This is a genomic window from Citrobacter koseri ATCC BAA-895 (genome assembly GCF_000018045.1).
Classification (GTDB): domain Bacteria; phylum Pseudomonadota; class Gammaproteobacteria; order Enterobacterales; family Enterobacteriaceae; genus Citrobacter_B; species Citrobacter_B koseri.
Genome location: NC_009792.1, coordinates 576,714 through 634,384, shown reverse-complemented (window position 1 = coordinate 634,384; position 57,671 = coordinate 576,714). Strand labels below are relative to the sequence as shown.

The following is a 57,671-nucleotide window of genomic DNA, read 5'->3' as shown; positions in this document are numbered from 1 at the left end:
ATCGGCACCAATCAGCCCGACGTGCTGACCGAGATTCGTCGTCATATCCTGGCGAAGTTCGACAACCTGCCGGTTGCCGGTGAATATATGCACCGCGATATTTACGACATCGCGGAGAAATATGGCAAAGATACGTTCCTGATGATCGACAAGCTCGGCACCGACAAAATGCCGTTCTTCTTTACGCTCAAAGGCCGTACCGACGCGATGCTGGAAAAGGTAAAAATCTTCCGCCCGCATTTCACTGACCGCGCGATGCAGAAGTTCGGCCATTTATTCCCTAACCATCTGCCGCCGCGCATGAAAAGCTGGCGCGACAAATATGAGCATCATCTGCTGTTAAAAATGGCGGGAGACGGGGTGGCGGAAGCACAAAGCTGGCTGACCGAGTTTTTCAAAACCGCCGAGGGCGATTTCTTTGCCTGTACCCCGGAGGAAGGCAGCAAAGCGTTCCTGCACCGTTTTGCCGCGGCAGGCGCGGCGATCCGTTATCAGGCGGTGCATGCCGATGAGGTGGAGGATATTCTCGCACTGGATATCGCCTTACGGCGTAACGACACCGAATGGTATGAGCATCTGCCGCCGGAAATTGACAGCCAGCTGGTGCATAAACTCTATTACGGTCATTTCATGTGCTATGTCTTCCATCAGGATTACATCGTGAAGAAAGGCGTCGATGCCCATGCGCTGAAAGAGCAAATGCTGGAACTGCTGCGCCAGCGCGGCGCGCAATATCCGGCAGAGCATAACGTTGGTCATTTGTACAAAGCGCCGGAGACGCTGGCGCGTTTTTATCGTGAAAATGACCCCACCAACAGCATGAATCCGGGTATTGGTAAAACAAGTAAGCTGAAATTCTGGAAAGAAGCGGCGTCCGACGAGACGCATTGATTTCTCGTATTTACAGCGATGGAGCTGTTTTAAATATCGTGCCGGATGGCGGCGCAAGCGCCTTATCCGGCCTACAAACTGTAGGCCGGATTCAGGCACATATCAAAAAATTCAATCGTTTTGCGCGGTCTGCTCGCCTGCTGCGGCCATCTGCGCGGCTTTCTGCTTTTTGTAACTCAACGCGGCGGCCGGAACGGGCATCGCTTTGCCGGTTTCAATCCAGGTGCGTAAACGGCTGGCATCGGCAAAATGGGTATATTTGCCAAAAGCATCCATCACCACTAACGCCACCGGTTTGTTGTTGATCATCGTGCGCATCACCAGGCAATGACCCGCAGCGTTGGTAAACCCGGTCTTGGTCAACTGAATATTCCAGTTATCGCGGTACACCAGATGATTCGTATTGCGAAACGGCAAGGTGTACGCCGGGTTTGCAAAGGTCGCCATATCCTCACGCGTGGTGCTTAACTGACCAATCAGCGGATACTGCTTGCTGGCAATCAGCAGTTTCGTCAGGTCACGGGCGGTCGATACGTTATGAATCGACAGTCCCGTCGGCTCCACAAAACGGGTATGGGTCATGCCCAACGCTTTGGCTTTAGCATTCATCGCTTTAATAAAAGCGTTATAGCCACCCGGATAATGATGCGCCAGGCTTGCCGCCGCCCGGTTTTCCGAAGACATCAGCGCCAGCAGCAACATATTTTTACGGCTGATTTCACTGTTCAGACGCACGCGTGAGTAAACGCCTTTCATTTCCGGCGTCTGGCTGATATCGACTTTCAGTTTCTCATCCAGCGGCAGTCGCGCATCAAGCACCACCATCGCCGTCATTAATTTGGTGATCGACGCAATCGGACGCACAAGATCCGGGTGGTTCGAATAGATCACTTTGTTGGTGTTCAGATCAACAATCATCGCGCTTCCAGAAGCAATTTCCGGTTGAGACGCTACGGCGGCAGCCGCGGTTTTCGCCACAGCGTGTGGCGCAAAAGGGACAGCCAGCATCAGGGCAAGGCTAAATAATGAAACTCGGAATTTCAGCATGATGAGATTTCTGATAATGATTCACGCACGTAGAACGTACACCGCCTGAGCCAGGATTTTACTCAAGCTAGCTCCGGCATCATAGCGACCCGACAGCGTTGTCGCCATAAGAGAATCGTCACGAAATGCTGCATGCTGGCTTTTACACCCATCTCTTCCCTGTTTCGGGGCGCAGGCGCGCTGCTGTTGTCCATTTATCGCCCTCCTGCGACCCGAATTCTTTTCATATCTCAGAATAACCGGTATCCATATCCCCACAGGATCACCGTCATCGCCAGCAGCACTTCCAGTACCAGCACGCCGATAGCCAGCGTCGAACTGGAAAAGCTCAGACCTTCCTCTTTACTGATGTTCAGGAATGTCGGGATGCCGAGATACAGCAGATAGCCGGTATAAAACAGTGCGACAGTACCGACTAACGCACAGAGCCACACCAGCGGATAAAGCGCCACCAGACCACTTAAAAACAGCGGCGTTGCGACATACCCGGCAAAGACCATACAGTGTCCCAGGGAAGGCCGTTGCGGGTAGTTGCGCGCCATCCACCAGATGACCCGCCCCATCACGGCAACCCCGGCCAGCATCATGCCGTAAAACAGAACCGCGAACGCCAGCCCCGTAAACAGAGACAAGCGCAGCACATTGCCATCACCAAAATTCCAGCCAATTTGCGTGGTGCCGATAAAGGCGCAAATCACCGGGATCGCCGCCATCAGCAGCACATGGTGGGTATAGTGATGCGACACCGTTTCGTTTTCGCTTTTGATCACGCGCATTTCACGATCGGGATGGGAAAATAGCCCCCAGACATGGTTCATACCGCCCCCCTGCTTGTCAGCTCTGGATCTCAACACTTCAAGTATAATTCAGCTTTCGATTATTTTATGTACAGCGCATAAAAACCGATGCGCTAACGTCGCGCCTTTTCCGGCCATAAACATTGATAGGGTGTATGCTAAAGGCGGGAGGTCGTTTTCACGTATGGATATCAACAGTCTTATCACGCATTACGGTTACGCCGCGCTGATTATTGGCAGTATGGCGGAAGGCGAGACCATCACCCTGTTAGGCGGCGTGGCAGCCCATCAGGGATTGCTTAAATTCCCTCTGGTGGTGCTCTCTGTCGCACTCGGCGGCATGATTGGCGATCAGGTGCTCTATTTGTTGGGCCGTCGCTATGGCGGCAAAATTTTGCGGCGCTTTTCCCGACATCGCGCCAAAATTCATCTGGCGCAGAAAATGATTCAGCGCCGCCCGTACCTGTTTGTGATCGGTTCCCGATTTATATACGGCTTTCGCATTATTGGGCCGCTATTGATTGGCGCCAGCCACCTGCCGCCTAAAATCTTTCTGCCGCTGAATATTCTGGGGGCAATGATCTGGGCTTTGCTGTTTACCACCCTGGGCTATATTGGCGGCGAGGTGATCGCGCCGTGGCTGCACAGTTTCGACCAGCATATAAAGCATGTGATTTGGCTGGCGCTGGTGGTTGGGCTGGTTTTTGGCGCTCGCTGGTGGTTAAAACGGCGCAATAAGCCTGATGCGCCTTAGCGCTTCAGGCTTATTTGGCCTGCATTAAAGCGCCATCCGGCACGACGCTCAAAGATGATAACCGCCGCCCAGCGCGCTGGTGAGCTGGATGGACGCATCCAGCCATTGCCCTTGCAAAATCAGGCCGTTGCAATGTTCCCGCAGCGCCGGGATCTTCGCCTGGCTGACGCGGGAGCCCGCAATAATTCCGGCATTAAACCGCGCCTGTGCCAGACCAACCACCCGCTGTGCGTCATGCTCAATCTGCCGTTGGTGCTGATTTTTTTCAGCCACCGTTTCAACCTGACTGGCGGCGCGCGCCACATCATTCACCGCATCCACCACCGCTTTGTTGTAATTCGCGACAGAGAGATTACTTTGCGCTTTCGCGATATCAAGACTGGCGTTCAGCCTGCCGCTGTCAAAGATCGGCAGCGTCAGCCCGGCGGTGACGCCCATCTGCTGTGCGGAATGGCGAAACAGATCGCTCAGGTGCAGGGCGTCCTGTTGCAGAAACGCCATCAGGTTGATATCGGGATAAAACGCTGCTTTTGCGGCGTCAACGCTGCCTAAAGAGGACTCAATGTACCAGTGCGCCGCCTGTAAATCGGGTCGGCGAGCCAGAAGTTCATAGCTCAACTGAGCGGGCAACTGGCTTTCAGTCACTGGCAGAGCAACCGTATGCAGGGTCAGCGAGGCCGATTGCGCATTGGTCAGCGCACTCAGACGCGCCTCAATAATCTTCATTTTACCGGCCACATCATTTAGCTGCTGCTGCGTTTTACCGGCATCAATATCGGTTTCCACCCCTTCGACCGAGGAGGTAATACCGTTTTGATACAGCTGGCGATCAACCGTAATGACGTTTTGCTGTTCATGTTCGATTTGCGTCAGCACCGCTTTAAGCGCCGCCTGCGTCTGCCATTCCCAGTATAAACGCGCGACGCCGCTTGCCAGCAGTTGCCGGGTTTGCGCCTGTTCCGCTTCACGCGCTTTCACTACGCCGATTCTCGCGCTGACTTCAGCCCGATTCTTGCCCCAGAGATCCAGATCCCAACCGGCGGTTAAGCCGAACGTCCCGTTGGTGTACCACGGCCCGGTGGTTCCCGCCGCCGGATCGGTGATGGCAAACGGCCCCATCAACCCTTCCGCAGACATTTTCTGGCGCTCAACATCCGCAGAGAAATCCAGCCGGGGGCCATCCTGCGCTTCAACCGCCTTCGCCTGCGCCTCGGCGAGTTGTATACGCTGTTCAGCTACCTGCATATCAGGAGAATGCTGTAATGCGTTGTCAATTAAGGCATCAAGCTGGGGATCGTGGTACGCCTTCCACCACTGGCTGTCCGGCCAACCGCTTTTTATTGCCGTCGGTAATGGTGAATCAACCTGTGCAGCAGGCGTTTGTCGCGTCAGCGACTGACGGGTATCGTGCATCGGTGCGCAACCCGCCAGCAGCGTAAAAAGAGACAGGCACACCGTTGTGGCCAGGAGAGAATCGCGGTTCATGGAGACGTTCTGGTAAGAAAAGGTGCGCAGAGATTACGTGGTGTTGCGTCCTGTTTTTTAGTTACGCGTGGCAATACATCTTTGGAAAAGGAAAAATATAATTAGAAAATTATAATTGAAACAGATGATTATGATTAAAATATTTCATGGAATGATATTTGCCCTTTGCGTAGTTCCCTGTCGAACCGCTGACCGCTGACCGCTGACCGCTGCCGGATGGCGACGTACCGTCTTATCCGGCCTACACAGTCTGTAGGCCTGATAAGCGAAGCGCCATCAGGCACGCGGCCAGATAAGGCGATTTAAATATCAATGGACTGAATGGCGCGAGCAATATCGGGGGAATTATTAAGCGCACGGATTTCCTGAAATAGCGCGGTGGCTTCCGTATATTCCTTACGCAAATACCCCAGCCACTGCTTAATACGCGCGACATGATACAGCCCGGTATCCCCCTGCTTTTCCAGCCGGGTGTATTTTTGCAGCAGTAAGACCACTTCCGGCCAGGGCATACGCGGTTCGTTATATTTCACCACGCGGCTGAGATTCGGGATGTTTAACGCTCCACGTCCCATCATCACCGCGTCGCAGCCGCTGACCGCCATACACTCTTGCGCGCTCTGCCAGTCCCAGATTTCACCATTGGCGATAACCGGAATAGTGAGTCGCTGGCGGATCTCGCCAATCGCCTGCCAGTCAATATGTTCGGCTTTATAACCCTGCTCTTTGGTGCGCCCATGCACGACAAGCTCTGTCGCCCCTGCCTGCTGGACGGCATCGGCAATTTCAAATTTTCTTTCGCCGCTGTCCCAGCCCAGACGCACCTTCACCGTGACCGGTAAATGCGCAGGCACGGCTTCGCGCATCGCTTTTGCCCCCTGATAGATAAGCTCAGGATCTTTGAGCAACGTCGCCCCGCCTCCGCTGCCGTTCACCATTTTCGATGGACAGCCGCAGTTTAAATCCACGCCGTATGAGCCCAGCTCCACCGCGCGGGCGGCGTTTTCCGCCAGCCACTGCGGGTATTGCCCCAGCAGTTGAATACGCACGACTGTGCCGGACGCCGTGCGGCTGGCATTGTGCAGTTCCGGGCAGATGCGATGAAACACTTTTACCGGCAGAAGCTGATCCACCACGCGCAAAAACTCCGTGATGCACAGATCGTAATCATTAACCTCGGTCAGTAGCTCGCGCACCAGAGAGTCGAGCACGCCTTCCATCGGCGCCAGTAAAACACGCATAGCATTTCGTTACCTGCAAAAAAAGAGGCGCTATGGTAGCGCCTCTGTGGTGCGGTTTAAAGTCTCTCAGCGCGGCTCAAGGCAGTTATCTTCCTTCCAGCCATACAGCCACTCAATGCCGCGATAAAACTCCTGCTGGGATTTGCCTTTCCACAGCAGATTACGCACCTGTCGCTCCACGCCTGCGGCATGGTAGACGCGCCCCATCTCGCGGGTTGACCAGACAATTCGCGCCGTACGGGGAATACGCACCGACTCATACAACGCAAAGGCTTGCTGCGCATCACCATGACAACGCTCCAGCGCTTTACCCAGCGTAACGGCATCTTCCAGCGCCATGCAGGCGCCCTGCGCCATATATTGCGCAACCGGGTGCGCGGCGTCGCCCACCAGCGTGATGCGGTCGGTTCCCCATTTCTCTACCGGTTCCCGGTCAGCGGTCGCCCAGCGGCGCCAGGAGGTGGGTTTGTCGAGCATTTGACGCGGACGCGGGTGAATCCCGGCAAAATAAGAGAGCACCTCTTCTTTGCTTCCGTCTTTCACGCCCCACTCCTCCTGCTGACGGCTATGGAACGTCACCACCAGATTGTACTGTTTCCCGCCGCGCAACGGATAATGCACCAGATGGCAATGCGGCCCGGCCCACAGTACCGGCGCGTTGATGCGCAAATCTTCCGGCATGTCGTCGCACTCCACCACGGCCCGGTACACCACATGCCCGGTCACGCGCGGCGTATCACCAAGTAGACTCTGGCGCACGACCGATTTCACGCCATCGCAGCCCAGCAGAATATCTGCCGTCCAGCTATTCCCTTGCTCGTCAAACACCGTTACATCATCCGGCGTCTGGCGGATATCGACAATATTCGTCGAAGTCCGGTACTCCACGCCCGGATGGGTCAGCGCCGCTTCCCAGACGGTGGCATGAATATCCACCCGGTGAATCACGGCATACGGGCCGCCAAAATGGTCGCGAAAGGCCTGGCCGGTTTCAATGCGTACAACCTCTTCGGCATTCACGGCGTCCATCATCGTAATATGATCGGTAAAGACCGCGCGCTGGCGAGCCACTTCGCCAACGCCGAGGCTGTCCAGCGCGGAAAATGCATTCGGCCCGAGCTGAATCCCCGCCCCAATCTCACCAATTTCATGAGCCTTTTCCAGCAGCATCACTTTAATGCCCTGGCGCGCCAGCGACAGCGCGGTCGCTGCGCCGCCAATACCGCCACCCACGATAATTGCGCTTGTCACTTTAGCCATTGTCGTTCTCCTTATCAGGCTGAAATTTTGTCTTGTTGATTTTCGGGGGCGGCGGCGATAAAGGCCGGAAGCCGGGTACAGGCGTCATAAACCGCCTTGCAGCGCGGATAACCGCTCAGGTCGCATCCCATTCGCAGCGCATTGGCCCATTGTGGAATCAGGCAGCAATCCGCCAGCGTGGGCGCATCCCCCACGCAAAACTGCCCGGACTGCCCCTGGCGCAACAACTGTTCCACCGCGCTAAGCCCTTGTTGCACCCAGTGGGCGTACCAGCGTTTCTTGTCTTCTTCGCCGATCTTCAGCTCGTCAGTCAGGTAGCGCAATACGCGCAGGTTGTTCACCGGGTGAATATCACAGGCAATGGCATAGACAATTTCCAGCGCCTGGCTGCGCGCCGGATCGACCAACGGCAGCAACGGCGTCTGCGGGAAGTGGCGATCCAGCCAGTCGATGATTGCCAGCGATTGCCCGAGAGATTCACCGTCATCAGTCACCAGCGTCGGCACCAGCCCGATCGGGTTCATCCGTCGATAGCTCAGCGCATTCTGCTGGCCGATACGAATGTTGACGCCCACCGTCTCATAATCGATGCCTTTTAATGCCAGCGCGATACGCACGCGATAAGACGCCGAGCTATTAAAAAAACTGTACAGCTTCATCATTCACCTCAGACAATCTTCACGGCGATCGGCGTTAACCCTTCCACATTGCCGGTAATCACATCCCCTTTCACCACTGCCCCAACCCCTTCCGGCGTGCCGGTGAAAATCAGGTCGCCCGGTTGCAGTTCAAAAAAGCCGGACAGGTAGCTGATGGTTTCATTGACGGACCAGATCAGATGGCGAATATCGCTGCGCTGATGATCTTCCCCGTTTACCTGTAACCAAATCGGCGCGTTGTTGACGTCTGCCACATCGGTCGCTTTATGCAGCGGCGCAATCGGCGCGGACAAATCAAACGCTTTGCCGATTTCCCACGGGCGCCCCATCTGACGCATTTCCATCTGGCGGTCGCGGCGGGTCATATCCAGCCCGGTGGCATAGCCCCAGACATACTCATGCGCCTGCTCAAGCGGAATATCGCTGCCCTGCTTGCCTATCGCCACCACCAGTTCAATTTCATAGTGATAGTTATCGGTCTGCGACGGATAGGCCAGCGCCAGCGTTTCGCCAGCCGCAACCGGTACGACCGCATCGGCCGGTTTGCAGAAGAAGAACGGCGGCTCACGATCGGGATCGAACCCCATCTCACGGGCATGGGCGGCGTAGTTACGGCCAACGCAGTAGACGCGGCGAACCGGGAATTGCTCATCGCTGCCAACAACCGGCACCGCGACTGGCGCCTGAGGTTCGAATACATATTTGCTCATTTTTTCTCTCCCAATTTAATAACGAGCTTCGCGGAACAAGCCGAGGGCTTCCTGAACCGGTTTGTCCGAAAAACTGAATAAAACGGTATCTTCCGTGGTCTGGAACGACACCCCGTGCCATGTCGGCACCACAAAGATATCTTTCGCCGTGAAGTGGAACGTCTCATTGCCAATGGTGACCTGCCCGGAACCTTCCACAACGTGATAAATGGTGCTGTCGGTCGTGCGCGCCACGCGCGACGCAAACCCTTTCGGCAACAGTTGCAAAAACGCGCCCATCGAAGGCATCGGATAGCCCCCGGTGACCGGGTTGACATAGCGCATCTTGTAGCCATCCCACTCGTCAGGTTCCCCCATCCGGGTCAGGTCATGCAGCGCTTCACGGCTACGGTCGTAGCGGTAGTTGAAAATCGGCGAGGAATTGCCGACCTGGTGGCGTAGCGGCAGCATGTTGGCGGCGTAGCGCGGCAGGTAATCGCCTTCTTTGCGCGTCACCGGCTGCTGTTCTTCCGGGTAATCTTCCGCAAACCCGCAGCCCAGCGTATTCACCAGCGGCAGATCCAGACCGTCCAGCCATACCACCGGCTCGTCGCCAGGGTTGCCGTGATCGTGCCAGCGCCACTGCGGCGTCAGAATAAAGTCGCCCGGGTGCATCTGCGTCCGCTCGCCGTCAACGGCGGTGAAAGCGCCTTGCCCTTCCACAATAAAACGCAGCGCCGACTGGTTGTGGCGATGACTCGGCGCCACCTCGCCCGGTAAAATCAATTGCAGTCCTGCGTACAGCGTCGCGGTAATTGACGACTGTCCGCGCAGCGCCGGGTTTTCCAGCACCAGTACCCGGCGGACAGCCTCTTTCGCGCCAATCAGGTTGCCGCTTTCCAGCAACAGCGGGCGGATCTCCTGATAGTTCCAGTACGCAGGCGCGCAATTGGCGTTCGGCGTTTGCGGCACCAGATGGTGCAGCGACTCCCAGAGCGGCGTCAGGTTTTGCCCGGAAATGTGCTGATAAAACTGCTGACGGTTGTGTTTAACATCCTGATTCACTTCAGACATGGAGGTTCTCCTTATTCGTTCACGACGCCTGCCCGCGGCAGCACGTCAGGTTCAGAGGCAGAGTGGCGGACAACCGCCGTCAACATGGCGAGCATCACCGCGCTAATGGCAGCCGGAATCGCGATGACGAAAAACAGCGTATCGAAAGAGAAATTCATCGCCATCATCATGCCGCCGGAGAGCGAGCCGACAATGGCGCCGCAGCGCCCGACGGCATTGGACCAGCTCACGCCGGTTGCACGGCTTTGAGTCGGGTACAGCGTCGCAGTTAAGGCATTCAACCCCACCTGCGATCCGCTGATGCCAATGCCCGTACCAAAAATCGCCAGCGCCATCAGCCACAGTCCGTTTTCACTCAGGCCAATCATCACGATGCAGACCGCGCCCAGCGCGTAGCTCACGGCCAGCACCCGGAACGGATTGTGCTTGTCCATCAGTACACCGAGTAACAGCGCGCCGAGCGTACCGCCGACCTGGAATGCGGCAGTGACCCAGGAGGCATGCTGCAAATCGATTCCCCGGTGGTTCAGGAGCGTCGGCATCCAGCTGGAGAGCAGGTAGATAATGAGCAGGCTCATGAAGAACACGACCCATAACATCAGGGTAATGGGAAGCTGACGCCCAATAAAAAGCTGGCGGATACTGCCTTTTGAAATGGCGGCGGCTTCATGAAGATAGAAATGCGTATTGTCGTAGCGTTCACCGGTGATGGCGGCAACCGTTCTGGCAATCGCCGCCTGCGGGCGCTGACGACGCACCTGCCAGCGTGGCGACTCGGGCAGAACAAACAGCAAAGCGAAGAACAGCATTAAGGGCAATACGCCGCCGAGCACCAGAATGCCGTGCCAGCCAATCAGCGGCACCAGTTGCGCGCTGACGATGCCCCCCATCGCCGAACCGAGGGTAAACCCGCAGAACATCAGCGTTACCAGCGCGCCGCGACGGCGGGCGGGAAGGTATTCCGACGTCATCGTGATGGTATTCGGCATCGCGCCGCCCAGCCCTAGCCCGGTTAAAAAGCGCAGTACCACCAGCGTTTGCAAATCCGGCGAGAAGGCGGAAAGCAGGCTCAAGGCACCAAACAGCGCCACGCACAGTTCAATCACCCGTTTACGGCCAAAACGGTCTGACAGCGGGCCGCACAATAGCGCCCCTGCCGTCAGCCCCAGCAGACCCGCGCCGAACAGCGGGGCCAGATCGCTGGCGCTCAATTGCCAGTGCGTACGGATATCCGGCGCAATAAAGCCAATTGCGGCCGTATCAAAACCGTCGAGCATTACCACCAGAAAGCAGCAGATGATAACGCGCCACTGCATTTTGCCGACGGGGGCGGCGTCAATCAGTGCTTGTAGATCACGTCGTTGAGTCATAGTGAATGCCTCGGTGCAGGTAAGGTAGATGTCATTTTTGTTTTTTGTATGTTGCAAGTTTGTAATCATGGCGATGAAATGTACAATGGCATTTCGGGCAGAGGCATAACCTGGGGGTTATATCAAATGGCGAATTGGGCGCAAAAATTGAAGCTGCACCACCTGCAAATGCTGGTCGCGCTGGGGGAACAAGGGAATCTGACCCACGTTGCGCGAATGATGAACATCACCCAGCCCGCGCTGTCGAAGTGGCTGTCACAGCTTGAAGATGAGATCGGAATCACGCTTTTTGAACGCCACAGCAAGGGGTTACGCCCTTCAGAAGGGGGCAAGCTGTTGCTCCAGCATGCGCAGCGGCTCATCAACGATATGGAACGTTCGCAGTATGAGATCGCGCGCTTTAAGCAAGGTGGGCTGGTGGGAAGCCTGAAAATCGGCTGTTCACCGGTCGCGACAGACTGCGTGTCGCAGGCGATCCTCTGCCTGCTCAATGAGATGCCGACGCTGCACCTGAATATTGAAGAGAAAGTCATGACCCCGCTTTTACACGATCTGCTCGCCGGGTCGCTGGACGTGGTGGTAGGCCGCGTGGGCGGTCGGGCGCTCCAGCTGCCGTTAAATTATCAGGTGCTCTACACCGAACCGGTCTGCTTTGTCGCCCGCCCCCATCATCCTCTGGCCTCACACGCCACGCTTTCCTGGAACGACCTCGCCCACTGGCGCTGGATTGTCTGGCCGACCGGTACGCCAATTCGCATCAGCATTGATAACGCCCTGGTGGACAACGGCGTGATGCTGCCGGAAAACACCATCGAATCCGCCTCGATGAACGTCAGCACCAATTTGCTGCAAAGCAGCGATATGATCTCTATTCTTTCTCTACGCCTGGCGCAACGCTATGCCAGCCAGGGCCAGTTGGCTATCTTAAACCTGCCGAAAATAGAACAGAAAGGAAGCGTGGGCATGTTCTGGCGCAAGAACGAGACCCCTTCTCTCGCGTTGAGCCGTTTTCTGCATTTTCTGGCGCAGGTTTAGCGCGGGCAACGGGGCGTTGCCCGATGTTCCCGTTGTCTATTTCCACTATGCTCAGAATTCATGATGTGATCGGTAGCACGTTTTAAAGTTTAATTGTATGATGAATCTGTTTCATCAAGGGCTTTTACCATGAGTAAATCACTGAATATCATCTGGCAGTATTTACGCGCATTTGTACTGATATATGCCTGTTTGTATGCGGGTATTTTCATTGCATCGCTGCTTCCTATCACGATTCCCGGCAGCATCATCGGCATGTTGATTCTGTTTGTTTTACTGGCGCTACAAATTCTGCCAGCGAAGTGGGTAAACCCGGGATGCTATGTCCTGATCCGTTACATGGCGCTGCTGTTTGTGCCGATTGGCGTCGGCGTCATGCAGTACTTCGATTTGCTGCGCGCGCAGTTTGGCCCGGTGGTGGTCTCCTGTGCGATCAGTACGCTGGTTGTTTTCCTGGTCGTGAGCTGGAGTTCGCATATCGTACACGGTGAACGAAAAGTGTTAGGGCAGAAAGGATCGAAAAAATGATGTCGTATATCTGGTGGTCGTTACCCCTGACGCTAGCGGTCTTTTTCGCCGCCCGCAAACTGGCTGCGCGCTTTAAGATGCCGTTGCTTAACCCGTTGCTGGTTGCCATGGTGGTCATCATCCCGTTTCTGATGCTGACCGGCATTCCTTACGATCACTATTTCAAAGGCAGCGAGGTGCTCAACGACCTGCTGCAACCCGCCGTCGTGGCGCTGGCGTACCCTTTATATGAACAACTGCACCAAATCCGCGCCCGCTGGAAATCCATCATCACGATCTGCTTCGTCGGCAGCGTGGTCGCCATGGTGACCGGAACCACTGTCGCCTTACTGATGGGCGCCACGCCGGAAATCGCCGCATCGGTATTACCGAAATCGGTCACAACCCCAATCGCAATGGCGGTGGGCGGCAGCATCGGCGGCATCCCCGCCATTAGCGCCGTCTGCGTTATTTTCGTCGGGATACTGGGCGCCGTATTTGGTCATACCCTGCTCAACCTCATGCGTATCCGTACCAAAGCCGCACGCGGTCTGGCAATGGGAACCGCCTCGCACGCCCTGGGCACTGCGCGCTGCGCCGAGCTGGATTACCAGGAAGGGGCGTTCAGTTCGCTGGCGCTGGTGATCTGCGGGATCATCACCTCGCTGCTGGCGCCGTTTCTCTTCCCGATTATTCTGGCGGTAGCGGGTTAAAATTTGCGATGCGTCGCGCATTTTTAATTTAAGTTTCACAAGTTGCAATCACAATGAGATTTGGATCACATATAAAGCCGTAACAGCTCCGTAAACTACGATTCCATTACATTGTTATGAGGCAACGCCATGCATCCACGTTTTCAAACTGCTTTTGGCCAACTTGCGGATAATCTGCAATCAGCGCTGGCGCCGATTCTGGCAGATGAGCATTTTCCCGCCATGCTGACTGCGGAGCAGGTCTCGACGCTTAAGCGTGAATCGGGGCTGGACGAAGACGCGCTGGCTTTCGCGCTCCTGCCGCTGGCTGCCGCCTGCGCACGCACCGACCTTTCCCACTTCAACGTTGGCGCTATCGCGCGCGGCATCAGTGGAACCTGGTATTTCGGTGGGAATATGGAGTTCCTGGGCGCGACGATGCAGCAAACCGTTCATGCCGAGCAAAGCGCGATCGGCCATGCCTGGCTGCGCGGTGAAAAAGGGCTCGCCGCCATTACGGTTAACTACACCCCTTGCGGTCATTGCCGTCAGTTTATGAACGAACTGAACAGCGGCCTGGATCTGCGTATCCACCTGCCGGGGCGCGTACCGCATACCTTACGCGACTATCTGCCTGACGCTTTCGGCCCGAAAGACCTGGAGATCAAAACGCTGCTGATGGACGAGCAGGATCACGGTTTCGCGCTGGAGGGCGACGCGCTGACTCAGGCAGCGATTGCCGCCGCCAATAAATGTCATATGCCTTACAGCTACTCCCCAAGCGGCGTGGCGCTGGAATGCAAAGACGGGCGTATTTTCACCGGCAGCTATGCCGAGAACGCCGCCTTTAACCCTACGCTGCCGCCTTTGCAGGGCGCACTGAATCTGCTGAACCTGAACGGGTATGACTATCCAGATATTCAGCGCGCAATTCTGGCGGAGAAAGCCGACGCGCCGTTAATCCAGTGGGACGCCACCGCCGCCACGCTGAAAGCATTAGGCTGCAATAATATCGACCGCGTACTGCTGGGTTAAGCCCTGGAACACGCAATGTGCGTAGGCCCGATAAGCGCAGCGCCATCGGGCAACATGCAAATGGCAAGAATGTCTAAAATCCCCCCAATCAGACTGCTGTTTCTTGCGCTTCGACAGCGGGTACAGTAGCCTGATTGAAATTTCATCCCTTTATCGAGTTCTCTGCATGTTAAAGCGCGTGTTTTACAGCCTGTTAGTCCTGATCGGCTTGCTGCTGTTGACTGTGCTTGGTCTCGACAGATGGATGAGCTGGAAAACCGCGCCCTATATTTACGACGAATTACAGGATCTCCCCTACCGCCAGGTGGGAGTAGTATTAGGCACCGCAAAATACTATCGCACCGGCGTCATTAATCAGTATTACCGCTACCGCATTCAGGGCGCGTTAAACGCCTACAACAGCGGCAAAGTCAATTATCTGCTGCTCAGCGGCGATAACGCGCTGCAAAGCTATAACGAACCGATGACGATGCGTAAGGATCTGATCGCCGGGGGCGTTGATCCTGCCGACATCGTGCTCGATTATGCCGGTTTTCGCACGCTGGACTCCATTGTGCGCACGCGCAAAGTGTTTGATACCAACGACTTCATCATCATTACCCAGCGTTTCCACTGTGAACGCGCGCTGTTTATTGCGCTGCATATGGGAATTCAGGCTCAGTGCTATGCGGTGCCGTCGCCAAAAGATATGTTAACGGTACGCGTACGTGAATTTGGCGCCCGATTCGGCGCGCTGGCAGACCTCTATATTTTCAAACGGGAACCTCGCTTCTTAGGCCCGTTAGTTCCCATTCCAACAATGCATCAGGTGCCGGATGACGCCCAGGGCTACCCGGCAGTAACGCCTGAGCAATTGCTGGAACTGCAAAAGAAACAAGGAAAATAAGCGTGGAAGGGAAAACGATCTTTGTGGTCATCGCCGTCCTGATGGTGATGCTGTTTAGCTTACGGGAAGCCTACAAAGGCTGGCGCTCTGGCGCCGTGGATAAAATCGTCAGGAACGCCCGCGAACCCGTATACGCCTACCGTGCAGAAACCCCTCTCCTTTACTGGAGCTACATCGGGTTATATCTGTGCATGTCGGTTTGTACGCTCGCCGCAGGCATTTATTTTCTGTTCTTTAGATAACGCGCAGAAACAAAAAAGCCCGAAACAGTTGCCTGCTTCGGGCTTTTTCATGCCGGTAATTACTTCTTACGGGCGTATTTCAGCGAGTCCAGCGCCACCGCGAAGATAATGATGCCGCCTTTAATGATGTACTGCCAGTAAGGGTTCACGCCGATATAGGTCAGACCGTAGTTGATGACGGTAAAGATAATCACACCGGTCACAACGCCGAATACCGTCCCGACGCCGCCGCTAAACGACACGCCGCCGACCACGCAGGCGGCAATCGCATCCAGCTCATACATAAAGCCGAGGTTGTTGGTCGCAGAACCGATACGCCCCGCTTCCAGCAAACCGCCGAATGCGTAGAACACACCGGACAACGCATAGATCATCAGCAGGTTCAGCCCCACGTTAACGCCGGACACTTTTGCCGCTTCCGGGTTGCCGCCGATAGCGAAAATGTTCTTACCGAAACGGGTTTTATTCCACAGGATCCAGACAAACGCCACCGCAATCAGCGCATAGAAGGTAATGTAGGAGAGCCGGAAACTGCCCAGCGCAATAAAGCCCTGCGCAAACGTCGAGAACCCGCTATCAAACCCCGAAATCGGCGACGCCCCGACGAAGTCGTAATACAGGGAGTTGATGCCATAAACGATAATCATCGTGCCCAGGGTCGTGATGAACGGCGTCACATTAAGGTACGCAATGATAATGCCGTTAAGCAGACCAATGACGGCCCCAATTGCGCAGACAATCAGGATCACCAGCGGAATCGGCATGGTGGCCATTTCCGGGAAGACCTTATTGGCGTTTTCCACGGACTGCAACAGCGTTGCGGCGACCACGGCCGCCAGGCCAACCTGACGCCCCGCAGACAGGTCAGTCCCCTGGGTGACAATCAACCCTGCCACACCCAGCGCGATGATAATACGCACGGAGGACTGCGTCAGAATGTTACTTAAGTTCAGCAGACTTAAAAATGTAGGGTCCTGGAAAATAATAATGGCCAGCAAGACTAAAAGAACAACGTAAATTCCGCCTTCTTTCAGATAAGTAAGAAAACTTTTCTTATTTAACGCACTCATGAGGAGCCCCTGATCTTAAAGGTGCAAAGACGCAAGACGCAGAATTTCGTTTTGCGTTGTTGTTTTTGTGTCAACAATCCCGGCAACAAGGCCATTGCTCATTACCAGAATACGATCTGTAATCCCTAACAATTCCGGCATTTCGGAAGAAATGATAATAATCCCCTTCTCTTTTTTCGCCAGTTCCGCAATCAGTTGATAGATTTCAAATTTTGCGCCGACATCAATACCGCGCGTTGGCTCATCCAGCATTAATATTTCTGGCTGCGTTAACAGCCACCGACCAATAATGACCTTCTGCTGGTTGCCCCCCGAAAGAGAGCCAATTTGCGTGCGATGACCTGGCGTTTTCACGCGCATTGAGTCAATAACCCACTGGGTATCGCTCTTCATGCGGGAATTATCCAGCAAACCGACTTTATTTCTGTAATTGCGGATGTTGGAAATTAAAGAGTTAAAACCAATATCCAGATACGCGTAGATCCCGGTTGAACGACGTTCTTCCGTTACCAGCGCGAAACCGTGATTAATGGCTTCGTTCGCGTTGTGGTTATTAATCTTTTTGCCGTGCAGCGTAATCGTACCCGATGATTTTTCCCGGATACCAAAAAGCGTTTCAACAATATCGGTACGCTTTGCCCCTACCAGACCCGCAATCCCGAGAATTTCCCCTTTATGCAGATCAAAAGAGACGTCGCGGATCGACGGCTGGCGCAGCGACGTCAGGTTACGCACTTCCAGAATGACCTCTCCCGGCTTGTTTTGCTTGTCCGGGAAACGCTGGTTCAGGGAACGACCCACCATCATGGCGATGATCTTGTCCATATCCAGCCCTTCCAGCGGCTGCGTCGCAATCCACTGGCCGTCGCGCAAAACGGTGACTTCATCGCACAGCTGGAAAATCTCTTCCATTTTATGCGAGATATACACAATACCGCAGCCGCGATCCTTCAGTTTGCGAATAATAGTGAACAGATGGTTAACCTCTTTTTCCGTTAATGAAGAGGTCGGCTCATCCATGATCACAATTTTGGCATTGTAGGAAAACGCCTTCGCAATTTCGATCATCTGCATTTGTGAAACAGATAATGTCCCGACACGCGCACGCGGATCGATATCAATATCCAGTTCATCAAATATCGCTTTGGTATCCCGGTACATTTTATCCTGATCGACAAACATACCTTTGGTTGGGTAACGCCCTAACCACATGTTATCCATGACGGAGCGCTGTAACACCAGGTTTAGCTCCTGGTGAACCATCGAAATACCATTCTCCAGAGCTTCTTTGGCAGAATGAAAATCGATCTCTTTCCCCTGAAATAAAATGCTACCGGAATCTTTTTGATAGATCCCAAAAAGGCATTTTAATAATGTTGATTTTCCTGCGCCATTCTCCCCCATTAAGGCGTGAATCGAGTGCGGGCGGACTTTTAAATTAACATTATCAAGTGCCTTTACGCCGGGAAAAGACTTGTTGATGCCGCTCATTTCCAACAAGTATTCGCCTGACGACGGAGTAGTAGTGCTGACCATAATTATACCTTGTTGGCCTCGCAGAGTGCGTTAATAAAGGGCGCAATGTTATTGCGCCCAAAGAAAACGATATACGAATTACTTGTTGGTAAACTCAGCCAGATTGTCTTTATCAACACCTACGTACGGAACGCGAACAATTTTGTTCTCGATTTTCCAGTCGGTGCCGTCAGCCGCGCCTTTACCATCGGCCAGGTTTTTCGCCAGATCAAAGGTGGCTTTCGCCTGGTTGTTGGCATCGTTCAGCACGGTACCTGCCAGCGCGCCGGATTTCACCAGCGCCAGCGCTTCAGGTAACGCATCCACGCCGAATACCGGAACGCTGGTTTTATTGTGCGCTTTCAGCGCTTCTACCGCGCCCATCGCCATTGCGTCGTTATTCGCGATAACCACTTCAATTTTGTTGGCGTTCGGGCCAGACAGCCATGCGTCCATCTTGTCTTTCGCCATTGCGGTGTCCCACATTGCGGTATCCATTTGCAGCTGCTCAGTTTTGATGCCTTTGTCGTTCAGCTCTTTGATAACATAGGTGGTACGCGCTTCAGCATCCGGGTGGCCCGGCTCGCCTTTCAGCAGTACGAACTGGATTTGGCCATCTTTGTTCAGATCCCAACCCTGGTTAGCCTGCCAGTGTTTAGCGATCAGATCGCCCTGGATGATACCGGATTCTTTGGAGTCAGTGCCGACGTAATAGGCTTTGTCATAGCTATCCAGCGCTTTGCGGGAAGGTTCTTTGTTGAAGAACACAATCGGGACATTCTGACCACGCGCTTTCTCAATTACCGTACCTGCCGCAGCCGGGTCAACCAGGTTGATCGCCAGCGCTTTTACCCCTTTTGCCAACAGCACGTCGATCTGGTCGTTTTGCTTGGACTGATCGTTCTGCGAGTCATTCATCAGCAACTGCACATCAGGCGCCGCCTGGGCGTCTCTTTCGATAGCCTTACGCACGACGGACATAAAGTTATCGTCATATTTATAAATCGTCACACCAATGCGAGTATCAGCAGCGTGCGCAGCCGCGCCAAATAACATGCTTGCCATCACAGCAGACAGAGTTAACGCCTTCTTATTCATGGTATCTCCGGTTTTATTATGCAGGGTAGTACTTGAGAAAAATGCTCGGCAGGGCAGAACGTTAATGAAGTGTTACTGAACGCCGAAGCTCACTGTTAAAAAATCTTTCTTCCGTGCCCGGTAACGCTCCAAAAATATGCTTTAATTGCTGTTTAATGCCCTGACGATGCGTTAAAAGTGATTATTCACCGTTACATAGTATTTACAGTGCTTCAAACGGTGCCATCATAGCTATCGTATTGTTAAGATACTGTGAATTTACTCACATATTGAAAGCGGTTACATCCCCTGACGTTGCTGGTTAGTGATCGGGGCCGCATTCTGTCTTAGCGCAACCGAATGACGACGCACCAGCGTTGGCATAAAACAGTGCGTCGCCGTTGAATCCAGCGTGCCGGCCGCGCCCTGCAACGCCAGTTCCGTTGCCATTTTCGCCATAGAAGCAATGGGATAACGCACCGTGGTCAGTTGCGGGTCGGTGTAACGGGCAATAGGAATATCATCAAAACCGATGATGGAAAGATGTAACGGGATGGCAATGCCATTGTCTTTTAACGCCGTGAGCGCGCCAGCGGCCATGCTGTCGTTATAGGCGAATACGGCGGTCAGTTGCAGGTTTCGCCCCAGCAGTTCCACCATCGCCGCTTCACCGCCCTGCATGTCCGGGGAACCCGTGCCAATCCAGCTTTCTGGCGGCGTAATCCCCTGCTCCTGCAACGCGCTCAGCCACCCTTCTTTACGCATCGTGTCATCTTCAATGCGGTGGCTGGAAGCCAGATAACCAATCCGTTGATGACCATTATTGAGCAGCATGCGGGTCGCCATTTTTGCGCCGCTGATATTGTCCAGGCACACGCAACGGTGGGCATAACCCGGCACAATACGATTGATCAGCACCATGCCTGGGATCTGGTCCATAAACGCTCCCAGCTCCTGGTCACTTAATGCTTTCGAGTGAACAATCAATGCGTTACAGCGCTGTCGAATCAGAACCTCGATGGCATGACGCTCTTTTTCAGCCTCATGATAACTGTTGCCGATCAGCACATATTTGTTGTGTTGTTGGGCAACCACATCCACCGCTTTGACCAGTGCGCCGAAAAACGCATCTGACACGTCCATCACCACCACGCCGATAGTGTCGCTTATCTGCGTCGCCAGCGCTTGCGCATTAGCATTAGGACGGTAACCCAGCAGCGTGACCGCCTTCATTACCGCTTCGCGCGTATCGGGACTGACCAGCGCACTGTTATTCAGCACGCGAGAAACGGTCGCTACGGAAACGCCAGCCTGACGTGCCACATCACGAATGGTTACCATATTCACTACCCTGTTTGAGATTGCCGTTGCTCACAGACACCCTGTGTTTAGCAGGTGGGTATTTTGTCAGCGCTTCGTTCAGGACTACGTGAGTAAGGTCACAGGGCTGGAAACGGTTACATGCGTTTTGTTAATGAATGTGATCCAGATCGTTATCTGGATGTTCCCGATAATGACGTCCCGGAAGCACGGAGGGTTAATTGCCGCCAGAGCCATTCCACCGGCCCTTGCCGATAGAAACGCAGCCAAATCCAGGAGAAAAGCAGGTTCGCCAGCCAGACAGGAATGACGAATATCAGCAGCGTCAGTCGGTCGAATTTCATAAATAAACCGAACTGGTAGAACAGCGTGGTGCAGATCAGCGTCTGCAACAGATAGTTGCTCAACGCCATCCGCCCTACGCAGGCAATGGCAATGACCAGTTTAAAACGGCTGAGCTGCGGCCAGAATCCCAGCATCAACGCGGTGTAACCTATAGTCTGAAACGGCGCGCTCAATTCACGCGGCGCCTGTAGCAGAAAAGCGCACCAGCGATACGCCCAGTCCAGCCGCCACTGTACAATAATGGCCGGAAGGTTAATCAGCATGCCGACGACGACAAGCAATACGCCCGTACGCCGGTAGTGTTGCAGACTGTACTGGCCCTTCAGCCAGCCGCTGCGCATCAGCGCCGCGCCCAGCAGCATCATTCCCGCCAGCTGCCAGCCATACTGCGCCCCCAGCGCCAGCAGACTGTTCGACAGCAGATCGACCCGGTTGCTGACCGCCTCCATGCCGCCGTTAATCTTCCAGTATTTTTCATACAACAGGGCAGAGGCATCCGGCGTCCAGGCGCGGCTGGTTTCACTCGCCGAGATAGACCCTAACAGCAGCAACACGCCAATCCCCGCCAGATAGAGCAAAATACCGGTATTAAATAAACTTTTTACCGACGGCGCGTCGCGCACCAGTCGCCAGCAAATCAGGCCGACAAGGCCATACGCCAGCAGAATGTCGCCATCCCAGAACAGCAAACCGTGGATAAAGCCCAGCAGGACGAGCAGCGTCAGACGCGACTGAATCCAGCGTTTGCCGCGCGGCAGCAGCATTTGCAGACCCGCGCCGAATAACAGCGCAAAAAGCGTAAGGAATTTTACCTGCGCGAACAGGTCGAGGATCGCCCACGTCCATGCGTCAGACGCGGTGATCTTGCCATACCAGGCGGGATTAAGGTAAGCCGCCTTTGGCAAGCCAAAGGCGCTGATATTAAGAAGCAGGATACCGAGGATGGCGACGCCACGAATAAAATCCAGCGTGACATTACGCTCCATACTCCCTGCCCTGATCAGTTGTGGTGACGCACGGCGCGCAGGAACTCCTGGCGCGTGTTCTGGCTGGATTTAAACAATCCGCCGAGTGAAGTCGTGGTGGTGGCGCTGGTCGCATCGCGAATGCCGCGCGCTTTCACGCAGTAATGCACAGCGTCGATTGAGACCGCGACGTTATTGGTGCCAAGCAGCGTTTGCAGCGCGGTCAGAATCTGTTGGGTCAGACGCTCCTGAACCTGCGGGCGCTGCGCAAAAAACTGCACAATACGGTTAATCTTCGACAGGCCAATCACCGAATCTTTCGGGATATAGGCCACCGTCGCTTTCCCGTCGATCGTGACGAAATGGTGTTCGCAGGTGCTGGTAAGCGTGATATCGCGCACCGTCACCATTTCATCCACTTTCATCTTGTTTTCAATCACGGTGATCTTCGGGAAATTGGCGTAATCAAGGCCGGAGAAAATCTCATCGACATACATTTTGGCGATGCGATGCGGCGTTTCCATCAGACTGTCATCGCTCAAGTCGAGATTCAGCAACTGCATAATCTCGGTCATATGCCCCGAAATAAGACGTTTGCGCGTTTCGTTATCCATCTCATGCACGGGCGGGCGCAGCGGCGTTTCCAGACCACGCGCAACCAGCGCTTCATGAACCAGGGCCGCTTCTTTACTGAGTGATGACATTTATTCTTCTCCTGCAGGTGTGGCGCCTCTGCCCTGCGTGGGGCAAAGTTTTTAGGCTGTTGGCAGCCCGTTTATTGTGCGTGAGGCGGCGCACATAATCCAGTATTCACAACGATAATTATTGAAATCGCCGCTGCCTTTCATGTCCCGGATTCCCCACGGCGGTTCCGCGCGCTAAATCTGACGGGCCATGACGCCAGGTGTTAATGTAAAGTTGTGTAGATGATGAAGCATGTTAGATAAATGCGGAAGTGAAAGTTACTCACAGCACAATGAATAATCTGTATTATGGGGAAATTGCACGACTCATTCAGGTTCAACACAAAAGGAGCCACGCATGGATATGCTCGAAGAGCACCGTTGTTTTGAAGGCTGGCAGCAACGCTGGCGACACGACTCCACCACGCTGAATTGCGTCATGACATTCAGCATCTTTCTCCCGCCGCCCCGCAGTACAACGCCGCCTCCGGTGCTGTACTGGCTGTCAGGGTTAACCTGTAATGATGAGAACTTCACCACCAAAGCCGGTGCGCAACGCATTGCCGCCGAACTGGGCATTGTGCTGGTGATGCCGGACACCAGCCCACGCGGCGAACAGGTCGCCGACGACGAAGGTTATGATTTAGGTAAAGGCGCGGGATTCTATCTCAACGCGACGCAGCAGCCCTGGGCCGCGCATTTCCGCATGTACGACTACCTGCGCGATGAACTCCCGGCGCTGATCCAGTCGCAGTTTAACGTGGGTGAACGTTGCGCGATCAGCGGACATTCAATGGGCGGACACGGCGCATTGATCATGGCGCTGAAGAATCCGGGGAAATACACCAGCGTTTCCGCCTTTGCGCCCATCGTGAATCCGTGCCGCGTACCGTGGGGAGAAAAAGCGTTTACGGCCTATCTGGGGGAAGAGAGATCGGCCTGGGTTGAGTGGGACAGTTGCGCGCTGATGCTCGCCAGCCAGCCGGAACACGCCATTCCAACGCTGATTGATCAAGGCGATAACGATCAGTTCCTCGCCGATCAGTTACAACCGGCGGTACTGGCCGAAGCCGCGCGCCAGAAGGACTGGCCGATGACGTTACGTATTCAACCGGGCTACGACCACAGTTATTACTTTATCGCCTCGTTTATTGAGGATCATCTGCGCTTCCATGCACAGCATCTGCTGAGCTGATCACCAGTACACGGCTTTTTCCAGCGCCGCAATATCGTTATTGTCATCGGCTTGCGGCGCAGACGATTTCCGGTTTAAATCAGCAACCTGCTGGCGAATCTGAAGTCGCCCGGCACTCTCGCTCTCGCTAAAATTGCGCATTTCTGATTCAAACAAAATCGCATCCAGATTGTGCAGTTTATCAAGCGCGCGCAGGAGAGAAATCAGCGTATCGAGGTTCAGGCCAGCGCCTTTCTCAATACGCTTGATCGTCGCGATGCCTACCTGCGCGCGATCGGCAAGCTGCTGTTGCGTCATAGACAGGGAAATCCGCGTTTCCTTGATACGCGCGCAGAGCGACCAGACGATCTCGTCATTATTCATTGTTTGGTATTTCAATGTACTAGCACCTTTTTCTTGGCTGAATTTTTCCGAGGCATCCGTGGTAAGTCTCGCGATATTTTGCGCTCATGTCTTTGCCGGTTTCATACATGGCGGCAATAATTTCATCCAGAGAAATACAGGGCTCGCTGATGCGGCTCATCGCCATCGTCGCCGCATTAATGGCTTTTACGGCAGAGATGGCGTTTCTTTCTATACAGGGAATTTGTACCTGCCCGCCAACCGGATCGCAGGTCAACCCCAGATGGTGCTCCATCGCAATTTCCGCAGCGCTTAATACCTGCCCGACGGATGCGCCCATCAGCTCCGCCAGCCCTGCCGCCGCCATCGAACATGCGACGCCGATTTCCCCCTGGCATCCCACTTCCGATCCTAAAATCGACGCATTCTGTTTAAACAACAGCGCGACGGCACCTGCCGTAAGAAAAAAACGGGTGATGGCGCCCGCGTCCAGCGGACAAACAAACTTATCGTACCAGCTCAGTACCGCCGGAATAATGCCGCTTGCGCCATTCGTCGGCGCCGTGACAATCTGCCCGCCTGCCGCATTCTCTTCACTCACGGCAATAGCAAACACGTTAACCCAGTTCAGGGTTGTCAGAAAATCCGCTGCCGAAGGCTTCATACACAACGATTTATGCAATGCGCAGGCCCGACGCGGGATCTGATAAGGGCCGGGAAGCAGCCCTTCGGTATGCAGCCCACGGTGAACGGCCTGCTTCATAACCTCCCAGACCTGCGTTAAATAGCGCTGTAATGAGGGCTGAGAATGGCTGTTCAGCTCATTTTTCATCATCAGCGCCGCAACGGAAAGTCCGTTGCGTTGGCACAGCGCCTGCAACTGCGCGGCGTTGCGAAAGGCAAAGGGAGAGGCGCGTGTCTGATCTGTCGCCACGGGCGCAGACTCACCGTATTTTCGTACCTGCCCGGCGCCGGTCGAAAACCACGTCTCCTCGTATAACGTAAAGTAATCATCTTTGGCGCGAAAGGTCATCGCATAAGGATGTCCAGGATGCGCATGGTGATTCGCAATAATTTTCACCGCCACTGTCACCGTACTGTTCGCCGGGGCTGGCACGTCAAGCATACCGTCATTTTCCGCACGCCTGATGGCGGTCAGTTGCATACGTAAATCCACCTTCTCCGGCTGATTTCCCAGCAACCCCAGATAAAGCGCGGCATCAACATTGTGGCATTTACGGCTTAACGATAATGCGCCAAACAATTCAATTTCAATATTCCTGAGTAACGGCAGCGTATCCTGCCGTTTTAGCTGAGAAATGAAATTGCAAGCCGCACGCATTGGCCCCACGGTTCTTGAACTGGATGGACCTATCACAATTTTGAATATATCAACGCAACTTTCCATTTTTATATATGTATTCCTAAAAAAAGCGCAGGGTGGGATGGCGATAATATACCGTAATCAACATATTAAAAATGATACTTTTCATGCTTATTCGTTATCAGGTATTAAAAACAATACCATTTTATCTTTTCTTTAACATTCATATCTGTGATAGCACGACGCACAAGAAACAAACGCCGCCCATTATAATAAAGCGCAATGTAAAGGAGCAACATGATGGCAATAACTTACTTCGTCACATCAACAAACACAGAGCAATTTCAGGCGTGGTTATATAATGACTTTCTTCGTTCTCACACGATGCAATGTCATTATTTATTAGAGCGTCGGCATCTGGCATTAATCAATAAGGATTATTTAAAACTTACGCTACCCGATGAAATGCTGACGCAGGCTATTTATCAGAAATTACGCGCTGCATCACTGCAATTGCAGTTTGATTTTTTTGTCAAACCTCAGAGCATCCCCACAAAGGGACTGATTGCATTTGATATGGACTCAACGTTTATTGAAGAGGAAGGCGTGGATGAAATCGCTCACACGCTTGGCATCTCTGCGCAAATCGCGGAGATGACCCAACAGGCGATGGAAGGGAAAGTAGATTTCGACACCAGTTTTACCCGCCGTATTCGCATGTTAAAAGGCACGCACTGTGATGTCCTCAATGCCGTTTGCGATCGAATGACGATTTCCCCCGGCCTTGCCGCTATATTGCCGGTACTGAAAAACAAAGGGTTTAAAACGGCCATTATTTCCGGCGGTCTGGATATTTTTACCCAACGACTGAAAGAAAAGTATCAGCTCGACTACGCCTTTTCCAACACGGCTGAAATAAAAGATAACGTCCTGACGGACAATATTACCTTCCCGATCATGAATGCCGGAAAAAAACGGCAAACGCTCTCTGCGCTGGCAACACAACTCAACCTCGCTGTACACAACATTATTGCCTGCGGCGACGGCGCAAACGATCTGCCAATGCTAACGTACGCGGGAACCGGTATCGCGTGGCGGGCAAAACCCGTTGTCAGAGAAACAATCCATCACCAGATTAATTTTCATGGATTCGAATCACTTCTGTTCTTTATTGAAGATGAATTATAATCACATTTCCGTCGCCGGAAGGGAAACTCACGATGAACATAAAAGCATTTATTTTCAGTCAGGCCGATCGGCCTGTTATGAACGCGAAAAAAGAGATTGATCATACTTATAAAAAATTTCGCACAGAGATCATCACCTCGGTATTTATCTCTTATGCCGTATTCTATCTGACCCGTAAAAACTTTTCTGCTGCGATGCCAGCCATGCTGGCGGATACGTCGCTAACCGCAGAAGATTTCGCCATCATGTCCTCCATTTTTTACATTCTTTATGGTTCCATGAAGTTTGTTGGCGGCATGCTGGTTGATAAAATTAACCCTAAAGCCATGACCGGCCCGGTGCTGATTGGCGTCGGCATCGTCAATATTCTCTTTGGCTTTTCCGATAGCGTCGCGGCGTTCTACGTATTGTACAGCCTCAATGCGATTCTCCAGGGCACCAGCTTCCCGCCAATGGCGAAAATTATGGCCTCCTGGTTCTCAAAAAACGAACGCGGGCGCTGGTGGGCAATCGTTGAAGCAGCGCATAACATTGGCGGCAGCCTTGCCCCGCTGCTCACCAGCTTCGCCATTGCCTTTAGCGGCAGCTGGAAAATGGGCTTCTATGTCCCTGGAGTCATTTCCCTTCTGATGGGGGTTGTCGCGCTGTTTACGATTCAGGATCGTCCCGGCACCCTCGGGCTACCCAATGTCGGCGAATGGCGTAACGATCCTACCGAGCTTGCACAGGTAAAAGCCAGCCCGGTCAATCTGAGCTTCTGGCAGGTGTTCGTTAAATACATTCTGACCAACCCACTGGTATGGATCATCATCGTGGGCGATATGTCCGTGTATATTGCGCGCACTATTCTCAATGACTGGCCGCAAATCTATTACTCGCAGGTACACGGCTGGAGCCTGATTAAAGCAAACTCCATTATCTCGTGGTTCGAAGCTGGCGGGCTGGCAGGGGGACTGCTGGCCGGATATTTGTCAGACTTTATGTTTAAAAGCAACCGCTGGATGACGGGGTTAATTTTCGCCTTAATGCTCTGCGTATGCATCGTGCTTATCCCACTGGTGCAGGATACCTCTTACACCATCACCGCCGTACTTTTCACCATCATGGGATTTGCACTGTACGGGCCGCATATGCTTTTTGCCGTCGGCTGCCTGGACGTTACTCACAAAGATGCTGCGGGTTCTATTACCGGTTTCCGGGGATTATTCAGTTATGTTGGCGCGGCAATGGCCGGCGTACCGGTCATTCTGGTGAAAAATAGCTGGGAATGGTCTGGCGTCTATATTTACGCCTTCATCGCTATTTTATTAACCACGCTCTCCCTGGCGCTACTTTCTCGCCTCCATCGTCTGTAAGAAACGATAATCTATTGCCATAACGTAACAACGGAGGGTATCTGCCCTCCTTTTCATCCTTCATTTCTCCATTTTTTCTTCAAAATTTCCTCACATTTACGATCCGCCATCTTATTGATTTGAAATCCCTTTCCGTGAAAAATAAATAAACACAAATGATTTCAATTATCATTTGTGTTTACAAATATTCATTCTTTTGTACAATTCGTCCCGCTTATTCACCGCAAAGAGTACTTAAAAGACAAATACATACCGTTGTCATGGCCTTTTTTCATGGCTCGCAGTTTTACTCATTTAATGGAATGACAAAAATGACCATACCTCACGTTAAGGCTATCGCTGCCGCAGTATGCGCAGCGTGTCTCCCATCGCTCGTCTATGCTGCCGATCAGGACACCGTCGTTGTAACCGCCACGGGATTTGAGCAGAAAATCCAGAACGCCCCTGCGTCTATCTCCGTTATCACCAAACAGCAGATCGAAGACAAAGCCTATCGCGATGTCACCGATGCGCTGAAAGATGTGCCCGGAGTCGTCGTTACCGGCGGCGGCAGCAGTAGCGATATCAGCATCCGCGGGATGGCTTCGCAATACACGCTGTTCCTGGTCAACGGTAAGCGCATCAGCACGCGCGGCACGCGTCCGAACAGCGATAACTCCGGGATCGAGCAAGGCTGGCTGCCGCCGCTGGAATCGATCGAGCGTATTGAAGTTATTCGCGGGCCAATGTCATCGCTTTACGGTTCAGATGCGATGGGCGGCGTCATTAACGTGATCACCAAAAAAGTGTCCAACACAAAAGGCTGGACCGGCTCCCTGCATGGCGACGCCACCTTCCAGGAAGACAGGGACTCCGGTGATTTGTACCAGACCAACGCTTATGCGTCCGGCCCGCTGATTGACGGATTGCTGGGGGCGAAAGTGACCGGGCTGCTCTCTCGCCGTGCGGAAGACAAAATCGTCAATGGCTACAACGAGCAGCGCCTGCGCAACGGGGCTTTAACGCTTAACTTTACGCCGGATGATAAAAACGATTTTGACTTCGACATCGCGCGTGAATTGCAGGATCGCGACAGTACGCCAGGCAAGTCAATGGCAGAAGAAAGCTGCCGCAACGGTAGCTGTAAGCCAAACAGCAAAAGCGAAAACCGCTATGAGCACACCACTTATTCCTTAACCCACAGCGGTTATTACGACGACTTCAACACCACCAGCTACATTCAGCAGGAAGAGACCAACAACCCCGGTCGCCAGATGAAGTCTTACAACACCATCTTTAATAACCAGAACCAGATCTTCCTCGGCGCGCATACCCTGACATTAGGTGGACAGTATCGTTACGAGAAACTGAGCGATAACGGCAACCAGTTAAAAGCCTACGAAGACGTGAACAAGCTGACCCGCTGGAGCTGGGCGCTGTTTGCTGAAGATGAGTGGGCGATGACCGACAGCTTTACGCTGACCGGCGGTATCCGTATGGATAAAGATGAAAACTATGGCGACAACTGGACGCCGCGTGGCTATGGCGTATGGCATCTTACCGATCAGTGGACCTTAAAAGGCGGCGTCTCTGCGGGCTACCGCGCGCCGGATCTGCGCCAGTCCTCCCCGACCTGGGGACAGATTACCGGCGGCGGTCGTCTGAACGGTATTATTGTCGGTAACGCAGACCTGAAACCAGAAAAGAGCCTGAGCGAAGAGTTGGGCCTGCTGTGGGATAACGGAGATAACCTTAACGCTGGCGTGACGCTGTTCAATACCGACTTCAAAGATAAGATAACTGAAGTGCGTCGCTGCAACAGCAGTTCAGATCCGGCCTGTACTATTGGTGGTGAGAAATACGACTTTGTCAGCGATCGCGTCAACGTTGATAAAGCCAATATGCGCGGCGTGGAGTCCACCTTTGGCTGGAAGATCACCCGCGATCTCAACTGGACGGCGAACTACACCTATACCGAATCTGAGCAGAAAAGCGGCCAGTTCTCTGGCAAGCCGTTGAATAAAATGCCGAAGCATATGTTCAACACCACGCTGGACTGGCAGGCAACGCAGGATGTTGGCTTCTGGAGCCGTCTGAACTTCCGCGGCAAGACCTCCGAATACCTGAGCCGTACTTCAATGGCCCAGGGAACGCCGTCTTATACGCAGGTTGATGTTGGTGTGCGTTATTACGCGTACAAAAATCTGCTGTTAACTGCGGGCGTGTATAACGTTCTGGACAAACAGATCGATTACGAGACTTACGATACCATTCTCGACGGTCGTCGTTACACGGTTGGCCTGACTTATAACTTCTAAGTTCAGTACAACAAAAAGCCCCGGCATGATGAATGTCGGGGCTTTTTTATTTTACCTGCCGGATGGCGGCGTAAACGCCTTATCCGGCCTACAAATGTCGCTCCTGTAGGCCTGATAAGCGCAGCACCATCAGACACCAGGTTATTTCTTCACACGCTCCGGGAAGTGCATTTCACTGTAGCGAACAAAGTGCGTTCCCTTTGTCAGCTTGTAGCCGAACCAGATAGCCAGGAACAGCGGAATCCCGATATAGGTTGCCGCTACGCCGCCCCAGTCAATGGTGTCTTTCAGGAAGGCTTCATAGTTCTGACCCAGCGTGATGGTCAGACACAGCACAAACGCAAAGATCGGCCCCAGCGGGAAGAATCCAGAACGGTACGGCAGATCTTTCACATCGTTACCCTGCAACACATAGCCACGGCGGAAACGATAATGGCTGATGGCAATCCCCAGCCAGGCGATAAAGCCCGTCATCCCGGAGGTATTCAGCAGCCACAGGTATACCGTCTGGTTGCCAAACATCGACGTCAGGAAGCAAAGCCCCGCAATTACCGTCGTCGCATACAGCGCGTTACGCGGAACGCCGCCGCGTGACAGCTGCGCGAAAATACGCGGCGCTTTACCGTCACAGGCCAGGGTGTAGAGCATACGGGTAGACGCGTACATCCCGGAGTTACCCGCCGACAGCACCGCCGTCAGGATAACCGCGTTCATTACCGCCGCAGCGGAAAGCAGACCCGCATGCTGGAACACCAGAGTGAACGGGCTGACGCTGATGTCTTTCACATCGTTACGCAGCAGGCTCGGGTCGGTATACGGGATAATCAGGCTGATAATCAGGATCGCGAACACATAGAACAGCAGGATACGCCAGAATACCTGACGCACCGCGCGCGGAATGTTTTTCTCTGGATCTTCAGACTCACCCGCCGCGATACCAATCAGTTCCGTTCCCTGGAAGGAGAAGCCGACAATCATCGCCACGCCAATCATCGCCGCAAAACCCCCGGCAAACGGCGCATCGCCGGTCGTCCAGTTGCTCCAGCCCACTGGCTGCGCCCCTTTGAAGATGCCGACGATCATCATGACGCCCACGATGATAAAGATAATGACGGTCGCCACTTTGATCAGCGAGAACCAGTATTCTGCTTCGCCAAAGCCTCTGACCGAGATGTAGTTCAGCAGGAAGATCACGCCGAGGAACAGCGCACTCCAGATCCAACCCGGCGTATCCGGGAACCACCAGTTCATCACCAGCTGTGCGGCCACGAGGTCTACGGCGATGGTCACCGCCCAGTTGTACCAGTAGTTCCAGCCGAGCGCGAAGCCAAAGCCTTCTTCAACATAGTTCTGACCGTAAGTCGCAAATGAACCAGATACCGGCATATACGCCGCCAGTTCGCCGAGACTGGTCATCAGGAAGTAGACCATCAGACCGATCAGGATATAAGAAAACAGCGCGCCGCCTGGACCCGCCGCAGAAATGGTTGCACCAGATGCAACGAAAAGACCCGTACCGATGGAACCGCCAATGGCGATCATTGTCAGGTGACGCGCCTTTAATTCGCGACGTAACGCGGGCGCTTCTGTGGTTTTAGTTTCGGAAACCATGTGAAAATGCTATCCATCCAAAAAATGAGGCGCGATTGTAGCAGACGAAACGCCATCCTTCCGGCACAAATGCGCAGTTATAAGAGACCTTCATGACTGGCCGTGGATTATAAGTAAAGTGTAGATCGGATAGACGTTAAGACATTCGCCTGATGGCGCTACGCTTATCAGGCCTACAGGATCGACATTTGTAGGCCGGATAAAGCGTTGAGTTTGTAGGCCGGATAAGGCGTTTACGCCGCCATCCGGCAAAGGACGCTTATTCGCAGTAGCGCAAAAAACGCTGTAAGGCATTGGAAAGGTGTTTCTGGCGATGGTGGATTCGCCACAGGGTTCGCACCAGGCGCGGCAAAGGCACCGCGATTTCACTCAACGTTCCCGCCTGAAGCTGTTCCTCAATAACCCGCCGCGACAGGCAACTGATGCCCAGACCATGACGCACGGCGTGTTTGATCGCTTCGGAGTTACCCAGCTCCATCGCCATTTCGAATTTTGGCAAGTGCGAAAGCAACAGGTAGTCGACAATCTCACGCGTACCGGAACCGCGCTCGCGCAGTATCCAGGGCGCGGCGGCAAGTTGTTCAAGCGTTACCGGCCCTTGCGCCAACGGCGAAGACGGTGCGGCAAACACCACCAGCTCATCGTCCAGCCACGGCTCAGAAATAATCTCAGTATTGTGGCACGGGCCTTCAATCAGGCCGATATCCACCCGAAAATCGAGCACCGCCGTAATGACATCCTGGCTGTTGCCCACGCTAAGTTCCAGCGGCAGATCGGGAAAGTCCTTCCTGTAACGGGCAATTACCGCAGGCAGGATGTAATTACCAATGGTGCTACTGGCATAAACGCGGATTGCGCCATTGTCTTCCCGAAACAGTTGCTCAATTTCGACAGCCTGCTCCAGCAGCGCCAGCGCGCGCGGATACAGCAAGCGCCCGTGTTCATTGACCACCAGCCGTTTTCCGACGCGGTCAAATAGCTGTACGCCAAGCTGACCTTCCAGATCGGTCAATGCCGCGCTTACGGCCGACTGCGACAGCGACAGCATGACAGATGCCTGGGTCGTCGAGCCGCTTTTTAGCACCTCAGTAAAAACTTCTAGTTGTCGTAGCGTGATATGCATTGTTGTTTTCCACTGGCAGGCTGTCGCTTACCACTTATAAAGATTAATTATAAATATATAATCAATTTTATTTTTAAACCAGTTCGCCATAACATTTTACCCATATAGAGGAGAAGGTTATGACAGAACTCACCTTACAGAATCACCATCGTACAGTGTGGCATTTTATACCGGGGCTTGCCCTGAGCGCAGTTATCACAGGAGCTGCCCTGTGGGGTGGATCTATTCCTGCCGTCGCGGGAGCCGGGTTCAGCGCCCTCACCTTAGCCATCTTACTGGGAATGGTCATTGGCAATACGGTGTATCCGCAAATCTGGAAAAGCTGTGACGGCGGCGTGCTGTTCGCTAAACAACATCTATTACGCCTGGGGATCATTCTCTACGGTTTTCGCCTCACCTTCTCACAGATTGCAGACGTGGGCGTCAGCGGGATTGTGATTGATGTACTGACGCTCTCCAGCACTTTTTTACTCGCCTGTTTCCTCGGGCAGAAAGTGTTTGGTCTGGACAAGCACACCAGTTGGCTGATTGGCGCCGGAAGCAGCATTTGCGGAGCGGCGGCAGTGCTGGCAACGGAGCCCGTCGTTAAAGCGGAGGCCAGCAAAGTTACGGTGGCCGTCGCGACGGTGGTGATTTTCGGTACGCTGGCAATCTTCCTCTACCCGGCAATGTATCCGCTGCTGGCGCACTGGTTCAGCCCGGAAACCTACGGCATCTATATTGGTTCGACTATGCATGAAGTAGCCCAGGTCGTTGCCGCCGGGCACGCCATTAACCCGGACGCGGAAAACGCCGCGGTGATTGCCAAAATGCTACGCGTAATGATGCTGGCGCCGTTTCTGATTCTGCTGGCCGCCCGCGTGAAACAACTTTCTCCGGCGACGGGCGCGGAGAAAAGCAAAATCACCATCCCGTGGTTTGCGGTGCTGTTCATCGTAGTGGCAATCGTTAACTCGTTCCATCTGCTGCCGCAGGCGGTGGTAAACATGTTGATTACGCTGGATACGGTTCTGCTGGCGATGGCAATGGCCGCGCTGGGTCTTACAACGCACGTCAGCGCGCTGAAGAAAGCCGGGGCGAAACCGTTACTGATGGCGCTGGTGCTGTTTGTCTGGCTGATTGTTGGCGGCGGCGTGATTAACGTACTGATTCACCATCTTATCGCATAAAGCACTACATTTTGCCCCTGTTAACCCGCTATCATTGGAGAGTATTTTTTTCGAATACACGACATTATTCAAACCTGAAGAATAATGTGTATAGCGGGTTTAACAGGAGTCTTCCATGAAATATATCGGAGCGCATGTCAGCGCCGCTGGCGGGTTAGCCAACGCTGCAATTCGCGCCGCAGAAATTGACGCAACCGCATTTGCGCTGTTCACGAAAAATCAGCGTCAATGGCGCGCCGCGCCGCTCACTGCCCAAATCATTGATGACTTTAAGGCCGCCTGCGAGAAATACCACTATTCGCCTGCGCAGATCCTTCCCCACGACAGCTATCTGATCAACCTCGGGCACCCTGTCAGCGAAGCGCTGGAAAAATCGCGCGATGCGTTTATTGATGAAATGCAGCGTTGTGAGCAACTGGGGCTATCGCTGCTCAATTTCCACCCGGGTAGCCATTTACAGCAAATCCCGGAAGAGGAATGTCTGGCGCGAATTGCAGAGTCGATCAACATTGCCCTTGAGAAAACCCAAGGGGTCACGGCAGTCATTGAAAACACTGCGGGTCAGGGGAGCAATCTGGGATTCAGGTTTGAGCATCTCGCCGCCATCATCGACGGCGTGGACGATAAGTCCCGCGTGGGCGTCTGTATTGATACCTGTCACGCGTTCGCGGCCGGTTACGATCTGCGTACCACCGACGAATGTGAAAAAACATTCGCCGATTTTGAGCGTGTTGTGGGCTTTACATACCTGCGCGGCATGCACCTGAACGACGCGAAAAGCGCCTTTGGCAGCCGCGTTGACCGTCACCACAGTTTGGGCGAAGGCAACATTGGTCATGATGCATTTCGCTGGATCATGCAGGACGATCGTTTTGACGGTATTCCGCTGATTCTGGAAACCATCAACCCGGATATCTGGGCAGAAGAGATTGCCTGGCTGAAAGCGCAGCAAACGGCAAAGGTGGTTGCGTAATGATGAACGACAGGGAAAAGCAGATCCTCAAGATCCTGCGCCGCAATCCGCTCATTCAGCAAAATGAAATCGCTGATATTTTGCAGATCAGTCGCTCACGCGTGGCGGCCCATATTATGGACCTGATGCGTAAAGGGATGATCAAAGGCAAAGGCTATATCCTCACCGAGCAGGAGTATTGCGTGGTGGTCGGGGCGATCAATATGGATATTCGCGGCGTGGCGGATATCCATTATCCGCAGGCGGCTTCCAACCCTGGCAGCATTCACTGTTCTGCTGGCGGCGTGGGGCGCAATATTGCGCATAATCTGGCGCTGCTGGGTCGCGATGTGCATTTGCTCTCTGCGGTCGGTAGCGATTTTTATGGTGAAACGCTGCTGGAGCAGACTCGTCAGGCTGGCGTGAACATCTCCAGCTGTATCCGCCTGCATGGGCATAACACTTCAACCTATCTGTCCATCGCCAACCAGCAGGAAGAGACGGTGCTGGCGATTAACGACACCCACATTCTGCAACAGCTGACGCCGCAGTTGCTGAATAGCTCGCGGGATCTTATTCGTCACGCTGGCGTGGTGCTGGCGGACTGCAACCTGACGCCGGAAGCCATCGAATGGGTCTTTACCATTGCGGATGAAATCCCGGTCTTTATTGATACCGTTTCAGAGTTCAAAGCGGAAAAAATCAGGACCTGGTATTCACGCATTCATACGTTAAAACCCACGCAAAAAGAGCTGGAGATTCTGTGGGGAAAAGCGGTGCGTTCCGACGCCGACCGTGTACAGGCCGTCAATGACCTGCATCAGCAAGGCGTACAGCGAATCTTCGTTTGCCTGGAAGATGAAGCGGTCTTTTGTAGCGAGAAAAATGGCGAGCAGTTTTTACTCACCCCGCCGTCTCACACCCGCGTGGACAGCTTCGGCGCGGATGATGGCTTCATGGCCGGGTTGCTCTACAGCTTTCTGGAGGGAAGTGATTTTCGCGATAGCGCGAATTTCGCGATGGCCTGCGCGGCGTTATCGCGCGCCAGCATCAGTATTAACAACCCCACCCTCTCCGCCGATAACGCGCTTTATCTGCTGAAAACAACCCTGGCATAATGCCTGATGGCGCTGCGCTTATCAGGCCTACGGAGTGCGTCACTGTGGGTCGGATATGCCTGATGGCGCTGCGCTTATCAGGCCTACGGAGTGCGTTACTGTGGGTCGGATATGCCTGATGGCGCTGCGCTTATCAGGCCTACGAGGTGCGTTACTGTAGGCCGGATAAGGCGAAGCCGCCATCCGGCAAAATCGTCCACTACAACTATGCCAGCCCGATAAAGAACCCCGCGATAGTGGCGCTCATCAGGTTAGAGAGCGTTGCCGCCGCCAGCGCACGCATTCCAAGCTGGGCGATTTCCGGCGCACGCTGCGGCGCAATCGCAGAAAACGCGCCCACCACCACACCAATCGAACCAAAGTTGGCAAAGCCACACAACGCGAAAGAGATGATCGCTATCGTCTTCACATCCAGCGTACCGGCAGCTTGCAGATACGGTGAGAAGTTGAGATAAGCGACAAACTCGTTAATCGCCAGTTTTTGCCCAATCAGGCTACCGGCAAGCGTCGCATCACTCCAGTCCACGCCCATAATCCAGGCCAGCGGCGCTAAAACCCAGCCGAAGATCCCTTCTAGCGTGGCGTGACCAAAGCCGAACCAGCCGCCAACGCCGCCGATGATGCCGTTAATCAGCGCGATAATGGCAACAAACGCCATCACCACCGTCGCCACACCAGCGGCGATTTTCAGCCCGGTCATCGCGCCGCTGGCCGCCGCTTCAATGATGCTTTTTGGCGGCGTTTCGGTAAACGACAGATTTTCAAACGTCACTTTAGACTCTTCCGTCGCCGGGCTCAGCATACGGGCAAACAGAATGCCGCCAGGGATCGCCATTAAGGACGCCGCCAGCAGATAATCAATCGGCACCCCCATTCCGGCATAGCCGATCATCATCGAACCGGCGATTGAGGCCATGCCGCTACAAATAGCGGTAAACAGCTCATTACGATTTAGACGGTCGATAAACGGCTTAACAATCGCCGGGATCTCGTTTTGCCCGAGAAAAATGGTAGTAACCGCAACAAACGACTCGATCTTGCTGATGTTCAGCGCTTTCTGGAAAATACCGCCGAGGATACGGATCAGCAGTCCCATCACGCCAATGTAGTAAAGCAAGCTGATCAGCGCAGTCACAAAGATGATGGCCGGCAACACGCGAAAGGCAAAGATAAACCCAGCGCCGTCAAACAGCACATCCATTTTTGGCCCTACTAATGAGCCAAAGATAAATGCGCTACCCGCGTCGCTGTAGGACATCACCTTGTGGACACCGAGCGCGGCCTGCTCCACCAGCCATTTCCCCGGCGGGAAATAAAGCATGATCCCACCGATGGCGATTTGCAGCACCAGCGCCGCGCCAACGGTACGCAGGCTGATACGTTTTTTATTCACTGACAGCAGAAATGCGATTGCCAGTAGTACCAGCATACCCACAACACTTCTCATTATATCCATAATGATTTTCCCTTCATGCCAGGAAACCCGGCGTGAAAGCCAGGTTTTGATATCGCGGGCGACCGCTCTCTGCCCGTGCGTTTTTATCAGGCGAGGCGTTGATATTCCTTCGCTATTTCACAGGCCAGTACAGCGTTGTTGAACACCAGTTGGATATTGGATTTCAGGCTATCGCCACCGGTCAGTTCCGCCACGCGCGCCAACAAGAATGGCGTGCTTTCTTTCCCCACGACGCCCTGCTCTTCCGCTTCTTTCACGGCCTGATCGATCGCCGCGTTGATTTTCTCTTCCGCCATCGCAAACTGTTCCGGGATCGGGTTTGCCACAACCAGACCACCGTTCAGGCCGGTTTGCCATTTCACCGCCATTGCGCGGGCGATGTCTTGCGCGCTGTCCAGGCGGATACTGACGTCAAACGGACTGGTACGGCAGAAAAATGCCGGTAATGCCTGGGTCTGATAGCCAATTAACGGCACGCCAAAAGTCTCTAAATATTCGGTGGTTAATCCCAGGTCGAGAATTGATTTCGCCCCTGCACAAACCACCGTGACATTGGTATGCGCCAGCTCCTGCAAGTCAGCAGAAATATCAAACGTATGTTCTGCGCCACGATGTACGCCACCGATACCGCCGGTTGCAAATACTTTAATTCCGGCCAGTGCGGCAATAATCATGGTGGATGCGACCGTCGTTGCACCATTTTTTCCAGCGGCAACCACAAACGGTAAGTCACGACGACTGACTTTTGTAACGTTATGTCCTTCACGACCTAATAATTCAATTTCTTCTTTATTCAGGCCCACTTTCATTACACCGCCAATAATGGCAATGGTTGCGGGCACGGCGCCATGCTTACGAATGGTTTCTTCAACTTCAATTGCCGTTTGCGCATTTTGCGGAAAAGGCATGCCGTGGGAAATAATGGTTGATTCCAGCGCAACAATGGGTTTCTTACTCTTTAATGCGTCCTGTACTTCTGGCGAAATTTGTAATAATTCAGAGGAAAGAGTTAATTCAGACATTCTGTGTTCTCCACTAACGATGTAACATTCGCGACAGATAAATCAGGGTTATTGGTATATTCACAGGCAAGCGCCATTGATGAACAACCCTGTGCAAATCGAACCGAATCTATAAAGGGCAAGCCGTCCATCCAGCAGGCGGCGAGTCCCGCCATCATGGCGTCGCCAGCGCCGGTCACATTGACGACGTTGGTTTTAATGGGGAGCGACCAGCCGTTTTCGCCGTTGATATCGCTGTAATAAACGCCGTCACCACCCATACTAAGCACCAGACGGTTCAGGCCATGTTCATGAAACCATGCCGCAACGCTCCCGACATCTTCCCGCCCGGAGAGGGGAATGCCGCTGAGGGTTTCAGCTTCAAGCCGGTTGGGTTTCAGCGTGTGAATTTTGCCAAGTCGCTCGCGAATTTTGACACACTTCCAGGCAGAAACCGGATCAACAAATACCGGCACATCGCCTGCATTTTCCAGCACCCAGTTCAGTGCCTCTTCGCTGATATTACAATCGGCGACAATCACTTTTGCCCCACGAATAAAATCAGCATGCTGTGATAAAAATTCAGCCGAAATAAAGTCGGTAATGCTCATGTCATTTATGGCGACCAGCATTTCTCCGGTATTGTCGAGCAGGGATAAGTAACTTGACGTATTTTCTCCCGGCACAATCAGACATTTATCAACATGCACACCGGATTGATTCGTTTGCGCCATTAATGACTGCCCATAGAAATCACTCCCGACTGCCGTCAGTAGCCATGAGTTTTTTCCCAGCAGAGCCAGATTATGCGCAATATTGCGCCCCACGCCGCCGGGGGTAAATTTTATTTTTCCCGGATTGGAGTCCGCATAATTTAAAGAAGCATGCGAATACCCGGCAACATCCATATTGGCTGAGCCAATCGTCACTATGTATTCCGTTTCACGCATAGAACGTCCTCTGGCATTAAGCTGCCATAACAATGAGTTCGTTAAGAATAACCACCGCCACAATCGATATTATTAGAGCACATGTTCATATTAAAACATGTGTTCATGATATGCGTGTTTTTGATAAAGTAAATCCATCCGCAAGCCCTAAAGCGAATAGATATGAACAGAGTCACAATTTTTTATAGATACAGTTTGCAAGGGAGGAAAAAGTTGCGAGCCAGGACACAAAATAGAGGGGATAAAAAAGGCAGAGAAATGCCGGATGGCGACGCTAATGCGTTTTATCCGGCCTACAGGATCGGTATCCGTAGGCCGGATAAGGCGCTCACGCCGCCATCCGGCACAAGGTTTTACATTATGCCGCTTTCGCGATAACTTCAGCTTCCGGGCGTTTCAGGAACGCATAGGCCAGACCGGCAACCAGCGTACCCGCAACAATCGCCAGCAGATAGCCCAGCACCGGTGTAATCGCGCCAGGAATCAGCAGCACAAACAGACCGCCGTGCGGCGCCATCAGTTTCGCGCCAACCCACATTGAGATTGCGCCTGTCAGCGCGCCGCCGACGATACAGCATGGCAGGACACGCATCGGGTCGCGCGCCGCAAACGGGATCGCGCCTTCGGTAATGAAGCACAGCCCCAGCACCAGCGCGGCTTTGCCCCCTTCCTGCTGCGCCTTGTCGAACTTACGACGCGCAACCAGAGTTGCCAGCCCAAGAGCCAGCGGAGGAACCATGCCTGCCGCCATAATGGCCGCCATCGGCGCATAGGTCTGGGTACTCAGCAGACCAACACCGAACGCATACGCCGCTTTGTTAACCGGGCCGCCCATATCAGTACACATCATACCGCCGAGGATCGCGCCCAGCAGTACCGCATTCGCCGTCCCCATCGTTTGCAGCCAGTGAGTCAGCCCTTCTAGAATGCCGGCAACCGGTTTACCGATAAGGTAAATCATCGCCAGACCAACAATCAGACTGGAAATCAGTGGAATGATCAGGATCGGTTTCAGCGCTTCCATACTCTGCGGAAGTTTTAGTTTAGTGCTGATAAGTTTCGCGACATAACCGGCCAGGAAGCCCGCGATAATACCGCCGATAAAGCCAGATCCGGTGCTCACCGCCAGCATACCGCCGATAAGACCCGGCGTCAGGCCTGGACGATCCGCAATGGAAAACGCGATATATCCCGCCAGCACTGGCACCATTAGCGCGAAGGCGGAACCGCCGCCGATCTGCATCAGTGCCGCAGCCAGCGTACCTTCTTCTTTAAACGCCTCAATACCAAACGCAAAGGAGAGCGCGATACACAACCCACCCGCAACCACCATTGGCAGCATGTAGGAAACGCCCGTCAGCAGATGGCGATATGCGCCAGCGCTCTCTTTTTTCCCTTCTGTCGCGGCGGCCTGCGCTTTGCCCGTAGGCGCATACGGCGTCGCTTCCGCTACGGCTTTGTCCAGTTCCTGCGCGGTTTTCTTCAGCGCCAGGCCGGTTGATGTACGGTACATCGGTTTTCCGGCAAACTTCGCCAGATCCACTTCGATGTCAGCCGCCACGATCACCAAATCCGCTTCCGCAACCTCTTCCGGCGTGATGGCATTGCCTGCGCCCACGGAGCCACGGGTTTCGACCTTCACCCACCAGCCACGTTTTTTCGCTTCGGTTTCAATCGCCTCAGCCGCCATAAAGGTATGCGCGACGCCTGTCGGACACGCCGTCACCGCCACGACGCGTTTCGGGCCGCTGGCCGCTGCCGGGGCGGCAACCGCTGTCGGCGCGCTGTATGGCGTCGCGTGTCCTTTCGCTTCATTGAGGAACAGTTCCGGGTGCGCCACGGCACGGGCAATATCGCCCAGCCAGACTTTTTTACCGTTCAGCGCGCTGTCGTTCGGCACAGCGTCAGCCAACACAATGGCCAACTCTGCGTCATTCGGATTGTCGATAATTTCCAGATTTGCTTTATGTGCCGCCGCGCCGAGCAGGGTCTTCGCCATGTAAGCGCGAGCCTGGCCGAGATTGGCGTCAATAATCAGCAGCGTTTTCATTATGCCTCTCCTGCTGTCAGTTAAACGGTTTTAAGTCGACGCGCGCCATCATTGCGGCCAACTGAGGACGATCGGTAATGCCCACATTGCTCTGGCTTACCGCAAGCGCGGCAACGGCTGTCGCCAGACGCAACGTATGTTCACTGGATTCACGCATCAGCAGGCCGTAAATCAGACCGCCAACCATAGAATCCCCTGCACCTACGGTACTCACCACATCAACGGACGGTGGCTTCGCGATCCATTCGCCGGATGCGTTCACCCACAGCGCCCCTTCCGCACCGAGAGAGATCACCACATGCGCAATACCTTGCTCACGCAGGGCGTGCGCCGCGTCGATCACATCTTTCATTTCCGGCAGCTTACGGCCTGCCCAGATTTCTAATTCACGACGGTTCGGTTTCACCAGCCACGGCGCCGCTTTCAGACCCGCCACCAACGCTTCACGACTACTATCAAAGATAATGCATGGGCACTGGCTACGCAGACGCGTCATCCAGTCGGTAAACGCTTCCGGGCTGACGCCTGTCGGCAAGCTGCCGCTGACGCAGACCATATCGAACTGACCCAGCCAGCTCAGCGAATCGTTCACAAAACGTTCCCAGTCAGCCGGAGTCACGTCAAAACCGGAGAAGTTAAAGTCGGTCACTTCACCGTCTTTTTCCGTCAGCTTAACGTTGATGCGGGTACGCCCCTGCACCACCTGAAAACGGTTGGCAATGCCCAGCTCGCTGAACAACTGCTGGAAACCGTCCTGGTTGTCTTTACCCAGGAAACCGCCAACCGTGACATCAATACCTAAATCTTTCAGAACCCTGGCAACGTTGATGCCTTTACCCGCCGCATGCAGACCCGTGGTTTTCACCAGGTTCACTTCGCCGCGTTCAATCTCCGGGCAGAAACCGACCAGGTCGTATGCCGGATTAAGGGTGATAGTAGCAACACGTCTGCTCATTACGCGCCCTCCCCAAGACCAGCGGCAATGGCGTCGCCAATCGCTTTCAGCGCCTGTTCAGCATCTTCGCCCTGCGCCGTAAAGCGCAGGCGATGGCCTTTCTTCACGCCCAACGCCACCACTTTCATCAAACTACGTCCATTTGCCGGTTTTCCGGTTCCATCAAGGTTTGCCACGGTAATTTCGCTATTAAATTGTTTAATGGTATTCACCAGCATGGTGCCCGGACGAGCGTGTAAGCCATGCTCATTGCGCACGACAAATTCGGCGCTCAGCACGTCGTCAGTCAATGCTTCATCACTGGTCAGCAGCGCCAGCACGGTGGCGGCATCCGCTTTCAGCAAACGGTCAGCTTTATTGTTCAGCAGCAGATCGCCAAGGCGCTTCAGCACGGCGACGGGCTGATCGTCATTCATCGCGACAGTCACCAGCAGCGCAGCCGCTTCGCCCTCTACGTCAAACGCCGTAGCCGCACGGCTCACAGCGATAGCGCTGCGCAGGTTGCCGTCCGCGCTGTCGTTCAGCCAGATGCCCTGGCCGAGATTCATCGGCTGTTCATTGATGGTTCTGGCGACAAACGCGGCATCCACAGCACCTGCTTCTTTCAGGCGCGCGGCGTTCAGCGCCTGTAGCGTCACCAGATCGCTGGCCACCACATCCAGCGTCAGGGTGTCGTTATCCAGCTTCAACTGTTCGCTCTGCTTTTCACCCATCAGCAACGCGCGCAGTTCTTCTGCCGTCGTGGCGGATTTCAGCTGTTCAGCCACAGAGTCATCGCTTAATACGTGCGTCAGCTGACGCAGCAACCCGAGATGCTCATCGGAGCTGGCGGCAATACCAATCGCCACATAGGCCACTTGCCCTTCGCCCCAGGTTACGCCCTGCGGAAACTGGAACACCTGCACGCCAGTTTTCAGCACCTGATCGCGCGTGTCGGTCGTTCCGTGCGGAATGGCGATACCGTTGCCAAGGAAAGTGGATGTCTGTTGCTCACGCGCCAGCATGCCGTCGACGTAGCCGTCTGCGACGTTGCCCGCCTGCACTAACGCAGCGGCAACCTGACGAATGGCCTCTTCTTTGTTTCCGGCCTGTTCGCCCGGATGAATGTCCTGAACCGATAACTGGAACATAGTTCTCCCCTCCTGCTGAACTTGAAACGATTCAGCTAACATGAGAAAAAAGGCGCTAATCTGACTTGTAACCAAAAACAAAATAGCGCTGAAACGTTTCAAGAAGTCTTGCGCTTTCTGCTTCAGCACGCAAGTAAAGTCGTAAAATTGATGACAGAATTTAGAGATAAAGCACACTTTTCATTCAGGAAGGTAATAAATGCTGAAATGAATTGCCCGTAAAACGATCTGTTTCAGCACCGTCAGCATCTTCCCCTCATAGACTGAAATGCTATTTTGATTTTTTGTGGCGATTTTGATTTGGGCACCTGTTTATTTCCTGACGAGCAGCGTAAACTCCGCGTCTCTTCACACCACTGATACAGAAACATGCATAACACCCCCGTTGCCGCCACACCAAAAACGTTTGATTTGACGTCTTCGGCATTCCTGTTCGTCGCGTTTCTGACGGGTATCGCCGGTGCGTTACAGACGCCGACGCTCAGTCTTTTTCTGACGGATGAGGTACACGCTCGTCCGGGCATGGTTGGCTTCTTTTTTACTGGCAGCGCCGTTATCGGCATTCTGGTGAGCCAGTTTCTGGCCGGGCGCTCCGACAAAAAAGGCGATCGCAAAAGCCTGATCGTTTTTTGCTGTGTGCTGGGCATGTTGGCCTGCGTGCTGTTTGCCTGGAACCGCAACTATTTTATTTTGCTGTTCGTCGGCGTTTTCCTGAGTAGTTTTGGTTCGACCGCGAACCCGCAAATGTTCGCCCTTGCCCGCGAACATGCCGATCGCACCGGTCGCGAAGCCGTGATGTTCAGCTCGATATTGCGCGCCCAGGTTTCGCTGGCGTGGGTGATCGGGCCGCCGCTGGCCTATGCGCTGGCGATGGGGTTCAGCTTTACCGTGATGTACCTGAGCGCGGCGGCGGCGTTTGTCGTCTGTGGCGTAATGGTCTGGTTGTTTTTACCGTCAATGCGTAAAGATGCGCCGCTTGCTGCCGGAACCCTTGAAGCGCCGCGCCGTAATCGCCGCGATACGCTGCTGCTTTTTGTTATCTGCACATTAATGTGGGGAACCAACAGCCTCTATATCATTAATATGCCGCTGTTTATCATTAACGAACTGCATCTGCCGGAAAAACTTGCCGGCGTCATGATGGGGACTGCCGCCGGGCTGGAAATTCCCACCATGTTGATTGCAGGTTATTTTGCTAAACGGCTGGGAAAACGCCTGCTGATGCGGATCGCCATCGTGGCGGGGTTTTGTTTTTACGCGGGTATGCTGCTGGCGCACTCGCCTGTCGTTCTGCTCGGCTTGCAGTTGCTGAACGCAATTTACATCGGCATTCTCGGCGGCATCGGGATGCTCTATTTTCAGGATCTGATGCCCGGCCAGGCGGGTTCAGCAACCACGCTGTATACCAATACCATCCGCGTAGGCTGGATTATCGCCGGATCGCTGGCGGGGATTGCGGCGGAAATCTGGAATTACCACGCCGTATTCTGGTTTGCGCTGGTGATGGCTCTCGCGACGATGGTTTGTCTGGCACGCATTAAAGACGTTTAAGGCGCTGTGAGCGTTTCCAGTTCAATGAGGTAGATCATTGCCTGCGCCCTTGTCTGACCGCACATATCGGCGCTGGGTTGCAGGCCTGCGCAGACCTTTGGACGCAGCGGCGAACCGAAGATCTTACAGCGTTGATGTTCATCAAGCTGGACGCACGGCGTGTTTGCGGGTTTACCGTCAGGCATACCCGGAATGGGACTGGAGATTGAAGGCGCGGTGCAACATGCTCCGCAATCCGGGCGGCATTCCATACAGTATTCTCTATTCGTAAGCCACCGGACTGGAAGTGGGCGAACAGTATACACAAAATCATCCGGGATATGTGAATTCCACTTGCCTGAATCGCCCGGCGCGAGTAGTTTGACGCGATATTTTAGACATTCTCTACAACAGGATTTTTTCGATGCCAAGAGCGAACGAAATTAAAAAAGGTATGGTACTGAACTACAACGGCAAACTGCTGATTGTAAAAGATATTGATATTCAGTCACCGACCGCCCGCGGTGCCGCGACGCTGTACAAAATGCGTTTTTCCGACGTCCGTACGGGTCTGAAAGTCGAAGAGCGTTTCAAAGGCGACGACATCGTTGATACCGTCACCCTGAGCCGCCGTGGCGTCGATTTCTCTTATATCGACGGCAACGAATATGTGTTCATGGATAAAGAAGACTATACCCCGTATACCTTCACCAAAGATCAGATTGAAGAAGAGCTGCTGTTTATTCCTGAAGGCGGAATGCCGGATATGCAGGTGCTGACCTGGGACGGTCAGTTGCTGGCGCTCGAACTGCCGCAGACGGTTGATCTGGAAATCGTGGAAACCGCACCGGGCATTAAAGGCGCGTCAGCCAGCGCCCGCAACAAACCCGCAACGCTGAGCACCGGTCTGGTGATTCAGGTGCCGGAATACCTGAGCGCCGGTGAAAAAATCCGTATTCACATTGAAGAACGCCGCTACATGGGCCGCGCGGACTAAGCGCCCGTCGCCGACGCACCAACAAAAAAGGACAGCCAGGGCTGTCCTTTTTTATGACCAACAAGTGTTACAGCAAATCGCGGAACTGGGTCTTTTTCAGCGCCAGTTCAACGCCTCGAATTTCCGCCAGCCCTTTCAGACGACCAATAGCGGAGTAGCCGGGGTTGGTTTTCTTATGCAGATCGTCAAGCATCTGATGACCGTGATCCGGGCGCATTGGGATCGGACGCAGATCGCCTGCCAGCTTACGACGCTGTTCTTCCGTAAGAATTGCGGTAATCACCGCGACCATATCGACATCCCCTTGCAAATGCGCGCCTTCGTGGAAGGTTTTCGGGTTATCTTCACGGCAGGTTGAGCGTAAATGGGTAAAGTGAATGCGGTCGCCAAACGTCTCGATCATTTTCACCAGGTCGTTATCCGCGCGTACGCCGTACGAACCGGTACACATGGTGAACCCGTTGTTAATGCTGTCTACGGTTTCTTTCAGCCACTGCATATCTTCAATGGTAGAAACGATGCGCGGCAGGCCGAGGATGGGGCGCGGCGGATCGTCAGGATGCACCGCCAGGCGCACGCCGACTTCTTCTGCCACCGGCACAATCGCACGCAGGAATACCGCCATATTTTCGCGTAAATCCTCTTTGCTGATACCGTTATATTCCGCCAGACGCGCACGGAACTGATCCAGCGTATAACCCTCTTCAGCGCCAGGCAGCCCGGCGATAATATTCCGGGTCAGTTTTTCGATATCCGCAGCGCTCATGGCGTTGAAGTAGTCCAGCGCCTGGCGCTGCTCTTCTTCGCTGTAGTCCGCTTGCGCGCCGTCACGCTTCAGGATGTGCAGTTCGAAAGCCGCAAAGGCAATCTGATCGAAACGCAGCGCTCTGGAACCATCGGGCAACGGATATTCAAGGTCGGTACGCGTCCAGTCGAGAATCGGCATAAAGTTGTAGCACACGGTATCAATACCGCAGGCGGCCAGATTACGGATGCTTTGCTGATAATTTGCAATCCAGGTCTGGTACTGCCCGGAGCGTGTTTTAATCTCTTCATGCACCGGAATACTTTCGACAACAGACCAGGTCAGCCCTTTCTCAGCCAGAATGGCCTGGCGCTTTTTAATCTCTTCAACCGGCCACACATCACCGTTCGGAATGTGGTGCAATGCCGTCACAACCCCCGTTGCGCCAGCCTGACGCACATCATCAAGCGATACCGGATCGTTAGGCCCGTACCAACGCCAGGTTTGTTCCATTGCTTCACCTCACAAGTTGTTATACCAAATTAGTTTACCTGAGTGATGACTACCATACAGGTATCGCGTAAATGGTCAACGCAGGGCGCATGATTGATTGATCCAGCTCACAATCCCCGGATAAATGCGGCATACCAATTCAATTTGGTGTCATATAACTTTACACTACCATTGTTAATTAATGGTTAATCAGGTGTGTTCTTAATGAAGACTATTGCCTCTGCCCCACTCCCGAAAGGCGTACAGACGCCCCGCTACGATCGACAACAACTACAAACCCGGATTGTGCACTTCGGTTTTGGCGCGTTTCACCGCGCCCATCAGGCATTATTGACCGACAGAGTGCTGAATGCGCAAGGCGGAGACTGGGGGATCTGCGAGATCAGCCTGTTCAGCGGCGATCGCCTGATGAGCCAGCTTCGCGAGCAGAATCACTTGTACACCGTGCTGGAAAAAGGCGCGAACGGCAATCAGGCGATTATCGTCGGCGCGGTCAAGGAGTGCCTGAACGCAAAGCTGGATTCGCTTGCCGCTATTATCGAAAAGTTCTGCGAGCCGCAGGTGGCGATAGTGTCACTCACTATCACCGAAAAAGGATATTGCATCGATCCGGCAACCGGTTCGCTCGACGTGTCAAACCCGCGCATTATTCACGATATGCAACACCCCACGGAGCCGCACTCGGCGCCGGGGATTCTTGTGGAGGCTCTGCATCGTCGGCGTGAGCGCGGGTTGTCGCCTTTCACGGTTCTCTCCTGCGATAACATCCCGGATAACGGCCATGTGGTTAAAAACGCCGTTCTGGGCATGGCGGAAAAACGCGCGGCGGAGCTGGCGGCGTGGATTCAGCAGCACGTCAGCTTCCCGGGAACGATGGTAGACAGAATCGTGCCTGCCGCCACAGAGGAGTCGCTGGACGAAATTACCCGCGAGCTGGGCGTCGCCGATCCCTGCGCCATCAGTTGTGAACCGTTTATACAGTGGGTCATTGAAGATAACTTTGTGGCAGGCCGCCCGCAGTGGGAAGTCGCTGGCGTGCAGATGGTTGATGACGTGCTGCCCTGGGAGCAAATGAAACTACGCATGCTCAACGGCAGCCATTCGTTCCTTGCGTATCTCGGCTATCTGGCCGGATTCCAGCACATCAGCGATTGTATGCAGGACAGCGCGTTTCGCGAGGCCGCTTACCGCCTGATGATGAATGAACAGGCGCCGACATTGCGCATCACCAACGTCGATTTATCCCGCTATGCCGCCAGCCTGATTGAACGCTTCGCCAATCCGGCGCTGAAGCACCGGACCTGGCAAATCGCGATGGACGGCAGCCAGAAATTACCGCAGCGGATGCTGGAAGGCATTCGCGAACATCTGGCGCGTGGGAGTGACTGGCCGCTGCTGGCGCTGGGCGTCGCAGGCTGGATGCGCTACGTCAGCGGCGTGGACGACGCTGGTGCAACGATTGATATTCGGGATCCGCTCAGCGAAAAAATTCGCCTGCTTGTTGAAAGCAGCAGTGACGCGGAGCGGGTTAGCGCGCTGCTGTCGTTGCAGGAGGTTTTCGGCACGGATCTCGTGAAAAATCCCCTGTTTGTGCAGGCCATTGAGCAAGCCTGGCGGCGCATTGCGCAACATGGCGCGCATCAGGCGGTCATTGATACGTTAAAAAATTAACAATTTATGTCTTTCCAGCGGATGAAAAAATTCTTCGTCCGCTCTGCCCTTCTCTTTTTCGTTTTTTTTCGCCAGGATTAGCACGAGCCGTTACGGCATATCATTATTCTGGAGCAGACGTGACCAAAACCAACCTCATTACCGGCTTTCTCGGCAGTGGAAAAACAACCTCTATCCTTCATCTGTTAGCCAACAAAGATCCTGCGGAAAAATGGGCCGTGCTGGTCAACGAATTTGGCGAAGTGGGCATTGACGGCGCGCTGCTTGCGGACAGCGGCGCATTGCTGAAAGAGATCCCCGGTGGTTGCATGTGTTGCGTGAACGGATTACCAATGCAGGTGGGGCTAAATACCCTGCTGCGCCAGGGCAAGCCGGATCGCTTGCTGATCGAACCGACAGGACTTGGCCATCCGAAACAGATTCTCGATTTGTTAACCGCGCCGGTTTACGAGCCGTGGATCGACCTGCGCGCCACGCTGTGCATCCTTGATCCGCGTTTACTGCTGGATGAAAAGAGCGTCGCCAACGAAAACTTCCGCGACCAGCTGGCTGCCGCCGATGTCATCGTCGCGAATAAAACCGATCGCGCTACGCCGGAAAGCGAAAGCGCCCTGCAAACCTGGTGGCAACAGTACGGCGACAATCGTCAACTGGTTCATGCCGACCACGGGCAAATCAACGGACAGCTGCTGGATTTACCGCGCCAGAACCTGGCAGAACTGCCCGCCAGCGCCGCCCACACGCACCAGCATGCCGAAAGAAAAGGGCTCGCCGCGCTTAGCCTGCCGGCGCAACAGCGCTGGCGTCGCAGCCTGAACAGCGGCCAGGGGCATCAGGCCTGCGGCTGGATTTTTGATGCGGATACCGTGTTCGACACCATCGGCCTGCTCGAATGGGCGCGCCTCGCGCCGGTTGGACGAGTGAAAGGCGTTATGCGCATTAAGGAGGGTCTGGTGCGTATTAATCGTCAGGGCGACGATCTTCATATTGAGACCCAAAACGTCGCGCCGCCGGACAGCCGCATCGAACTCATCTCAGACCGTGAAACAGACTGGAACACATTACAGACCGCATTGTTGAAGCTTCGTTTAGCCGAGGACGCGTAAGGTTGCCTCCGTTTTACTGAATGGCGAGATGATAATGAAAACCCGGTATCCCCTCATACTGCTGATTAACGCTGCGGGTCTGGCGTTGTTTTTGTCGTGGTATATTCCAGTCAATCACGGATTCTGGTCTCCTCTCGACGCAAACATTTTCCACTTCTTTAACCAGAAGCTGATTGAAAGCCGCGCATTTCTCTGGCTGGTGGCGATCACCAATAATCGGGCGTTTGATGGTTGCGCGCTGCTGGCGATGGGCTGCCTGATGCTGAGTTTCTGGTTAAAAGAGACCCCGGCGGGCCGTCGGCGTATTATCATCATCGGCCTGGTGATGCTTTTATCTGCGGTTGTGGTGAATCAGTTAGGTCAGGCGTTTATTCCGGTCAAACGCGCCAGCCCTACGCTGACGCTTGAAAATATTCACCGCGTCAGCGATCTCCTGCATATTCCCACCAAGGATGCGTCAAAAGACAGTTTCCCTGGCGATCACGGAATGATGCTGCTTATTTTTTCCGCATTTATGCTGCGTTATTTCGGAAAAGTCGCAGGTTTCATCGCCCTTATTATATTTGTGGTTTTTGCCTTTCCGCGCGTAATGATCGGCGCCCACTGGTTCACGGATATTGCGGTCGGTTCGCTGACAACGGTGCTGATTGGATTGCCCTGGCTGTTAATGACATCGTTCAGCGATCGCGTGATACGGTTTTTCGATAATTATCTGCCCGGTAAAAACAAACAAAATTTAAACAAATAAATCACATCAATTAACATCGCCATCAGAGAGCGTTCTCACTCCTGATGGCGATCGTCGATTATTTCCCGCCCCGCCGTCATCTTCCTGTCATCTTCTTCCCGTTGAAAATGAACGCATTGCCTGTTATTCGCCTCATTTGCGTTTAATTTAGCCAATGCCACTAATTCACTTTCAGTATCATAATTTCTTATAAAAAATCCCGCCAAACTGCTCGCAATGGCAGCAACGATCGGGTAATCTTGAACTCGTTTTGCCTCGCTGGATAATTATTCTCTTTGCGAATAAATTTGTGCGTTCCGCCACAGATTTGACCTTAAAGAATTGTCTCATTGTGCGCAGGTAATTAGTCTCGTCACGTTTGGCATTTTTATAACGATATTTGTCGTTAAGGACTTCAAGGGAAAACAAACAACATGGTCAGGTCTCAACCGATTTTGAGATATATCCTGCGGGGAATTCCCGCGATTGCAGTGGCGGTTCTGCTTTCTGCATGTAGCACTACAAATACCGCAAAGAACGTGCATTCTGAGACGCATGCTGTGGGCAATGGAGATAACTCTTCACTGCAAGCCTCTCAGGATGAATTTGAAAATATGGTGCGTAACCTCGATGTTAAATCGCGGATTATGGATCAGTATGCTGACTGGAAAGGCGTGCGTTACCGCCTTGGCGGCAGCACCAAAAAAGGTGTCGATTGTTCCAGCTTTGTACAGCGTACATTCCGTGAACAATTTGGTTTAGAACTGCCTCGCTCAACCTATGAGCAGCAGGAAATGGGCAAATCCGTTTCGCGCAATAACCTGCGCACGGGCGATCTGGTTCTGTTCCGCGCCGGTTCGACGGGCCGTCATGTAGGCATCTACATCGGCAACAACCAGTTTGTTCATGCGTCTACCAGTAGCGGCGTTATTATTTCCAGCATGAACGAGCCTTACTGGAAAAAACGTTACAACGAAGGGCGTCGGGTTCTGAGCCGCAGTTAATTTTTCGTCTGACCGCTATCCCTTGGCAATCCTGACGAGACACATAAAAAGCACTGCTTCGGCGGTGCTTTTTTTGCGTTCTATCGCATCCCTGTAGAAAAGTATGACGATGCAGTTTAATCCAGGTTATAGTCTTTTAAATCAAGCATTTTAATCGCATTCGGTTACCTCAGGTAGAACCAGTAACTATGTTCACACGCGCCTCCTCGTCCTCGCGAAAAATCCTGCTCACCTGCATTCTCACAGGGGTCATCGTCGCGTTACTTATCAGTAGCCTGCAATTTTTAATGTCATGGCATAAACGTGAAGTCAAATACGACACGCTGATATCCGACGTACAACATTATCTGGTGAGCTACTTCGCCGACCTTAAAGCCACGACGGATGTGTTACAGCCCCTGACGCTTAATGACTGCCAGCAAGTCTCTTCCGAGCTGACCTCCCGCGCCGCTTTTAGCCTGAATGTGCGCGCCTTTTTGCTCGTCAAAGACAAAATCGCCTTCTGCTCGTCGGCGACCGGGCCGATGGACACGCCGCTTACCGACCTGGTATCCAATATCGACATCCGCAAAGAGATTGATATGGCGATACTTCCCGGCACGCCGATGATGCCGGATAAACCGGCGATGGCGATTTGGTATCGCAACCCGTTATTAAAAGAGAGCGGCGTATTTACCTCACTGAATATCAACCTGACGCCCTACCTTATTTACACCGCCCGACAGGAAGATTTTGATGGCATCGCATTAATTATTGGCGATACCGTGCTCTCGACGTTTTCTTCGCATTTAATGACCGTGAAAGAGCTGTCGGGCACGCCTTCGCGCCAGGCGACAATAAAAGGGCTGCCGCTGAAGATACAGTTATACGCCGACAGCTGGACCTATAACGACGTGGGCTATGCCCTGCTGCTGGGCAGTATGAGCGGTATCATCGCCGCCCTGCTCTGCTACTACATCAGCTCTATCCGCCTGAAGCCGGGGCGAGAGATCCTGGTGGCTATCAAGCGCGAACAATTTTATGTGGTCTATCAACCGGTCGTTGATACCCAAACGCTCAGGGTCACGGGTCTGGAAGTGCTGTTACGCTGGCGTCACCCTACGGCAGGCGAAATCCCGCCTGACGCGTTTATTCATTACGCAGAAGCCCAGCAGCTTATTGTGCCGCTCACCCAGCATCTGTTTAAACTCGTGGCGCGCGACGCCCCCGCGTTGCAGAAGGTACTGCCTGTCGGGGCAAAGTTTGGCATCAATATCGCGCCTGACCACCTGCACAGCAACAGCTTTAAAGAGGACATCCGTCTCCTGGCGGAATCCTTACCGCCGCATCATTTTCAGATCGTACTGGAAATTACCGAACGCGATATGCTCAATCAGCATGAAGCGGCTAAATTATTTGAGTGGCTGCACTGCGCTGGATTCGAAATCGCAATTGATGATTTTGGCACCGGCCATAGCGCCCTCATCTATCTGGAACGCTTTACGCTGGACTACCTGAAAATCGACCGGGGCTTTATTAATGCGATTGGTACGGAAACCGTGACCTCTCCAGTTCTGGATGCGGTTTTGATGCTCTCTAAGCGCCTGCATATGCTGACCGTTGCGGAAGGAGTGGAAACCCCGGAGCAGGCCCGATGGCTACGCGATCATGGCGTCAACTTCCTCCAGGGGTACTGGATTAGCCGCCCTTTAGCGCTTGAGGACTTCGTTCACTGGATGAATACCCGGCCCGCGCCAAAATGGTGACGGCACTCTTCTGCCCGAATGGATTCACAACAGAGGCTGCGTCACTTATTATTCAGGATTGACGCTTGCCTGACGGTGGCAGGTGATAAGAAAAGGAAACCATTTTCCGATGATTGCTCGCGTAATGCTTCTGTTTGTCGCCCTGGCCAGCTTTGGCGTACAGGCTCAGGCCATCAAAGAAAGTTACGCCTTTTCCGTGCTTGGCGAACCCAAATACGCCTTCAATTTTAATCATTTCGATTATGTCAATCCGGCGGCGCCAAAAGGGGGGCGGATAACGCTTTCCGCGACCGGGACATTCGATAATTTCAACCGCTATTCCATGCGCGGTAATCCTGGCGCACGTACCGAGCAGCTTTACGACACGCTTTTTACCACCTCTGACGATGAACCCGGCAGCTACTACCCGCTCATTGCCGACAACGCGCGATATGCGGAGGATTACTCCTGGGTGGAAGTGACCATCAACCCACGCGCCCGTTTTCATGATGGTTCGCCCATCACTGCCCGCGACGTCGCCTTCACCTTCCATAAATTTATGACCGAGGGCGTGCCGCAGTTTCGTCTGGTGTACAAAGGCACGACCGTCAAAGCCATCGCTCCGCTTACCGTCCGCATTGAATTAGCCAAACCCGGTAAAGAGGATATGCTCAGCCTGTTTTCTTTACCGGTCATGCCGGAAAAATTCTGGAAGGATCATAAGCTCAGCGACCCGCTCTCTAAGCCTCCTCTTGCCAGCGGCCCGTACCGCATAACCCAGTGGAAAATGGGCCAGTACATTGTCTATTCCCGGATAAAAAACTATTGGGCTGCTAACCTGCCGGTAAACCGGGGGCGCTGGAACTTTGATACTATCCGCTACGACTACTACCTTGATGACAACGTCGCGTTTGAAGCCTTTAAGGCCGGGGCGTTTGATCTGCGTCTGGAGAATGACGCGAAAAACTGGGCGACGCGCTACACCGGTAAAAACTTCGATAACCATTACATCGTTAAAGACGAACAGAAAAATGAATCCGCACAGGATACGCGCTGGCTGGCCTTTAATATTCAGCGTCCGGTATTTAACGATCGTCGCGTGCGTGAAGCGATAACCCTGGCATTTGATTTCGAATGGATGAACAAAGCATTGTTTTATAATGCCTGGAGCCGGGCAAACAGCTATTTCCAGAATACCGAGTATGCCGCCAGAAACTACCCCAGTGCAGACGAACTGGTCTTACTCGCGCCCATGAAAAAGGATCTGCCGCCGGAGGTCTTTACCCGGATTTATCAGCCGCCAGTCTCAAACGGCGATGGCTACGATCGGGAAAACCTGCTGAAGGCCGATAAATTACTCACAGAGGCGGGATGGGTACTGAAAGGCCAGCGACGCATTAACAGCGCGACCGGCAAAACGCTGAGCTTTGAACTGCTGCTTCCGGCAGGCGGCAACAGCCAGTGGGTTCTTCCCTTCCAGCATAATTTGCAGCGTCTTGGCATCACGATGAACATCCGCCAGGTTGATAACTCGCAAATCACCAACCGCATGCGCAGTCGCGACTACGACATGATGCCGCGACTGTGGCGCGCCATGCCGTGGCCCAGCTCCGATCTACAAATATCCTGGGCGTCTGAATACATTGACTCCAGCTATAACGCGCCAGGCGTGCAAAGCTCGGTCATTGATAAACTGATTGCCCAAATCATTGCCGCCCAAGGCGATAAAACGAAGCTGGTTCCCCTCGGGCGGGCGCTGGATCGGGTATTGACCTGGAATTACTACATGCTGCCAATGTGGTATATGGCGGAAGACAGGCTCGCCTGGTGGGATAAATTTTCCCATCCGGCCATCCGGCCGATCTACACCATTGGGCTGGATACCTGGTGGTATGACGTCAACAAAGCGGCAAAACTTCCCGCCGCCAGACGACAGGGAGAATAAATGGGCGCCTACCTGATTCGACGTCTGTTACTGGTGATCCCGACGCTGTGGGCCATCATTACAATCAACTTTTTTATTGTCCAGATCGCACCGGGCGGCCCGGTTGACCAGGCGATCGCGGCCATTGAATTCGGCCAGTCTGGCGCCCTGCCCGGCGCCGGTAGCGAAGGCGTTCGCGCCAGCCACGCCCAGACCGGCGTAGGGAATATTAGCGACAGCCACTATCGCGGCGGACGTGGGTTAGATCCCGAGGTGATCGCGGAGATCACGCATCGCTACGGCTTTGATAAGCCTGTTCATGAGCGCTACTTTAAAATGCTCTGGGACTATGTTCGTTTCGATTTCGGCGACAGCCTGTTTCGCAGCGCATCCGTACTGACGTTAATCAAAGACAGTCTGCCCGTGTCCATTACGCTCGGATTGTGGAGTACGCTCATCATTTATCTGGTGTCGATCCCGCTGGGCATCCGCAAAGCGGTATATAACGGCAGCCGTTTCGACATCTGGAGCAGCGCTTTTATCATCGTTGGCTACGCTATCCCCGCCTTCCTGTTCGCCATCTTATTGATCGTTTTCTTTGCTGGCGGTAGCTATTACGACCTCTTCCCGCTGCGCGGCCTGGTATCCGCCAATTTTGATTCCCTGCCCTGGTATCAGAAAATTACCGACTACCTCTGGCATATCACGTTACCGGTACTGGCGACGGTGATCGGCGGGTTCGCCGCGCTGACCATGTTGACCAAAAACTCTTTTCTGGATGAAGTCCGCAAACAGTACGTTGTCACCGCGCGCGCAAAAGGGGTGAGCGAAAAAAACATTCTGTGGAAGCACGTTTTCCGCAACGCCATGCTGCTGGTGATCGCCGGTTTTCCGGCCACCTTTATCAGCATGTTTTTCACCGGTTCGCTGCTCATTGAAGTGATGTTTTCCTTAAACGGGCTGGGGTTGCTGGGCTACGAAGCGACCGTGTCACGCGACTACCCGGTAATGTTTGGCACGTTATACATTTTCACCCTGATCGGCTTGCTGCTGAATATCCTGAGCGATATCAGCTATACGCTGGTTGATCCACGCATTGATTTTGAGGGACGCTGATGCCGCGATTAAGCCCTGCAAACCAGGCCCGCTGGGCGCGTTTTCGTCATAATCGCCGGGGGTACTGGTCACTGTGGATTTTCCTGGTGCTGTTTGGCCTGAGTCTGTGCGCCGAACTGGTCGCCAACGATAAACCGCTGCTGGTACGCTATGAGGGAAGCTGGTACTTTCCGCTGGTCAAAAACTACAGCGAAAGCGATTTCGGCGGGCCGTTCGCAACGCAGGCGGATTATCAGGACCCCTGGCTGCAAAAGCAGCTTGAAAACCACGGATGGGTGCTGTGGGCGCCCGTGCGTTTTGGCGCCACCAGCATCAACTTTGCCACTGATAAACCCTTCCCCTCTCCGCCATCCACACAAAACTGGCTGGGAACCGACGCGAATGGCGGCGACGTGCTGGCGCGCATCCTCTACGGCACGCGAATCTCTATCCTGTTTGGTTTGATGCTTACCCTCTGTTCCAGCGTAATGGGCGTGCTGGCAGGCGCGTTGCAGGGGTATTACGGCGGAAAAATCGACCTGTGGGGGCAACGGTTCATCGAAGTGTGGTCAGGAATGCCGACGCTGTTTCTGATTATTCTGCTCTCAAGCGTAGTGCAACCCAATTTCTGGTGGCTGCTGGCTATTACCGTCCTGTTTGGCTGGATGAGCCTGGTCGGGGTGGTTCGCGCGGAATTCCTGCGCACGCGCAATTTCGACTACATCCGCGCCGCACAGGCGCTGGGCGTCAGCGATCGCAGCATTATCCTGCGTCACATGC

At 53.8% G+C, this 57,671-nt stretch carries 52 protein-coding genes (2 of these 52 cut by a window edge); 25 read left to right on the top strand and 27 right to left on the bottom strand.

Annotated elements, in window-relative coordinates; all coding sequences use genetic code 11:
- Positions 1 to 891 carry the 3' portion of a D-lactate dehydrogenase gene (dld, locus tag CKO_RS02880; RefSeq protein WP_024130181.1) on the top strand. The gene continues 840 nt to the left of window position 1, outside the view, so 891 of the gene's 1,731 nt are visible here — the last part of the coding sequence; the start codon falls outside the window, past its left edge; the stop codon is at positions 889 to 891.
- A 111-nt stretch (positions 892 to 1,002) separates the two neighbouring features.
- Here the strand turns inward: dld and pbpG are convergent, their stop codons facing one another.
- Together pbpG and CKO_RS02870 are read right to left on the bottom strand one after the other, a co-directional pair.
- A complete protein-coding gene (gene pbpG, locus CKO_RS02875) occupies positions 1,003 to 1,938 on the bottom strand; it encodes a D-alanyl-D-alanine endopeptidase (RefSeq protein WP_012131638.1) in 936 nt (311 codons plus the stop codon).
- A 230-nt stretch (positions 1,939 to 2,168) separates the two neighbouring features.
- Positions 2,169 to 2,756 carry a Yip1 family protein gene (locus CKO_RS02870; protein ID WP_012131637.1) on the bottom strand — a complete coding sequence of 196 codons (588 nt, stop codon included), beginning with the start codon at positions 2,754 to 2,756 and terminating at the stop codon, positions 2,169 to 2,171.
- Positions 2,757 to 2,919: 163 nt separating this feature from the next.
- Between CKO_RS02870 and CKO_RS02865 the strand changes: the two genes are divergently transcribed.
- Positions 2,920 to 3,489 carry a DedA family protein gene (locus CKO_RS02865; RefSeq protein WP_012131636.1) on the top strand — a complete coding sequence of 190 codons (570 nt, stop codon included), beginning with the start codon at positions 2,920 to 2,922 and terminating at the stop codon, positions 3,487 to 3,489.
- A gap of 48 nt (positions 3,490 to 3,537) precedes the next feature.
- On the opposite strand, the gene mdtQ is transcribed toward CKO_RS02865, so the two are convergent.
- From mdtQ to mhbT, 7 genes are all read right to left on the bottom strand, one after another.
- Entirely contained in the window at positions 3,538 to 4,974 is a 1,437-nt protein-coding gene (gene mdtQ / locus CKO_RS02860; RefSeq protein ID WP_012131635.1) for a multidrug resistance outer membrane protein MdtQ, read from the bottom strand.
- A gap of 302 nt (positions 4,975 to 5,276) precedes the next feature.
- Positions 5,277 to 6,215 (bottom strand): tRNA dihydrouridine(16) synthase DusC, encoded by a 939-nt coding sequence (gene dusC / locus CKO_RS02855; protein WP_012131633.1) that lies wholly within the window; start codon positions 6,213 to 6,215, stop codon positions 5,277 to 5,279.
- Positions 6,216 to 6,281: 66 nt separating this feature from the next.
- Positions 6,282 to 7,475, bottom strand: a complete 1,194-nt coding sequence (locus tag CKO_RS02850) for a 3-hydroxybenzoate 6-monooxygenase (protein WP_012131632.1) — start codon at positions 7,473 to 7,475, stop codon at positions 6,282 to 6,284.
- 14 nt (positions 7,476 to 7,489) lie between these two features.
- Positions 7,490 to 8,134: a maleylacetoacetate isomerase gene (gene maiA, locus CKO_RS02845; protein WP_024130180.1), complete on the bottom strand. Its 645-nt coding sequence runs from the start codon at positions 8,132 to 8,134 to the stop codon at positions 7,490 to 7,492.
- Positions 8,135 to 8,142: 8 nt separating this feature from the next.
- Positions 8,143 to 8,844, bottom strand: a complete 702-nt coding sequence (locus CKO_RS02840; RefSeq protein ID WP_012131630.1) for a fumarylacetoacetate hydrolase family protein — start codon at positions 8,842 to 8,844, stop codon at positions 8,143 to 8,145.
- A 15-nt stretch (positions 8,845 to 8,859) separates the two neighbouring features.
- Positions 8,860 to 9,897, bottom strand: a complete 1,038-nt coding sequence (gene gtdA, locus CKO_RS02835) for a gentisate 1,2-dioxygenase (RefSeq protein ID WP_012131629.1) — start codon at positions 9,895 to 9,897, stop codon at positions 8,860 to 8,862.
- Between the two features lie 11 nt (positions 9,898 to 9,908).
- Positions 9,909 to 11,267: a 3-hydroxybenzoate transporter MhbT gene (gene mhbT / locus CKO_RS02830; protein WP_024130179.1), complete on the bottom strand. Its 1,359-nt coding sequence runs from the start codon at positions 11,265 to 11,267 to the stop codon at positions 9,909 to 9,911.
- A gap of 126 nt (positions 11,268 to 11,393) precedes the next feature.
- Between mhbT and CKO_RS02825 the strand changes: the two genes are divergently transcribed.
- The 6 genes from CKO_RS02825 (at position 11,394) to CKO_RS02800 (ending at position 15,664) form a co-directional block, all read left to right on the top strand.
- The gene (locus CKO_RS02825; protein ID WP_024130178.1) at positions 11,394 to 12,302 is read left to right on the top strand and encodes a LysR substrate-binding domain-containing protein; all 909 of its coding nucleotides are present in this window, start codon (positions 11,394 to 11,396) and stop codon (positions 12,300 to 12,302) included.
- 129 nt (positions 12,303 to 12,431) lie between these two features.
- Complete coding sequence (locus tag CKO_RS02820) at positions 12,432 to 12,830, top strand: CidA/LrgA family protein (RefSeq protein WP_012131626.1); 399 nt, start codon at positions 12,432 to 12,434, stop codon at positions 12,828 to 12,830.
- A complete protein-coding gene (locus tag CKO_RS02815) occupies positions 12,827 to 13,522 on the top strand; it encodes a CidB/LrgB family autolysis modulator (protein WP_012131625.1) in 696 nt (231 codons plus the stop codon). The genes CKO_RS02820 and CKO_RS02815 overlap by 4 nt, the downstream gene beginning before the upstream one ends.
- A 129-nt stretch (positions 13,523 to 13,651) precedes the next feature.
- Positions 13,652 to 14,536 carry a cytidine deaminase gene (gene cdd, locus CKO_RS02810; RefSeq protein WP_012131624.1) on the top strand — a complete coding sequence of 295 codons (885 nt, stop codon included), beginning with the start codon at positions 13,652 to 13,654 and terminating at the stop codon, positions 14,534 to 14,536.
- Positions 14,537 to 14,702: 166 nt separating this feature from the next.
- Entirely contained in the window at positions 14,703 to 15,422 is a 720-nt protein-coding gene (gene sanA, locus CKO_RS02805; protein ID WP_012131623.1) for an outer membrane permeability protein SanA, read from the top strand.
- A 2-nt stretch (positions 15,423 to 15,424) separates the two neighbouring features.
- Positions 15,425 to 15,664, top strand: coding sequence for a DUF2542 family protein (locus CKO_RS02800; RefSeq protein WP_012131622.1), 240 nt, complete (start codon positions 15,425 to 15,427; stop codon positions 15,662 to 15,664).
- A gap of 59 nt (positions 15,665 to 15,723) precedes the next feature.
- Here the strand turns inward: CKO_RS02800 and mglC are convergent, their stop codons facing one another.
- The 6 genes from mglC to folE form a co-directional block, all read right to left on the bottom strand.
- Positions 15,724 to 16,734: a galactose/methyl galactoside ABC transporter permease MglC gene (mglC, locus tag CKO_RS02795; protein WP_012131621.1), complete on the bottom strand. Its 1,011-nt coding sequence runs from the start codon at positions 16,732 to 16,734 to the stop codon at positions 15,724 to 15,726.
- Between the two features lie 15 nt (positions 16,735 to 16,749).
- The gene (mglA, locus tag CKO_RS02790) at positions 16,750 to 18,270 is read right to left on the bottom strand and encodes a galactose/methyl galactoside ABC transporter ATP-binding protein MglA (RefSeq protein WP_024130177.1); all 1,521 of its coding nucleotides are present in this window, start codon (positions 18,268 to 18,270) and stop codon (positions 16,750 to 16,752) included.
- 78 nt (positions 18,271 to 18,348) lie between these two features.
- Positions 18,349 to 19,347, bottom strand: a complete 999-nt coding sequence (gene mglB, locus CKO_RS02785) for a galactose/glucose ABC transporter substrate-binding protein MglB (RefSeq protein ID WP_012131619.1) — start codon at positions 19,345 to 19,347, stop codon at positions 18,349 to 18,351.
- 279 nt (positions 19,348 to 19,626) lie between these two features.
- On the bottom strand, positions 19,627 to 20,667 hold the full coding sequence (galS, locus tag CKO_RS02780) for an HTH-type transcriptional regulator GalS (protein ID WP_012131618.1): 1,041 nt from the start codon (positions 20,665 to 20,667) through the stop codon (positions 19,627 to 19,629).
- Positions 20,668 to 20,819: 152 nt separating this feature from the next.
- Positions 20,820 to 21,977, bottom strand: a complete 1,158-nt coding sequence (yeiB, locus tag CKO_RS02775) for a DUF418 domain-containing protein YeiB (RefSeq protein ID WP_012131617.1) — start codon at positions 21,975 to 21,977, stop codon at positions 20,820 to 20,822.
- Between the two features lie 14 nt (positions 21,978 to 21,991).
- On the bottom strand, positions 21,992 to 22,660 hold the full coding sequence (folE, locus tag CKO_RS02770; protein ID WP_012131616.1) for a GTP cyclohydrolase I FolE: 669 nt from the start codon (positions 22,658 to 22,660) through the stop codon (positions 21,992 to 21,994).
- 337 nt (positions 22,661 to 22,997) lie between these two features.
- Between folE and fghA the strand changes: the two genes are divergently transcribed.
- Positions 22,998 to 23,834, top strand: a complete 837-nt coding sequence (fghA, locus tag CKO_RS02765) for an S-formylglutathione hydrolase (protein ID WP_012131614.1) — start codon at positions 22,998 to 23,000, stop codon at positions 23,832 to 23,834.
- On the opposite strand, the gene CKO_RS02760 is transcribed toward fghA, so the two are convergent.
- Both CKO_RS02760 and CKO_RS02755 read right to left on the bottom strand, forming a co-directional pair.
- Positions 23,835 to 24,212 (bottom strand): helix-turn-helix transcriptional regulator, encoded by a 378-nt coding sequence (locus CKO_RS02760; protein ID WP_024130176.1) that lies wholly within the window; start codon positions 24,210 to 24,212, stop codon positions 23,835 to 23,837. It abuts the gene before it with no gap.
- A 4-nt stretch (positions 24,213 to 24,216) separates the two neighbouring features.
- On the bottom strand, positions 24,217 to 25,584 hold the full coding sequence (locus CKO_RS02755) for an L-serine ammonia-lyase (RefSeq protein WP_024130175.1): 1,368 nt from the start codon (positions 25,582 to 25,584) through the stop codon (positions 24,217 to 24,219).
- Positions 25,585 to 25,800: 216 nt separating this feature from the next.
- On the opposite strand from CKO_RS02755, the gene serB reads away from it, so the two are divergent.
- The 3 genes from serB to CKO_RS02740 all read left to right on the top strand — a co-directional run bounded on the left by serB (position 25,801) and on the right by CKO_RS02740 (position 30,340).
- Positions 25,801 to 26,688 (top strand): phosphoserine phosphatase SerB, encoded by an 888-nt coding sequence (serB, locus tag CKO_RS02750; RefSeq protein ID WP_024130174.1) that lies wholly within the window; start codon positions 25,801 to 25,803, stop codon positions 26,686 to 26,688.
- A gap of 32 nt (positions 26,689 to 26,720) precedes the next feature.
- Positions 26,721 to 28,043, top strand: a complete 1,323-nt coding sequence (locus CKO_RS02745; RefSeq protein WP_012131609.1) for an MFS transporter — start codon at positions 26,721 to 26,723, stop codon at positions 28,041 to 28,043.
- Between the two features lie 311 nt (positions 28,044 to 28,354).
- Entirely contained in the window at positions 28,355 to 30,340 is a 1,986-nt protein-coding gene (locus CKO_RS02740; RefSeq protein WP_024130173.1) for a ligand-gated channel protein, read from the top strand.
- A gap of 141 nt (positions 30,341 to 30,481) precedes the next feature.
- Here CKO_RS02740 and lysP read toward each other — a convergent pair whose 3' ends face one another.
- Together lysP and yieE are read right to left on the bottom strand one after the other, a co-directional pair.
- Positions 30,482 to 31,951 (bottom strand): lysine-specific permease, encoded by a 1,470-nt coding sequence (lysP, locus tag CKO_RS02735; RefSeq protein ID WP_012131607.1) that lies wholly within the window; start codon positions 31,949 to 31,951, stop codon positions 30,482 to 30,484.
- Between the two features lie 259 nt (positions 31,952 to 32,210).
- Positions 32,211 to 33,074, bottom strand: a complete 864-nt coding sequence (gene yieE / locus CKO_RS02730) for a DNA-binding transcriptional regulator YeiE (RefSeq protein WP_012131605.1) — start codon at positions 33,072 to 33,074, stop codon at positions 32,211 to 32,213.
- Between the two features lie 119 nt (positions 33,075 to 33,193).
- On the opposite strand from yieE, the gene CKO_RS02725 reads away from it, so the two are divergent.
- The 3 genes from CKO_RS02725 to CKO_RS02715 all read left to right on the top strand — a co-directional run bounded on the left by CKO_RS02725 (position 33,194) and on the right by CKO_RS02715 (position 36,313).
- Positions 33,194 to 34,243, top strand: coding sequence for a YeiH family protein (locus CKO_RS02725; protein ID WP_012131604.1), 1,050 nt, complete (start codon positions 33,194 to 33,196; stop codon positions 34,241 to 34,243).
- Positions 34,244 to 34,358: 115 nt separating this feature from the next.
- Positions 34,359 to 35,216: a deoxyribonuclease IV gene (gene nfo / locus CKO_RS02720; RefSeq protein WP_012131603.1), complete on the top strand. Its 858-nt coding sequence runs from the start codon at positions 34,359 to 34,361 to the stop codon at positions 35,214 to 35,216.
- Between the two features lie 2 nt (positions 35,217 to 35,218).
- Positions 35,219 to 36,313, top strand: coding sequence for a sugar kinase (locus tag CKO_RS02715; RefSeq protein WP_024130172.1), 1,095 nt, complete (start codon positions 35,219 to 35,221; stop codon positions 36,311 to 36,313).
- 205 nt (positions 36,314 to 36,518) lie between these two features.
- On the opposite strand, the gene CKO_RS02710 is transcribed toward CKO_RS02715, so the two are convergent.
- The 6 genes from CKO_RS02710 to fruB form a co-directional block, all read right to left on the bottom strand.
- Positions 36,519 to 37,769, bottom strand: a complete 1,251-nt coding sequence (locus tag CKO_RS02710; RefSeq protein WP_012131597.1) for a NupC/NupG family nucleoside CNT transporter — start codon at positions 37,767 to 37,769, stop codon at positions 36,519 to 36,521.
- 86 nt (positions 37,770 to 37,855) lie between these two features.
- On the bottom strand, positions 37,856 to 38,791 hold the full coding sequence (locus CKO_RS02705; RefSeq protein WP_012131595.1) for a pseudouridine-5'-phosphate glycosidase: 936 nt from the start codon (positions 38,789 to 38,791) through the stop codon (positions 37,856 to 37,858).
- A complete protein-coding gene (locus CKO_RS02700; RefSeq protein WP_012131594.1) occupies positions 38,779 to 39,720 on the bottom strand; it encodes a pseudouridine kinase in 942 nt (313 codons plus the stop codon). Before CKO_RS02700 ends, CKO_RS02705 begins: the two co-directional genes overlap by 13 nt.
- 358 nt (positions 39,721 to 40,078) lie before the next feature.
- Positions 40,079 to 41,770, bottom strand: a complete 1,692-nt coding sequence (fruA, locus tag CKO_RS02695; protein WP_012131593.1) for a PTS fructose transporter subunit IIBC — start codon at positions 41,768 to 41,770, stop codon at positions 40,079 to 40,081.
- Between the two features lie 16 nt (positions 41,771 to 41,786).
- Entirely contained in the window at positions 41,787 to 42,725 is a 939-nt protein-coding gene (gene fruK / locus CKO_RS02690; RefSeq protein WP_012131592.1) for a 1-phosphofructokinase, read from the bottom strand.
- A complete protein-coding gene (gene fruB / locus CKO_RS02685) occupies positions 42,725 to 43,855 on the bottom strand; it encodes a fused PTS fructose transporter subunit IIA/HPr protein (protein ID WP_024130171.1) in 1,131 nt (376 codons plus the stop codon). Before fruB ends, fruK begins: the two co-directional genes overlap by 1 nt.
- 369 nt (positions 43,856 to 44,224) lie before the next feature.
- Between fruB and setB the strand changes: the two genes are divergently transcribed.
- Entirely contained in the window at positions 44,225 to 45,406 is a 1,182-nt protein-coding gene (gene setB / locus CKO_RS02680) for a sugar efflux transporter SetB (protein ID WP_012131590.1), read from the top strand.
- On the opposite strand, the gene CKO_RS02675 is transcribed toward setB, so the two are convergent.
- Entirely contained in the window at positions 45,403 to 45,657 is a 255-nt protein-coding gene (locus tag CKO_RS02675) for a YkgJ family cysteine cluster protein (protein WP_024130170.1), read from the bottom strand. The genes setB and CKO_RS02675 overlap by 4 nt on opposite strands.
- A gap of 152 nt (positions 45,658 to 45,809) precedes the next feature.
- Between CKO_RS02675 and yeiP the strand changes: the two genes are divergently transcribed.
- Positions 45,810 to 46,382: an elongation factor P-like protein YeiP gene (gene yeiP / locus CKO_RS02670; RefSeq protein WP_012131588.1), complete on the top strand. Its 573-nt coding sequence runs from the start codon at positions 45,810 to 45,812 to the stop codon at positions 46,380 to 46,382.
- 67 nt (positions 46,383 to 46,449) lie between these two features.
- Here yeiP and uxuA read toward each other — a convergent pair whose 3' ends face one another.
- Entirely contained in the window at positions 46,450 to 47,640 is a 1,191-nt protein-coding gene (uxuA, locus tag CKO_RS02665; RefSeq protein ID WP_012131587.1) for a mannonate dehydratase, read from the bottom strand.
- Positions 47,641 to 47,844: 204 nt separating this feature from the next.
- Here uxuA and CKO_RS02660 point away from each other — a divergent pair, with 204 nt between their 5' ends.
- The 8 genes from CKO_RS02660 to CKO_RS02625 all read left to right on the top strand — a co-directional run.
- Positions 47,845 to 49,311, top strand: coding sequence for a mannitol dehydrogenase family protein (locus CKO_RS02660; RefSeq protein WP_012131586.1), 1,467 nt, complete (start codon positions 47,845 to 47,847; stop codon positions 49,309 to 49,311).
- A 119-nt stretch (positions 49,312 to 49,430) separates the two neighbouring features.
- The gene (locus CKO_RS02655) at positions 49,431 to 50,417 is read left to right on the top strand and encodes a CobW family GTP-binding protein (RefSeq protein ID WP_012131585.1); all 987 of its coding nucleotides are present in this window, start codon (positions 49,431 to 49,433) and stop codon (positions 50,415 to 50,417) included.
- A gap of 28 nt (positions 50,418 to 50,445) precedes the next feature.
- Complete coding sequence (locus CKO_RS02650) at positions 50,446 to 51,165, top strand: phosphatase PAP2 family protein (protein WP_012131584.1); 720 nt, start codon at positions 50,446 to 50,448, stop codon at positions 51,163 to 51,165.
- Positions 51,166 to 51,578: 413 nt separating this feature from the next.
- Entirely contained in the window at positions 51,579 to 52,148 is a 570-nt protein-coding gene (gene mepS, locus CKO_RS02645; RefSeq protein WP_012131581.1) for a bifunctional murein DD-endopeptidase/murein LD-carboxypeptidase, read from the top strand.
- A 188-nt stretch (positions 52,149 to 52,336) separates the two neighbouring features.
- Complete coding sequence (locus CKO_RS02640; RefSeq protein ID WP_012131580.1) at positions 52,337 to 53,893, top strand: cyclic di-GMP phosphodiesterase; 1,557 nt, start codon at positions 52,337 to 52,339, stop codon at positions 53,891 to 53,893.
- Positions 53,894 to 54,002: 109 nt separating this feature from the next.
- Complete coding sequence (locus tag CKO_RS02635; protein WP_012131579.1) at positions 54,003 to 55,817, top strand: extracellular solute-binding protein; 1,815 nt, start codon at positions 54,003 to 54,005, stop codon at positions 55,815 to 55,817.
- Positions 55,818 to 56,912 (top strand): microcin C ABC transporter permease YejB, encoded by a 1,095-nt coding sequence (locus tag CKO_RS02630; RefSeq protein WP_012131578.1) that lies wholly within the window; start codon positions 55,818 to 55,820, stop codon positions 56,910 to 56,912.
- A protein-coding gene (locus tag CKO_RS02625; RefSeq protein ID WP_012131577.1) for an ABC transporter permease crosses the window boundary here: on the top strand, positions 56,912 to 57,671 show its 5' portion. 266 nt of this gene lie beyond the right edge of the window; only the first 760 of its 1,026 coding nucleotides appear in the window; it begins with the start codon at positions 56,912 to 56,914; its stop codon lies beyond the right edge, outside the window. Before CKO_RS02630 ends, CKO_RS02625 begins: the two co-directional genes overlap by 1 nt.

Coding starts and splice junctions, on each gene's coding strand:
- pbpG (WP_012131638.1), bottom strand. CDS start 1,938: ATGCTGAAATTCCGAGTTTCATTATTTAGCCTTGCCCTGATGCTGGCT.
- CKO_RS02870 (WP_012131637.1), bottom strand. CDS start 2,756: ATGAACCATGTCTGGGGGCTATTTTCCCATCCCGATCGTGAAATGCGC.
- CKO_RS02865 (WP_012131636.1), top strand. CDS start 2,920: ATGGATATCAACAGTCTTATCACGCATTACGGTTACGCCGCGCTGATT.
- mdtQ (WP_012131635.1), bottom strand. CDS start 4,974: ATGAACCGCGATTCTCTCCTGGCCACAACGGTGTGCCTGTCTCTTTTT.
- dusC (WP_012131633.1), bottom strand. CDS start 6,215: ATGCGTGTTTTACTGGCGCCGATGGAAGGCGTGCTCGACTCTCTGGTG.
- CKO_RS02850 (WP_012131632.1), bottom strand. CDS start 7,475: ATGGCTAAAGTGACAAGCGCAATTATCGTGGGTGGCGGTATTGGCGGC.
- maiA (WP_024130180.1), bottom strand. CDS start 8,134: ATGAAGCTGTACAGTTTTTTTAATAGCTCGGCGTCTTATCGCGTGCGT.
- CKO_RS02840 (WP_012131630.1), bottom strand. CDS start 8,844: ATGAGCAAATATGTATTCGAACCTCAGGCGCCAGTCGCGGTGCCGGTT.
- gtdA (WP_012131629.1), bottom strand. CDS start 9,897: ATGTCTGAAGTGAATCAGGATGTTAAACACAACCGTCAGCAGTTTTAT.
- mhbT (WP_024130179.1), bottom strand. CDS start 11,267: ATGACTCAACGACGTGATCTACAAGCACTGATTGACGCCGCCCCCGTC.
- CKO_RS02825 (WP_024130178.1), top strand. CDS start 11,394: ATGGCGAATTGGGCGCAAAAATTGAAGCTGCACCACCTGCAAATGCTG.
- CKO_RS02820 (WP_012131626.1), top strand. CDS start 12,432: ATGAGTAAATCACTGAATATCATCTGGCAGTATTTACGCGCATTTGTA.
- CKO_RS02815 (WP_012131625.1), top strand. CDS start 12,827: ATGATGTCGTATATCTGGTGGTCGTTACCCCTGACGCTAGCGGTCTTT.
- cdd (WP_012131624.1), top strand. CDS start 13,652: ATGCATCCACGTTTTCAAACTGCTTTTGGCCAACTTGCGGATAATCTG.
- sanA (WP_012131623.1), top strand. CDS start 14,703: ATGTTAAAGCGCGTGTTTTACAGCCTGTTAGTCCTGATCGGCTTGCTG.
- mglC (WP_012131621.1), bottom strand. CDS start 16,734: ATGAGTGCGTTAAATAAGAAAAGTTTTCTTACTTATCTGAAAGAAGGC.
- mglA (WP_024130177.1), bottom strand. CDS start 18,270: ATGGTCAGCACTACTACTCCGTCGTCAGGCGAATACTTGTTGGAAATG.
- mglB (WP_012131619.1), bottom strand. CDS start 19,347: ATGAATAAGAAGGCGTTAACTCTGTCTGCTGTGATGGCAAGCATGTTA.
- galS (WP_012131618.1), bottom strand. CDS start 20,667: ATGGTAACCATTCGTGATGTGGCACGTCAGGCTGGCGTTTCCGTAGCG.
- yeiB (WP_012131617.1), bottom strand. CDS start 21,977: ATGGAGCGTAATGTCACGCTGGATTTTATTCGTGGCGTCGCCATCCTC.
- folE (WP_012131616.1), bottom strand. CDS start 22,660: ATGTCATCACTCAGTAAAGAAGCGGCCCTGGTTCATGAAGCGCTGGTT.
- fghA (WP_012131614.1), top strand. CDS start 22,998: ATGGATATGCTCGAAGAGCACCGTTGTTTTGAAGGCTGGCAGCAACGC.
- CKO_RS02755 (WP_024130175.1), bottom strand. CDS start 25,584: ATGGAAAGTTGCGTTGATATATTCAAAATTGTGATAGGTCCATCCAGT.
- serB (WP_024130174.1), top strand. CDS start 25,801: ATGGCAATAACTTACTTCGTCACATCAACAAACACAGAGCAATTTCAG.
- CKO_RS02745 (WP_012131609.1), top strand. CDS start 26,721: ATGAACATAAAAGCATTTATTTTCAGTCAGGCCGATCGGCCTGTTATG.
- CKO_RS02740 (WP_024130173.1), top strand. CDS start 28,355: ATGACCATACCTCACGTTAAGGCTATCGCTGCCGCAGTATGCGCAGCG.
- lysP (WP_012131607.1), bottom strand. CDS start 31,951: ATGGTTTCCGAAACTAAAACCACAGAAGCGCCCGCGTTACGTCGCGAA.
- yieE (WP_012131605.1), bottom strand. CDS start 33,074: ATGCATATCACGCTACGACAACTAGAAGTTTTTACTGAGGTGCTAAAA.
- CKO_RS02725 (WP_012131604.1), top strand. CDS start 33,194: ATGACAGAACTCACCTTACAGAATCACCATCGTACAGTGTGGCATTTT.
- nfo (WP_012131603.1), top strand. CDS start 34,359: ATGAAATATATCGGAGCGCATGTCAGCGCCGCTGGCGGGTTAGCCAAC.
- CKO_RS02715 (WP_024130172.1), top strand. CDS start 35,219: ATGAACGACAGGGAAAAGCAGATCCTCAAGATCCTGCGCCGCAATCCG.
- CKO_RS02710 (WP_012131597.1), bottom strand. CDS start 37,769: ATGGATATAATGAGAAGTGTTGTGGGTATGCTGGTACTACTGGCAATC.
- CKO_RS02705 (WP_012131595.1), bottom strand. CDS start 38,791: ATGTCTGAATTAACTCTTTCCTCTGAATTATTACAAATTTCGCCAGAA.
- CKO_RS02700 (WP_012131594.1), bottom strand. CDS start 39,720: ATGCGTGAAACGGAATACATAGTGACGATTGGCTCAGCCAATATGGAT.
- fruA (WP_012131593.1), bottom strand. CDS start 41,770: ATGAAAACGCTGCTGATTATTGACGCCAATCTCGGCCAGGCTCGCGCT.
- fruK (WP_012131592.1), bottom strand. CDS start 42,725: ATGAGCAGACGTGTTGCTACTATCACCCTTAATCCGGCATACGACCTG.
- fruB (WP_024130171.1), bottom strand. CDS start 43,855: ATGTTCCAGTTATCGGTTCAGGACATTCATCCGGGCGAACAGGCCGGA.
- setB (WP_012131590.1), top strand. CDS start 44,225: ATGCATAACACCCCCGTTGCCGCCACACCAAAAACGTTTGATTTGACG.
- CKO_RS02675 (WP_024130170.1), bottom strand. CDS start 45,657: ATGGAATGCCGCCCGGATTGCGGAGCATGTTGCACCGCGCCTTCAATC.
- yeiP (WP_012131588.1), top strand. CDS start 45,810: ATGCCAAGAGCGAACGAAATTAAAAAAGGTATGGTACTGAACTACAAC.
- uxuA (WP_012131587.1), bottom strand. CDS start 47,640: ATGGAACAAACCTGGCGTTGGTACGGGCCTAACGATCCGGTATCGCTT.
- CKO_RS02660 (WP_012131586.1), top strand. CDS start 47,845: ATGAAGACTATTGCCTCTGCCCCACTCCCGAAAGGCGTACAGACGCCC.
- CKO_RS02650 (WP_012131584.1), top strand. CDS start 50,446: ATGATAATGAAAACCCGGTATCCCCTCATACTGCTGATTAACGCTGCG.
- mepS (WP_012131581.1), top strand. CDS start 51,579: ATGGTCAGGTCTCAACCGATTTTGAGATATATCCTGCGGGGAATTCCC.
- CKO_RS02640 (WP_012131580.1), top strand. CDS start 52,337: ATGTTCACACGCGCCTCCTCGTCCTCGCGAAAAATCCTGCTCACCTGC.
- CKO_RS02635 (WP_012131579.1), top strand. CDS start 54,003: ATGATTGCTCGCGTAATGCTTCTGTTTGTCGCCCTGGCCAGCTTTGGC.
- CKO_RS02630 (WP_012131578.1), top strand. CDS start 55,818: ATGGGCGCCTACCTGATTCGACGTCTGTTACTGGTGATCCCGACGCTG.